57 protein-coding genes, 1 tRNA gene and 1 pseudogene (1 of these 59 only partly in view) are annotated in these 55,215 nt (G+C 71.4%); 24 read left to right on the top strand and 35 right to left on the bottom strand.

All coding sequences use genetic code 11. The annotated features are described in order from the left end of the window. The 5 genes in view from MKK70_RS01380 to MKK70_RS01360 are tightly spaced (at most 44 nt apart) and all read right to left on the bottom strand, a layout consistent with a single transcriptional unit that may run on beyond the window. Positions 1 to 121 carry the 5' portion of a hypothetical protein gene (locus MKK70_RS01380; protein ID WP_147840870.1) on the bottom strand. 275 nt of this gene lie to the left of the window's left edge, so the window shows 121 of its 396 coding nt (coding positions 1-121); it begins with the start codon at positions 119 to 121; its stop codon lies beyond the left edge, outside the window. 44 nt (positions 122 to 165) lie between these two features. Continuing rightward, positions 166 to 1,329, bottom strand: a complete 1,164-nt coding sequence (locus MKK70_RS01375) for an MFS transporter (protein ID WP_147840848.1) — start codon at positions 1,327 to 1,329, stop codon at positions 166 to 168. 7 nt (positions 1,330 to 1,336) lie between these two features. Beyond that, positions 1,337 to 2,632, bottom strand: a complete 1,296-nt coding sequence (locus MKK70_RS01370) for an arsenic transporter (protein ID WP_147840849.1) — start codon at positions 2,630 to 2,632, stop codon at positions 1,337 to 1,339. A gap of 36 nt (positions 2,633 to 2,668) precedes the next feature. Then, positions 2,669 to 3,094 carry an arsenate reductase (glutaredoxin) gene (gene arsC, locus MKK70_RS01365; RefSeq protein ID WP_055959023.1) on the bottom strand — a complete coding sequence of 142 codons (426 nt, stop codon included), beginning with the start codon at positions 3,092 to 3,094 and terminating at the stop codon, positions 2,669 to 2,671. After that, positions 3,094 to 3,441 (bottom strand): ArsR/SmtB family transcription factor, encoded by a 348-nt coding sequence (locus MKK70_RS01360; protein ID WP_056251363.1) that lies wholly within the window; start codon positions 3,439 to 3,441, stop codon positions 3,094 to 3,096. The genes arsC and MKK70_RS01360 overlap by 1 nt, the downstream gene beginning before the upstream one ends. A gap of 47 nt (positions 3,442 to 3,488) precedes the next feature. Here MKK70_RS01360 and arsH point away from each other — a divergent pair, with 47 nt between their 5' ends. After that, positions 3,489 to 4,241, top strand: coding sequence for an arsenical resistance protein ArsH (gene arsH / locus MKK70_RS01355; RefSeq protein ID WP_147840850.1), 753 nt, complete (start codon positions 3,489 to 3,491; stop codon positions 4,239 to 4,241). 517 nt (positions 4,242 to 4,758) lie between these two features. Here arsH and MKK70_RS01350 read toward each other — a convergent pair. From MKK70_RS01350 to MKK70_RS01340, 3 genes are all read right to left on the bottom strand, one after another. Further along, entirely contained in the window at positions 4,759 to 4,917 is a 159-nt protein-coding gene (locus MKK70_RS01350; RefSeq protein WP_156629667.1) for a hypothetical protein, read from the bottom strand. A gap of 795 nt (positions 4,918 to 5,712) precedes the next feature. Beyond that, positions 5,713 to 6,951, bottom strand: a complete 1,239-nt coding sequence (locus MKK70_RS01345) for a hypothetical protein (protein ID WP_147840851.1) — start codon at positions 6,949 to 6,951, stop codon at positions 5,713 to 5,715. Between the two features lie 802 nt (positions 6,952 to 7,753). Beyond that, on the bottom strand, positions 7,754 to 8,017 hold the full coding sequence (locus tag MKK70_RS01340; RefSeq protein WP_147840852.1) for a helix-turn-helix transcriptional regulator: 264 nt from the start codon (positions 8,015 to 8,017) through the stop codon (positions 7,754 to 7,756). 204 nt (positions 8,018 to 8,221) lie between these two features. Between MKK70_RS01340 and MKK70_RS30780 the strand changes: the two genes are divergently transcribed. Both MKK70_RS30780 and MKK70_RS01330 read left to right on the top strand, forming a co-directional pair. Continuing rightward, positions 8,222 to 8,854, top strand: coding sequence for a hypothetical protein (locus MKK70_RS30780; protein WP_162240219.1), 633 nt, complete (start codon positions 8,222 to 8,224; stop codon positions 8,852 to 8,854). Next, entirely contained in the window at positions 8,851 to 9,717 is an 867-nt protein-coding gene (locus MKK70_RS01330; protein ID WP_187275331.1) for a BRO family protein, read from the top strand. The genes MKK70_RS30780 and MKK70_RS01330 overlap by 4 nt, the downstream gene beginning before the upstream one ends. A gap of 264 nt (positions 9,718 to 9,981) precedes the next feature. On the opposite strand, the gene MKK70_RS01325 is transcribed toward MKK70_RS01330, so the two are convergent. The 6 genes from MKK70_RS01325 to MKK70_RS01300 all read right to left on the bottom strand — a co-directional run bounded on the left by MKK70_RS01325 (position 9,982) and on the right by MKK70_RS01300 (position 14,499). Next, on the bottom strand, positions 9,982 to 10,302 hold the full coding sequence (locus MKK70_RS01325; RefSeq protein WP_147840854.1) for a hypothetical protein: 321 nt from the start codon (positions 10,300 to 10,302) through the stop codon (positions 9,982 to 9,984). Between the two features lies 1 nt (position 10,303). Beyond that, positions 10,304 to 11,095 (bottom strand): metallophosphoesterase, encoded by a 792-nt coding sequence (locus tag MKK70_RS01320; protein ID WP_147840855.1) that lies wholly within the window; start codon positions 11,093 to 11,095, stop codon positions 10,304 to 10,306. A gap of 320 nt (positions 11,096 to 11,415) precedes the next feature. Then, positions 11,416 to 12,015 (bottom strand): hypothetical protein, encoded by a 600-nt coding sequence (locus MKK70_RS01315; RefSeq protein WP_147840857.1) that lies wholly within the window; start codon positions 12,013 to 12,015, stop codon positions 11,416 to 11,418. 52 nt (positions 12,016 to 12,067) lie between these two features. After that, a complete protein-coding gene (locus tag MKK70_RS01310; protein ID WP_147840858.1) occupies positions 12,068 to 12,313 on the bottom strand; it encodes a hypothetical protein in 246 nt (81 codons plus the stop codon). Between the two features lie 26 nt (positions 12,314 to 12,339). Further along, positions 12,340 to 14,019 carry an AAA family ATPase gene (locus MKK70_RS01305; protein ID WP_147840859.1) on the bottom strand — a complete coding sequence of 560 codons (1,680 nt, stop codon included), beginning with the start codon at positions 14,017 to 14,019 and terminating at the stop codon, positions 12,340 to 12,342. Positions 14,020 to 14,205: 186 nt separating this feature from the next. Next, positions 14,206 to 14,499, bottom strand: a complete 294-nt coding sequence (locus MKK70_RS01300) for a helix-turn-helix domain-containing protein (RefSeq protein WP_187275333.1) — start codon at positions 14,497 to 14,499, stop codon at positions 14,206 to 14,208. 136 nt (positions 14,500 to 14,635) lie between these two features. On the opposite strand from MKK70_RS01300, the gene MKK70_RS01295 reads away from it, so the two are divergent. The 7 genes from MKK70_RS01295 (at position 14,636) to MKK70_RS01265 (ending at position 17,829) form a co-directional block, all read left to right on the top strand. Next, positions 14,636 to 14,857: a hypothetical protein gene (locus tag MKK70_RS01295; RefSeq protein WP_056251323.1), complete on the top strand. Its 222-nt coding sequence runs from the start codon at positions 14,636 to 14,638 to the stop codon at positions 14,855 to 14,857. Positions 14,858 to 15,156: 299 nt separating this feature from the next. Next, a complete protein-coding gene (locus MKK70_RS01290; protein WP_147840861.1) occupies positions 15,157 to 15,516 on the top strand; it encodes a hypothetical protein in 360 nt (119 codons plus the stop codon). After that, a complete protein-coding gene (locus tag MKK70_RS01285; RefSeq protein WP_187275334.1) occupies positions 15,513 to 15,689 on the top strand; it encodes a hypothetical protein in 177 nt (58 codons plus the stop codon). Before MKK70_RS01290 ends, MKK70_RS01285 begins: the two co-directional genes overlap by 4 nt. Next, positions 15,686 to 15,991, top strand: coding sequence for a hypothetical protein (locus tag MKK70_RS01280; protein WP_147840862.1), 306 nt, complete (start codon positions 15,686 to 15,688; stop codon positions 15,989 to 15,991). Before MKK70_RS01285 ends, MKK70_RS01280 begins: the two co-directional genes overlap by 4 nt. A gap of 252 nt (positions 15,992 to 16,243) precedes the next feature. Further along, positions 16,244 to 17,035, top strand: coding sequence for a hypothetical protein (locus MKK70_RS01275; RefSeq protein ID WP_147840864.1), 792 nt, complete (start codon positions 16,244 to 16,246; stop codon positions 17,033 to 17,035). Between the two features lie 88 nt (positions 17,036 to 17,123). Beyond that, positions 17,124 to 17,333, top strand: a complete 210-nt coding sequence (locus MKK70_RS01270; RefSeq protein ID WP_313899065.1) for a hypothetical protein — start codon at positions 17,124 to 17,126, stop codon at positions 17,331 to 17,333. Between the two features lie 34 nt (positions 17,334 to 17,367). Continuing rightward, positions 17,368 to 17,829, top strand: coding sequence for a hypothetical protein (locus MKK70_RS01265; protein WP_147840866.1), 462 nt, complete (start codon positions 17,368 to 17,370; stop codon positions 17,827 to 17,829). Positions 17,830 to 18,162: 333 nt separating this feature from the next. Here the strand turns inward: MKK70_RS01265 and MKK70_RS01260 are convergent. The 3 genes from MKK70_RS01260 to MKK70_RS01250 form a co-directional block, all read right to left on the bottom strand. After that, positions 18,163 to 18,237 (bottom strand) — tRNA-Gly (locus MKK70_RS01260). 118 nt (positions 18,238 to 18,355) lie between these two features. Continuing rightward, positions 18,356 to 18,832 (bottom strand): NUDIX domain-containing protein, encoded by a 477-nt coding sequence (locus tag MKK70_RS01255; protein ID WP_147858682.1) that lies wholly within the window; start codon positions 18,830 to 18,832, stop codon positions 18,356 to 18,358. Between the two features lie 20 nt (positions 18,833 to 18,852). Continuing rightward, complete coding sequence (locus MKK70_RS01250; RefSeq protein WP_147858683.1) at positions 18,853 to 19,548, bottom strand: fumarylacetoacetate hydrolase family protein; 696 nt, start codon at positions 19,546 to 19,548, stop codon at positions 18,853 to 18,855. Between the two features lie 156 nt (positions 19,549 to 19,704). Between MKK70_RS01250 and MKK70_RS01245 the strand changes: the two genes are divergently transcribed. From MKK70_RS01245 to MKK70_RS01205, 9 genes are all read left to right on the top strand, one after another. After that, entirely contained in the window at positions 19,705 to 21,168 is a 1,464-nt protein-coding gene (locus MKK70_RS01245) for an FAD-binding oxidoreductase (protein WP_243945502.1), read from the top strand. Between the two features lie 321 nt (positions 21,169 to 21,489). After that, a complete protein-coding gene (locus tag MKK70_RS01240; protein WP_147727054.1) occupies positions 21,490 to 21,783 on the top strand; it encodes a DUF2218 domain-containing protein in 294 nt (97 codons plus the stop codon). Between the two features lie 58 nt (positions 21,784 to 21,841). Beyond that, complete coding sequence (locus MKK70_RS01235; protein WP_243945500.1) at positions 21,842 to 23,104, top strand: aminopeptidase; 1,263 nt, start codon at positions 21,842 to 21,844, stop codon at positions 23,102 to 23,104. A gap of 64 nt (positions 23,105 to 23,168) precedes the next feature. Continuing rightward, positions 23,169 to 24,452, top strand: coding sequence for a beta-ketoacyl-ACP synthase (locus tag MKK70_RS01230; protein WP_147727052.1), 1,284 nt, complete (start codon positions 23,169 to 23,171; stop codon positions 24,450 to 24,452). After that, complete coding sequence (locus MKK70_RS01225) at positions 24,449 to 25,216, top strand: SDR family NAD(P)-dependent oxidoreductase (RefSeq protein WP_147727051.1); 768 nt, start codon at positions 24,449 to 24,451, stop codon at positions 25,214 to 25,216. Before MKK70_RS01230 ends, MKK70_RS01225 begins: the two co-directional genes overlap by 4 nt. Positions 25,217 to 25,218: 2 nt before the next feature. Continuing rightward, entirely contained in the window at positions 25,219 to 25,509 is a 291-nt protein-coding gene (locus MKK70_RS01220; protein WP_147727050.1) for an SH3 domain-containing protein, read from the top strand. A 395-nt stretch (positions 25,510 to 25,904) separates the two neighbouring features. Continuing rightward, the gene (locus MKK70_RS01215) at positions 25,905 to 26,927 is read left to right on the top strand and encodes a zinc-binding dehydrogenase (protein WP_147727049.1); all 1,023 of its coding nucleotides are present in this window, start codon (positions 25,905 to 25,907) and stop codon (positions 26,925 to 26,927) included. A 113-nt stretch (positions 26,928 to 27,040) separates the two neighbouring features. Then, complete coding sequence (locus tag MKK70_RS01210; protein ID WP_243945498.1) at positions 27,041 to 28,042, top strand: lipid A biosynthesis lauroyl acyltransferase; 1,002 nt, start codon at positions 27,041 to 27,043, stop codon at positions 28,040 to 28,042. Positions 28,043 to 28,046: 4 nt separating this feature from the next. Further along, on the top strand, positions 28,047 to 28,814 hold the full coding sequence (locus tag MKK70_RS01205; protein WP_243945495.1) for a DUF1223 domain-containing protein: 768 nt from the start codon (positions 28,047 to 28,049) through the stop codon (positions 28,812 to 28,814). A gap of 128 nt (positions 28,815 to 28,942) precedes the next feature. Here MKK70_RS01205 and tatC read toward each other — a convergent pair whose 3' ends face one another. The 7 genes from tatC to MKK70_RS01170 all read right to left on the bottom strand — a co-directional run bounded on the left by tatC (position 28,943) and on the right by MKK70_RS01170 (position 35,857). After that, positions 28,943 to 29,743, bottom strand: coding sequence for a twin-arginine translocase subunit TatC (gene tatC / locus MKK70_RS01200; RefSeq protein WP_147727046.1), 801 nt, complete (start codon positions 29,741 to 29,743; stop codon positions 28,943 to 28,945). 3 nt (positions 29,744 to 29,746) lie between these two features. Beyond that, positions 29,747 to 30,298, bottom strand: coding sequence for a Sec-independent protein translocase protein TatB (gene tatB / locus MKK70_RS01195; RefSeq protein ID WP_147727045.1), 552 nt, complete (start codon positions 30,296 to 30,298; stop codon positions 29,747 to 29,749). A gap of 101 nt (positions 30,299 to 30,399) precedes the next feature. Continuing rightward, positions 30,400 to 30,675 (bottom strand): twin-arginine translocase TatA/TatE family subunit, encoded by a 276-nt coding sequence (locus tag MKK70_RS01190; RefSeq protein ID WP_147727044.1) that lies wholly within the window; start codon positions 30,673 to 30,675, stop codon positions 30,400 to 30,402. A gap of 159 nt (positions 30,676 to 30,834) precedes the next feature. Beyond that, on the bottom strand, positions 30,835 to 31,842 hold the full coding sequence (nagZ, locus tag MKK70_RS01185) for a beta-N-acetylhexosaminidase (protein ID WP_147858685.1): 1,008 nt from the start codon (positions 31,840 to 31,842) through the stop codon (positions 30,835 to 30,837). A gap of 231 nt (positions 31,843 to 32,073) precedes the next feature. After that, positions 32,074 to 33,489, bottom strand: coding sequence for an SPOR domain-containing protein (locus MKK70_RS01180; RefSeq protein WP_243937490.1), 1,416 nt, complete (start codon positions 33,487 to 33,489; stop codon positions 32,074 to 32,076). Between the two features lie 38 nt (positions 33,490 to 33,527). After that, positions 33,528 to 35,288: an arginine--tRNA ligase gene (gene argS, locus MKK70_RS01175; protein WP_243945494.1), complete on the bottom strand. Its 1,761-nt coding sequence runs from the start codon at positions 35,286 to 35,288 to the stop codon at positions 33,528 to 33,530. Positions 35,289 to 35,371: 83 nt separating this feature from the next. Beyond that, the gene (locus tag MKK70_RS01170; RefSeq protein WP_210246704.1) at positions 35,372 to 35,857 is read right to left on the bottom strand and encodes an acyl-CoA thioesterase; all 486 of its coding nucleotides are present in this window, start codon (positions 35,855 to 35,857) and stop codon (positions 35,372 to 35,374) included. 272 nt (positions 35,858 to 36,129) lie between these two features. Here MKK70_RS01170 and rutA point away from each other — a divergent pair, with 272 nt between their 5' ends. From rutA to rutD, 4 genes are read left to right on the top strand one after another with little or no spacing between them, the layout of a single operon-like run. Then, positions 36,130 to 37,230: a pyrimidine utilization protein A gene (gene rutA / locus MKK70_RS01165; protein ID WP_147842930.1), complete on the top strand. Its 1,101-nt coding sequence runs from the start codon at positions 36,130 to 36,132 to the stop codon at positions 37,228 to 37,230. Next, entirely contained in the window at positions 37,230 to 37,973 is a 744-nt protein-coding gene (rutB, locus tag MKK70_RS01160) for a pyrimidine utilization protein B (protein WP_147727584.1), read from the top strand. The genes rutA and rutB overlap by 1 nt, the downstream gene beginning before the upstream one ends. Before the next feature lie 25 nt (positions 37,974 to 37,998). Further along, entirely contained in the window at positions 37,999 to 38,418 is a 420-nt protein-coding gene (gene rutC, locus MKK70_RS01155) for a pyrimidine utilization protein C (protein ID WP_147727583.1), read from the top strand. Further along, complete coding sequence (rutD, locus tag MKK70_RS01150) at positions 38,418 to 39,185, top strand: pyrimidine utilization protein D (RefSeq protein ID WP_147727582.1); 768 nt, start codon at positions 38,418 to 38,420, stop codon at positions 39,183 to 39,185. Before rutC ends, rutD begins: the two co-directional genes overlap by 1 nt. Here rutD and MKK70_RS01145 read toward each other — a convergent pair. Further along, positions 39,154 to 41,007 (bottom strand): adenine deaminase C-terminal domain-containing protein, encoded by a 1,854-nt coding sequence (locus MKK70_RS01145; RefSeq protein WP_243945492.1) that lies wholly within the window; start codon positions 41,005 to 41,007, stop codon positions 39,154 to 39,156. The two genes, rutD and MKK70_RS01145, sit on opposite strands and share 32 nt — an antisense overlap. A 108-nt stretch (positions 41,008 to 41,115) precedes the next feature. On the opposite strand from MKK70_RS01145, the gene hydA reads away from it, so the two are divergent. Then, a complete protein-coding gene (hydA, locus tag MKK70_RS01140; protein WP_243945490.1) occupies positions 41,116 to 42,525 on the top strand; it encodes a dihydropyrimidinase in 1,410 nt (469 codons plus the stop codon). 3 nt (positions 42,526 to 42,528) lie between these two features. Here hydA and MKK70_RS01135 read toward each other — a convergent pair whose 3' ends face one another. From MKK70_RS01135 to MKK70_RS01090, 10 genes and pseudogenes are all read right to left on the bottom strand, one after another. Beyond that, positions 42,529 to 45,423, bottom strand: coding sequence for a molybdopterin-dependent oxidoreductase (locus MKK70_RS01135; protein ID WP_243945488.1), 2,895 nt, complete (start codon positions 45,421 to 45,423; stop codon positions 42,529 to 42,531). After that, positions 45,420 to 46,241, bottom strand: coding sequence for an FAD binding domain-containing protein (locus MKK70_RS01130; protein ID WP_147728322.1), 822 nt, complete (start codon positions 46,239 to 46,241; stop codon positions 45,420 to 45,422). The genes MKK70_RS01135 and MKK70_RS01130 overlap by 4 nt, the downstream gene beginning before the upstream one ends. Before the next feature lie 42 nt (positions 46,242 to 46,283). Next, positions 46,284 to 47,303: a biotin-dependent carboxyltransferase family protein gene (locus MKK70_RS01125; protein WP_147858690.1), complete on the bottom strand. Its 1,020-nt coding sequence runs from the start codon at positions 47,301 to 47,303 to the stop codon at positions 46,284 to 46,286. Further along, on the bottom strand, positions 47,300 to 48,055 hold the full coding sequence (locus tag MKK70_RS01120; protein ID WP_147729887.1) for a 5-oxoprolinase subunit B family protein: 756 nt from the start codon (positions 48,053 to 48,055) through the stop codon (positions 47,300 to 47,302). Before MKK70_RS01120 ends, MKK70_RS01125 begins: the two co-directional genes overlap by 4 nt. A 4-nt stretch (positions 48,056 to 48,059) precedes the next feature. Further along, entirely contained in the window at positions 48,060 to 48,821 is a 762-nt protein-coding gene (locus MKK70_RS01115) for a 5-oxoprolinase subunit PxpA (protein WP_147843867.1), read from the bottom strand. A 217-nt stretch (positions 48,822 to 49,038) separates the two neighbouring features. After that, the gene (locus MKK70_RS01110) at positions 49,039 to 50,589 is read right to left on the bottom strand and encodes a Do family serine endopeptidase (protein WP_243945486.1); all 1,551 of its coding nucleotides are present in this window, start codon (positions 50,587 to 50,589) and stop codon (positions 49,039 to 49,041) included. A gap of 162 nt (positions 50,590 to 50,751) precedes the next feature. Further along, positions 50,752 to 51,447, bottom strand: coding sequence for a DUF2459 domain-containing protein (locus MKK70_RS01105; RefSeq protein WP_147858692.1), 696 nt, complete (start codon positions 51,445 to 51,447; stop codon positions 50,752 to 50,754). A 3-nt stretch (positions 51,448 to 51,450) separates the two neighbouring features. Then, positions 51,451 to 54,192 carry a valine--tRNA ligase gene (locus tag MKK70_RS01100; RefSeq protein ID WP_243945484.1) on the bottom strand — a complete coding sequence of 914 codons (2,742 nt, stop codon included), beginning with the start codon at positions 54,190 to 54,192 and terminating at the stop codon, positions 51,451 to 51,453. A gap of 93 nt (positions 54,193 to 54,285) precedes the next feature. Then, positions 54,286 to 54,861 carry a PopZ family protein gene (locus MKK70_RS01095; RefSeq protein WP_187276683.1) on the bottom strand — a complete coding sequence of 192 codons (576 nt, stop codon included), beginning with the start codon at positions 54,859 to 54,861 and terminating at the stop codon, positions 54,286 to 54,288. Between the two features lie 197 nt (positions 54,862 to 55,058). Further along, positions 55,059 to 55,215: pseudogene (locus MKK70_RS01090) on the bottom strand (channel protein TolC); the annotation flags it as partial.

Here is a 55,215-nt window from a genome sequence, read left to right as displayed (position 1 = left end):
CCTGAACGGCCATCGGCGCGCGCATGCCCGCGGCGGCCGCGGATGCGGTCACCGGCGCAAGGGCGAGGCTGAGAACCGCCAGGAGCGGAAGCAGCCTGCGAAGGGCGAGCCAGAAGGTCACCGTCGGACGATGCCACATCGTAGACCGGCGAGGAAGGGACGGGACTACCGGACGCGCCAAAGGGATACGGCGAGCGCGACGTTTGCGAGGGCGAGTACGGAAAGGAGGACATAGGTCGCGTCGGCGCCCGCCTGCGTCAGCACGACGGCCCCGAGGGAGGGCGCGAGCGCCTGCGCCACCAGCCCCGGACGGGCGAGCCGGCCGACGAGCGGGGCGTAGCGCTCGGGACCGAACAGCGCGAGAGGCACCGTGCCGCGGGCAATCGAGTAGATCCCGTTGCCGGCCCCGTAGAGGACGAGCGCCAGTCCGACCACGGGCAAGCCCGCTGCCAGCATCGCGATCCCGGTCGCCACGAGAACCATCGCCGCCGTGAGGGTCCAGAGCGGGTGGTGCCGGCCCTTGCCGGCCATCTCGACGATGCGTGCCCCCACCTGGGCCGGTCCGATCAGGGCGCCGTAGGCCACGGCCGAGGTAAGAGCCACGCCACGGGCCTGAAGCAAGGTGATGAGGTGAACCGAGACCAGGGCCATCACGGTCCCGCCAAGGGTCAGCACCCCGGCCATGAGGAGGAAGGCGCGACGCTCCCGACCATCGAGACGAATGACTGGGCTCGGGCCTGCGGGTCGCGTGATCGGATGTGCGGGGGGCCGGGGGATCGCGAGCAGGACGAGCGGCAGCGTGACCGAAAGGTGCAGCCCGGCATAGGCGAGGCAGGTCCCACGCCAGCCAACCTGTTCGATCAGGAAGGCCGAGAGCGGCCAGCACACCGTGCTGGCGAAGCCGCCCCAGAGGGTCAGCGTGGTGATGGCAGGCCTTGCCTCGGCGCCGTAGAGGCGTCCGAGCGTGGCGAAGGCGGGATCGTACAGTCCGGTGCCCATGCCCAGGCCGATCAGGAGCCACCCCGCGAGGTAAGTCAGCAGGTTCGGAGCGAGGCCGAGGATGGCAAGGCCGACGGCGAGGGCGACGGCCGCGAAGGCCAGTACCGGCCGGCCGCCATGCTCGCCGATGTAGGTGCCGACCCGCGGCGAGGCCAAGCCCGCGACGAGGAGACCGAGGGACAGGCCGCCGATGACCCATCCCAGAGGCCATCCCGTATCCTTCGACATCGGCGCGGCCAGAACCGACAGCAAATAGAACGAGGAGCCCCACGTCAGGATCTGGACCACGCCCAGGGCCGAGATCACGGGCCATCGGCGCGCCGGGGCCATCGGATCGCTACCGGGCGCCGAGCACGGGTAGCCAGAGGGCCAGCGCCGCCAGGGTGACGAGCAGCACGGGCTGGGTGATGACCAGACCCACCCGCATGTACTGACCCCAGGTGATGTGCTGGCCCTTGGTGTCGAGGACGTGCAGCCAGAGCAGGGTCGCCAGACTCCCGATGGGCGTGAACTTCGGGCCGAGGTCGCAGCCGATGACGTTGGCGTAGACCATGAGCTCGCGCATCAGCGGCGAGAGATCCGGAGCCTGCTGGATGGAGAGCGCACCCACGAGCACGCTCGGCATGTTGTTCATGACCGAGGACAGGATGGCGGCGGCGAACCCGGTGCCGATGGTGGCGACGAACGGACCATGGCCCGAGAGCCAGACGAGCCCCTGCGCCAGATAGTCGGTCAGGCCGGCGTTCTTCAGGCCGTAGACCACGAGGTACATGCCGAGGCTGAAGAGCACGATCTGCCAGGGGGCCCCCGTCAGGACCTTGCGGATGGGAATGACGCGGCTGCGGTTGGCCAGCGCCAGCAAGACCAGTGCGCCGGCGCAAGTGACCACCGAGACCGGCACGCCGAACGGTGCCGTCACGAAGTAGGCGATCAGCAGCAGCCCGAGGAGCGGGAAGGCCGCCCGGAAGACCAGCGGGTCCTTGATCGCGTGGCGGGGCGCTTCGAGCTCGGCCACGGGGTACGTGGCCGGAAGGTCGCGCCGGTAGAACAGCCACAGCACCACCAGGGTCGCGGCCAGCGAGACGAGGTTCACCGGCACCATCACGGCCGCGTATCGGCTGAAGGAGATGTCGAAGAAGTTCGCCGAGACGATGTTGACGAGGTTCGAGATGACCAACGGCAGGCTGGTCGAGTCCGCGACGAACCCGCAGGCGACGATGAAGGCCAGCGCCGCCGCCGGCTTGAAGTTCAGCCGGAGCAGGATGGCGAGCACGATGGGGGTGAGCAGCAGTGCCGCGCCGTCGTTGGCGAACACCGCCGCGATCGCGGCCCCCAGCAGGATTACCAGCGGGAACAGCAGCCGTCCCCGACCCCCACCCCAGCGGGCGATGTGCAGCGCCGCCCAGTGGAAGAAGCCGGCCTCGTCGAGCAGGAGCGAGATGATGATCAGGGCGACGAAGGTGAAGGTGGCGTCCCAGACGATGTGCCAGACCACCGGGATGTCCCCGGGGTGGATGACCCCGGTGGCGAGCGCGACCGCGGCCCCGATCAGGGCGCTCCATCCGATCCCGAACCCCTTCGGCTGCCAGATGACGAAGACGAGGGTGACCACGAAGATGGCGAGGGCGAGCATCGGGACCGTTTCTTGTTCTTGGTCTTTCAGGGCGGGTCAGGCGGTAGCGACGCGGCGCCCGTGCTCGTCGACGACGCGCTCGCCATCCTCCTTGACGAACTCGCCCTGTTGGGCGGGAAGGAGGTCGAGGACCGCCTCGGAGGGGCGGCACAGGGCAACACCCAGTGGGGTGACGACCAAGGGGCGGTTCAGCAGGATCGGATGCTCGCCGATGGCATCCAGAAGCTGATCGTCCGTCAGGCTCGGGTCCGAGAGGCCGAGCTCGCCGAAGGGCGTACCCTTCTCACGGAGCAGATCACGGACCTTCACGCCCGCCCGCTCGGCAAGCTGGCGCACCAGGGTCCGGTTTGGGGGCGTCTTCAGGTACTCGACCACGTGCGGCTCGATGCCGGCGTTGCGGATGAGGGCTAGGGTATTGCGGGACGTGCCGCAATCCGGGTTGTGGTAGATCACGACGTCCATCAGGCGGTCTCCGTGCAACAGGCGGCGAGGGCAGCGACAGCCGGGGCGCAGACCTCGGGGCGTCCCTGGCAGCAGTCGCGCATCAGGAACTGGATGAGCTCGGACAGGTCCGGGTAGGCGGCGCTGTAGATGATCGAGCGCCCCTCCCGCCGGGAGGTGACCAGCCCCGAATGGCTGAGCTCCTTGAGGTGGAACGACAGGTTGGTGCCGGACACGCCGACCGCCTCGGCCAGCATGCCGGCCGCCATGCCCTCCGGCCCGGCGGTGACGAGCTGGCGCACGATGCGCAGGCGATGCTCCTGGCCGAGGGCCGCGAAGGCCGCCACGGCTTGCCGTTCGTCCATCATGATGTCAATATCTCAACCATCGTTGAAACGTAGAGGAACGAAACGTCTTGGACAAGCCCCTGCAGCCCTTCGCCGATGGAATGCCGAACCTGAGCGAGGGGCATTTCGTGGTCCCGACGACCGACGCCCTGCACGTGAAGACACCGTTCACCCACGCCCCGCGCTTCCTGATCCTGTACGGATCGCTCCGTGAGCGCTCGTTCAGCCGCCTCCTCGCCTACGAGGCCGCGCGCCTGTTGGAGGCGATGGGCGGCGAGGTGCGGATCTACGACGCGCACGGCCTGCCGCTGCCCGACGACGCCACGGCCGATCACCCGAAGGTCCAGGAACTCCGAAACCTCTCGATCTGGTCGGAGGGCCACGTCTGGGTCAGCCCCGAGCGACACGGCGCCATGACCGGGGTCATCAAGAGCCAGATCGACTGGCTGCCGCTCTCGGAGGGTTCGGTGCGCCCGACGCAGGGGCGGACGCTCGCCGTGATGCAGGTCTCCGGCGGCTCGCAGTCGTTCAACGCGGTCAACAGCCTCCGCGTGCTCGGTCGCTGGATGCGGATGATCACCATCCCGAACCAGTCCTCGGTCCCGATGGCGTACAAGGAGTTCGACGACGCCGGCCGGATGAAGCCGGGTCCGCTCTACGACCGGGTGGTCGATGTCTGCGAGGAGCTGATGAAGTTCACGCTCCTCACGCGCGAGCGATCCGACTACCTCGTCGACCGGTATTCGGAACGCAAGGAGCGCGAGCCCGAAAGGCTCAAGGCCGTCGCCGTCGACATCGGGTTCGTGAAGCGACCCTCCTGATCTGCACGTCCACGCCGACCTCTTCTACGCCATCGCCTCGCCCGGTAGGATAGCGATCCCTATTTCAAGGGCTCCACGACCGTAAGCACAAGAGTCTGAGCGCTGGGGCACGTCGGCCGCCACGATGGCGACCACGGGGGCCGTCTCGTCGGGGCGCCGACGATCGCGACGTGGACGGATCCTTCGCCAACGTCGACGGCGGTCAGCTTCACTAGGCTCAGCTGGAGCTTCCGCATGCCGCCTCGGTCAGCGAGGGGGACCGGACGGAGTGGAGCGTCCCCGAGACGTAGACGAGGTCGCGGACGTCCGTGCCCGGCGCGTCGGCCTCGGCGATGGAGGCGATCGGCTCCGCAGTCAGGAGCAGAAATTTCGCTAGGCATCACGTCCTCCTTGGCCTTGCGCCGAACGAACCCCGCCCAGGTCCGGACGGTCCCGTGCGTCGCTGTCTCCAGCACCGCCACTTCGGAGAGGGTCGACGCGGTCAGGCGGCGAGCGAGGATGGCCAGGAGTGGGATGGTCACGACGCCGCCTTCAAGACGATCGCGTCGACGTCGGCGAAGGCGCCGTCGACCTCCGCGGTGGTGATGGCGCCGGCGCCGATGCCGGCGGCGACCTGGTTGTAGACCGCCAGACAGACGCCAATGTGCCTCCGGATCTGCAGGCTCAGCACCTTCAAGCGGTCGTTCGTGAGGGGCCGATCTACCCCGTCGGCGAACGTCCACGGGTCGCTGTCCTTCCGGGCGTCGAGCAGCGTCGCGGTGACCTCGCTTAGCGTGCGCGTCAGGGCCCGCTCGTTGACGGCGACCGCCCAGCCGTCCCACGTCGTGCCGCCCGCCTCGGCCGCTAGGTGCGCCTCGTATGCGTAGGCCAGGACAGCGGCCGCGTCGGGCGGAGCCGGAGCGTTCGGATCGAGCCAGTAGCCATCGGCCTGTTGGGCCTACCTGAGCCACAGCCAGGCGCCGACCGCGTCGCAGATGACGTCGAGGGAGAGACTAACCATGTGAGATAGCGTGGACCGGGGGCGTTAAGGGGGTGAACGTCACGTGGGGCCCTGAAACATAACACCCCCCGACCCCGGGGGCCGGAGGGTGCGCTCAGGATGTGGTGCATCGCGAGGACGACGGATACGTCGACAGCCTAGAATATACCCCACCGAACAGCATCGGACAAGCAAAAAGAGGGCGAATAACGACGGTCTAGCAAGGGGTAAGCGGCGGTTCTAGACTTGGAACAACGGCGGTCCAGTAGGGGGTAGAGCCATTCCTACGACCCCCCCTGAGCGTCGACGGCCAGCCACATCCAGGGAGGGCGGCGCAGAACGTCACGGTAGTGAGCTACACCAGGGAACGGGGCGGGCGGCAGCGACGGGGAAGGTAGCAGGGGGACGACGGCGGGATGACGACCCGCGGGGAACCAGGAGGCCCGGGCCCAAGGGGACAACGGGGGCCCAGGGGCCCATATGTGGAACCAATCACCCGATTATCGTTGAGGGAGAACGGGTTACAGCGCCGAGAACGCCCGTCAGGATTTCGTCCATCTTGGCCTCCATCCACGGGCCCTTGGAGGCCGGTACGATGAAGCTATCGTGGACGGGCAGGCAGGGGATGGACGCCTTCTCGCAGGCCTTGAGGACATCCACCGCCATGGCGCTGTCTACGGCCATGCAGCGGATCCCACGGTCTGCAGCGATGTCTGCGGCGATGGGGGTGTTCCGCGCCACGACGGCCTTGAGCAGGCCGCGGGTGTAGTCCCAGCCGTGCTCCCAGTCGTCCTTGTCCATAATGGCCGCCGCTGCCGCGTTCATGGTCTTCGCGTTCAAGGCGACGTTGAGGGCGAGCTTGCCCTCGTCACGGGGGAATGTTCCCGTGACGTAGGGATCGTGGCGCAAGACGTGACCACGGGCTGCGTAGAGGATCCGCGGATGGAGGGTGGCGAAGTCCGGCTCGAAGGCCGCCTCGCCGTTGATGAGGAGCTCCCGGCGGCGTCCCTTGGGGAGGTTCTGCCACCATCCGTAGAGCCGGCCGTGGCGGTCCCAACGGCCACGGCCGAACACGCGGTAAACCTCGGGGCTCGGGGTCGGGACGACGCTGGCCCACGTCCCCTTCTCCTTGCGGTCGTTGCGGGCCCGGACAACGCGCGTGGCGTGCTCCCACCCGTCGCCCGTCGGCATCGTGACCGAGACGTTGCCGAGGTAGGCATTGATGCGGTCGAGCTCGGCCTCCAGGCGTCGCGTCTGACGTGTCGGGTCGTAGCCGATGACGTCGCCGGCCTCGTCCTTGAGGATGAGGCGGCAGCGGCGCGTCTCGTACTCGAAGGGCGCGTCGCGGAAGGCGTGGACGAGGTCGGGGGTCGCACGCAGGCGGCTCTGCATCCCGGTGGAGAGGTGGTCGCCAGGGCGGGCCCGGACCTCCTCGATCAGCCCGAGCTCGACGAGTTCAGCCACGGCGGCGAGCACGCGGTCGTAGGTGTAGGGCAGGCCCATGTACCGCGATTGACCGGCGTAGAACGCCTTGCGGCGCGAGTAGCTGACCCAGCGATCCTCGCCGGGCGCCATGTCGGCCGCGATGCACGCGGCCGCGAGGACGCTGCGCCTGGCGACGTCCTGCCTGCGATCGGGGATGTCGGGGATGCCGGCGGCCGAGAGGATGTTCTCCGGGATGCGCCAGTGGAAATCGAGGGCGCGGTCGCGCGCCTGTGCCGTGTTGAGCATGTCGTATCCATCGACACGTCAGGCACCACACCGCCGTGTCGGGACCGATGATCCGCTCGAAATTAGCCTTAGTCTATGGGTCTGTGCTTTGGAGATCCACTGATATACTTCGCGAGACCAGTAGTTCTACCGCCCCGACGGGGTGCATGATCTCACGGGGGTAAAGCATCGATTTCAGCCTCGCCCACGGCCTAACTTCGAGGCACCGGAGGATTCAGCCAACGAGCCCCGTGGACGGCTCCACGGGGCTCTAATGCGGTCGAAAATTTATTTGTGCTCGCATGCGGCCGTCGCCTGATGCCGTGAGGACATATCGAATCCGCGAACAGCTTGGTGAGCTGGTGGCTCGAACTCCTAACCCGATCGGGGTCTACCCGATGACCTCGCGGCGGCCCTGGAGCGGGCCCTGTCGGCCGTGAAGCACATCGACGCCGGTAGGATCGGAGCCGAGGCGTGATGCCCAGTGACCAGGCGTTCCTACTCACCTTCGCAGGCCTGCTGCGAGTCGGCATCCTCGCCGACCCTGTCCCGACCTACCGGGCATGCCGATCGGCTTGCGCCGCCCTTGGGGACGCATCCGTGCCCGTTGACTACACCTGACCGATTCGCGCGGTCCGCTTAGTCCACGAGGAGGATTGGGAGAGTCGGCTGAGGCCCACCCCAACCGCGGCCGCCGTGCGGGCCACGCTGGCGAGCGAGGGCGTGGAGAGCGTCCTGGCACGGTGGGGCGGGCGCTACCGAGGCAAACTCATCGCGGCAGCGAACCGCGCCGCGCGCAGGTCACCGCCCGCCAGACATTCCCTTACGTGTCCGGGATCGGGGGCACGTCCGGAGGCGTCGCCTGCGTGTAGGTGACGGTCTGCACCGTGTAGTCGGGCGTGCCTGAGAAGCTGATGCCCAAGCCGGCGTAAAACCCCATCACGGAGTGGAGCGCGCTCAGGGACGACTTCCTCATCTCGACGGCGACCATGGTCCTCTGGGACAGGCCGACGCGTCGGGAAATTTCGTCCTGCGTCAGGCCGACGAGGGTCCGCGCGGCGCGCAGCTGCATTGGGGAGGGATACACGACGAGGCACTCCGAGCCGGATTCGATGGAAGGCCATTATCACCAAAGCGCCCGAAACGTGCAATGACGGCACATCGACTCGCGTTCTCAGAAGAAGGTGATATCCTCCGATTCGTGCCGACATCGCCGGATCCACTGGCGAAAAAAATGGCCCCGGAAGCGCGCGAACGCCGCCGAGGCCTGGTCAGCCACAGGAGCATCCCCGTGACCGAACCGTGCACCCACCTTACCACCACGACCGCCCCGAACGGTAGCCTCGCCGCGTCCCTCGCCCAGGGAATTTCGCAGTACGCCGAGCGCTTCGAGGAGGCCTCGGTCCTTGAGATCGCGGCGGCCATGAGCGTCGAGGATCCCCACGCGGCGCGGTCGTTCCTCCTGGAGCGCACTGCCGAGCCGGCGTTCCCGATGCTGCGCAGGAGCGTCCTCGGTACGATCGAGCTCCGGATCGAGGCCGCCAAAGCCGCTGCGCGTGACCGCCTCCTCCTGGTGACCGGCGACGACGCGCCGGGCGGGAAGAACGACAAGGCGCGCGAGGCGATCTTCCGCCGGGACCCGGGCGCATTTCTGCCGGGCGCCGAGGTCAGCAAAGTCCGCCCGTTCGCCCGGGCCTTCTGGCACGTCCTGATCGACGGGAAGGACGTGCCCTGCGTCTACGTCTGCCGGGCCGCCGTCGTGAGCGACCTGCACGACATGGTCGAATGCCTGGCCGAGAACAGACAGTACGAGCGGGGCATCGTCATCGGTGCGCCCGAGACCGCACGGGACATCGCCGGCCTACTGCCCCCGAACATCGCCTTCGTGGCCGTACCCCTCGCCACCGACGGGAGGCGCGCGTGAACGCCATCGTCCGCATCCCGGCCGCGCCGGCGATCTCGATCTTCCGCTTCGACAACCACGACATCCGCGTCGTGGAGATCGACGGGCAGCCCTGGTTCGTCGGCGCCGACGTCTGCAAGGCCGCCCGCCTCTCGAACCCGTCCGTCTCGCTCAAGGCGCTCGACGAGGACGAGAGGGCTAAGATCTTCTTAGGGCATCCCCAGGGCGAGGTCCTGGTCATCACCGAGGGCGGTCTCTACACCCTGCTGATGCGCAGCCAGCGTGCCCTCGTGAAGGGCGCGACGGCATGGCGGTTCCGTCGGTGGGCGATGAACGAGGTCCTCCCCGAGATCCGGCGGACCGGTTCCTACGCCGTGGCACCCGCCCCGACGCCGGTCGCGATCCCCGAGGACCTCGACGAGAACAGGGTGCTGAGGAGGATGCTCCTGGCCCGGATGGATCGGGAGGACGCCCTCGTCGAGCGCCTCGTCATCACAGACCAGGAGCTCATCGACACCTCTCGCCAGCTCACCGCCTCGCAGCGGCAGGTACAGCGGGCCCTGCCGGCGGTGGAGTGCGTCGAGCGGTTCACCGAGAGCGAGGATCTCTACAGCCTCCAGGCCGGTGGCAAGGCCCTCGGGCAAAAGCCGAACAAGTTCATCGCTTGGCTGAAGGAGCGCGGCGACCTGTTGGATCTGAACAGGTCGAACCTCCCCCGGCAGGACCTCATCGACCGTGCCCCGTTCCGCGTCCGGATCGAGGAGTACGGCGGCAAGCCCCGTGCGACGCCAAAGATGACGTCGAAGGGCATCCTCCACTACGGACGCGAGCTCTGCGTCTCCGTCGACTGGCGGGCCGCACGGGAGCCCGACCTGTTCGACTGACACCCCTCAGACTCTGAGTGGTGACGAGGGGCCCGGGTGACCGGGCCCCTTTTTCGTGACTGAAATCTGGTGCAGCGAAATGGGAGCGAAGGCCGGTTCGGTATCATTGGCAACCCGGCCCGGGCACGCCTGCGCACGGTTTCGGCACGCTCTCAGCATATTTTCGCGCGTTTCAGTCCGCGCGATCGGCGTTACACCGCGAGCGAAATCCGGCCTCGCTCGTGGAGCGCGCTGCAGCACCCCCCGATCCAGGCGCTCGGTGGCCTACGGGCACGGCCCCCCGGACGGCCGCCGCCGGTACCGGACGCCGTCGTGCAGCAGCACGCCGCTGGGCAGGAGGCTGAGCTCCGCCTCGTAGGGGACCGGCCGGCCCCCGTTGCCGTAGCACCGGGAGGCCGTCACCCGGCCGCCTGAGATCCTCGCCCCGTGGCACTCCATCAGATCGATGCCGACCTCGCCGGGGGCGGGCCCGACGACGATGGCGGGGACGTCGGCCCCCTCGGGGCAGTAGAGGCCCGGGGCGGGCTGGTAGGGGTCCGCCCCGGCCGGGCCAGCGAGCAGGGCGAGGATGGCGAGCGCACGCATGTCAGATCTCCAGGACTAGGGACGGGTCGAAGGCGGGGTTCTCGCCCCGGCGGCCGCGCGGGTTCGCGAGGATGCGGGTCCCACCGATCCGGTAGTCGGCGGACCGGTGGATGTGCCCGTGGATCCAGAGATCCGGGGCGTGCTCCCCTTCGAGGACGCGGCTGCAGTCCGAGGCGTACGCGGCATCGATCGCCTGCAACGGACCCTGCCTGCCCAGCGACGCGGGATGCGGCGCATGGTGCGTGACGACGACGGTCGGGCCCGCGTGCGGCTCGGCTAGGGCGCGCTCGATCCGGCCGAGCTGGGCAACGTGCGCGGCCGCGGCCATCGGTGGCCGGAAAGCGTTCGTCTCGCCCGACGGGAGCCGCGTCCGGATCTGCCGATGATCCCGCATTCCGCCGACGCGGTCCCCGCACGTTGACTGCGCCAACACGCGGAACGGTTCGCCGAGGAGCTCATAGTCCGTCCAGAGCGTGGCCCCGACGAACCGCACGCCCTCGATGTCGAGGGTCTCCCCGACGGCGAGGATGTGAATGCCGGCGGCGGCCGCGGCCTCGCGCCCGCGTTCGAGTTCGCTCTGCCACCTCGACGCGTAGAAGTCGTGGTTCCCGGGGACGTAGATGACGCGCCGCACGAAGGGCACGACGCACGCCGCGAGCCAGGGGATGGACCTCCGCGTCAGGCCGTCGGCGACGTCGCCGGCGATGATCGCCACGTCGCACGGCGGGACGGCCGGGCCCTCCCAGCAGTCGGCGTCGTCGTGCACGTCACTGAAAATCCAGGCTCTCAGCATCCCACCCTCCCACGCACCACGCCGACCCGTCGGCCTCGAACCACACCTGCGCCGCCCGGGTGACCAGGAGGCCGTTCGTCCTAAATCCGGGACACCAGAGCCCGTACCGAAGCCGCTGCGCCGAGGGCGGCCGGTCCCCCTCGGCCACCGTGCCGGTCGCCCACGCGTGGACGTCCCGGGCCCCCGTCCGGAGGCACCGCAGCCTGCCCGCCTCCGACGCCCGGAGGACGACGTCGGCAAGCACGATCGCCGGCACGTGGCCGACGACCCGGCCGCCGACGCGCACGGACCAGAGCCGGCGCGTCAGGTTGCGGTAGACGTCACTTCTTCCCGGCGGCATGGGCGTCGCAGCAGGCCTTCGACCAGCCTCCGTGCCGGATCCGACCAGGCGCTCCGCACGTCTCGCAGATGAAGGCCGACAGGTGCTCTACGCAGTCAACTATAGTGTTGACTTCATTGCGCATCGCCTTCCTAGTCTTGCCTTCGATGGAGTAATACCATCGCGCTTGCGCAAACTTTTCCTTGGTCTGCGTCGTGCGGAATCCCGTCGCGCCGGCCTCGGAGATCAGGCTCGCGCCCGCTTCCCATAGCCACCGCCACCCGCCACCCGAGTACGGCCCGCCGTCCTCGAACGTCCTCGGGTGGCGCGCCCGCAGGGTGGCGTCCCAGTCGTCCGGGACGACGGCGCGGCCGGTCTGCCAGCGCAGGGCGAGGGTGCGCGCCAGGACGCGGAGGACGTCCTGCGCGGGGGGCGGCGCCACTGTCCTGCCGTTGTCCTGCCGGGGGAGCACGCTGCCGCCCGTCCACGTCACGAGGGGACCGTGCGGGGACGGGCTGACGCCGGTGGGTACAACGTCGACGTGCCCGGGATGCCGGCACACGGCGTCGTCGGCTATGACGCGGAATTCGTCGATGAGCATGGGGGTCTCCTGTCAGGATGCGGGGTGGGCAGAGGGGGGCCGCGCGCGGATTTCACGCCCTGTCTCCGCGCGTGCCCGGCAGGGCGTCGACGAGGCGGACGACGCCCTGGACGAGGCGGTCGACGTCGCAGGGCCCGAGGCGGCCGAGGGCCTGCGCCCGCCGCGCCAGGTGGAGTACAGACAGGCCTGAGAACTCGGCCTCCAAGCGGAGGTCGCTCGTCTCCCGGCGGGCGCGCAGGGAGAGGATCGCCTCGTCGAGGGAGGCGGCCGGGGCGGCATTCGGGCGTGCGTCGGACATGGAGGGTCTCCTTCAGTGATGAGGTGTCAGTGGCGACGGGCGAGGGTCTCGCGGCCGTCGAGAAGCGTCGTCACGGCGCGGCGGAGCGGGCGCAGGCTGCCCCCCTTCCACACGCGCGCCAGCAGATGCAGCTCGTCGCCGTCGAGGTCGGGGAGCCAGCCGGCGTCGAGGCCACGCTCGTCGCGGAGCTCGGCGACGAGGTTGGCCGCCGCGACGGGCAGGTCCTCGGCCTTGGGAAGGCCGACGTGCACGACGCGGAAGCGGTCCAGGAGGGGGCCGGGGACGGCTCCCGTCCCGTTGGCCGTCGCCAGGAACTGGGTGCCGCTCAGATCGGCGTTCGTTTCCAGATAGACCTCGTGGAAGGCGCGGCTCCCTACCGGCTCCAGCAGGGCGATCAGGGAGTCCGTGAGGCGCCCGTTCTCCGACCTCGTACCCGCCTTCTCGATCTCGTCGATGATGATTACGGGGTTGGCGACGCGGAGCCGCTGGATCGTCTGCAACGGGACGCTTGCGCGCCCCGTGCTCCACTGGCGCGAGGTTCCTCCGAACGCGGCGTCGGCGACGCCGGCGGCGTTGTAGAGGACGCACGGGATCCCGGCCGCCTCGCAGAACACCTGCAGGTAGCTCGTCTTCCCACTGCCCGGCGGCGACACCGCGAGAGTGTTCCGCAGCCGGGCTACACCCCCGTTGGCGAGGTCCCGCAGCAGCAGCGCGGTGAGGTCCGTGAACCACGGGAACCGCGCGTCGAGCAGCTTGCCGACGGCCACGACATCGACGCCATGGACGAGCGGCAGGGCCTCCCCGGCGAGCGTGTTGAACTCCGCGCGCGGCGTGGACCCCCGCGACGTCCGCGATGAGCCCGTGGTCTCGGAACCGGGTAGGTGGTCCAAGGCCCCCTTGGCTAGGACGACGAGCGTCGGGGTGGCGCGCGCCGCCCGGTCCCTCCAGCCTCCGTCGCCGAGGGGCCAGTCCAGCTGCGCCAGCGCGGCGAGGCCGTCCGCCTGCGCGTCGACCCAGTCCTTGGCGGTGCCGCCGGCGCCACCGCGGGCGAGGTCCTCCTCGATGCCGATCTGCCGGTGCGCCGCCGCGATGATCGCGAGCGTCTCGGCGAATCGGGCCACGTGGTTGTCGTACGGCGCCAGGCTGCTGGCCAGGTCCTCGGAAACGTACCCCGCCTCGTCCAGCTCCTCCGTGGCATCGCCGCAGTATCGAAGGGCGTTCCGCAGGGCGAGCCAAGCGGCGGCGTGATGCCCGTTGGAGGCCGACGCCAGCGCCAGGCGCAAGCAGATCGAGCTGCAGCACGCCGCCGCCTTGGCGGACCCCAGCGCCGCCTGTGCGAAAAGCAGGTCATCCGCCAGCAGCGCCGCGGCGTTCCGGCCCGCGTCCGACGTGGTCTCCGCGTTGGCGTGCCCGCGCAGCGCCGCCTCCACCTTCTGCAGGGAGGCGATGCTGACGTCCCGCCGGGTCTGCCCGAGCTGCCGGACTAGCGCGGCCGGGAGCCGGGGCTCCTCGCCGAGGAACCGGGCGAGAGCCAGGCCGGCGTCGACGCGGGCGTCGTACCGCACGTGCTCGCCGCCGAACGCCTTCGCACGCGGCCCGATGGGAGCCTCGGGCTGGCGGGGCCCCGTCAGGGCGGTGGAGTCGAGGAGCGTGGCACGGGCGGCCTGGACGGCAGCGGCGCGCGCCCGAGAGGCGTCGTCGGTCATGGGGATCTCGCTGGAACGGGAGTGCACGCGGGGCGCGCCGAGCAGGGCTCAGGCGGTCAGGCAGGGCATCCGTTTCGAGCGAGGGCAGATCATCGACGTCATCTCCGGTGTGACGCCGTTATGCGCCAAGCCGGCTCAGGGTGCAAGTTATGTGCAGCCGTTGCGGACCGAGTCGCGTTCCTAGGGTTAACCAAGCCCTAGCGCCGCCTTCAGCGCCGGGCTGCTATCGGCCTCCTCGTCCTGCGCGATGAGGTCGTCGAGGCTGGGCCGGCCCTGGTTGTACGTCGACAGCCGCAGGTCCAGCCCAAGCACATGGAGGCATCGCATCACGCGGTGCATCGATGGCTCCATGCTGTCACCGCGCTCGAAGCGGGACACCCACTCGACGCTGACGCCGGCCTTGGCCGCAAGGGCCCGCTGCGAGAGCCGGCGGTGGCGCCGCGCAAGGGCGAGGGACTCGCCAAGGTCGAAGATGCTCATGCCCTGAGCGTACCTGATCGGCATGCAAGGAACCCCCTGCGACTCAGCCGGCTGCGCGAATTTTCGGACGCCGTCCAGTGGAAATCTTCGATCCGTGGCAGACTCCCATTTGCACGGATTCGATGGGGGAAATGGGATGGCGCAGGTCAAGGAGCTGGGTGGCGAGGCGCCCAAGCGCCACGTCGCGATTGAGGACGACATCGCCGCGGTGCGGGCCGCCCTGCGCGAGGCCGAGGCCTGCACGGACCCCGACGACATCGACGGGATGACGCTCGTCCGGGCGCTCCGGGACAGCCTCGACGGCCTGCTCGCCGAGCAGCGCCGGGCGGCCGAGGCCAAGGCACGGAGGCCGGCATGACCAAGTCTGAGCGCGGCATCCGCCGACAGCTCCGGCGTTCAGGCCTGCCGGCACACGCCATCCCGCGGGCAGCCAGGCGCTTGGCGGCTCAAGCCGACTGCGACGCCTCGGCCGGTACGCTGGAGGCGCTGATCTCCCGCCGGACATGGCGGGAGGGAGATCCTGCGGCTGCGCATGCGGCCAGGTAGGGGGCGGCCATGGGGGCGGAATTCGCCCTCGGGATGCTCGACGCCGGCCGTTGGATCAGCGCCGGGCTGGGCCGTCTCCAGGCTCACGTGAACGGACGGAAGTCCTGAGCCATGCGCATCTACACCGAGACGCCCTTCCGCCTGGCGCCACCCCGGATGGCCGTGGTCCACCCTGAGATAGGGACCGCCTCCTCGCTGCTGGAGGCCCAGCGTGGGGCGTACGATCGCGACGTCGCTCTCATGCGGCACGGCATGCCACGGGAGCTCCTCCCGAACTTCTGGCGCCAGGTCCTGGAGAACCTGGCGACGAAGGAGGCCCGCACCGAGGCGATGCGCCCCTCGATCGGCAAGCCCCTGTCCCGACGCGCCCGGCGTCGCAACCGGGGACGCGTCCGGGTCGCGAAGAACGCCCTGATGCGGAGGTTCACCCCGTCGATGGAGTGGTCCTGGAATAAGAGGGACGCGGCATGACCGAGACAACGACCACCGAGGCAAAGATCGCCGCCGCTCGGGACGCCGTCGACAAGGCGGCCGCCCTGCTGCTCAACCAGGCTGAGGGCCTCGCCATGCTGGCGATGATGGCCCGTCACGCCGAGCGCCCGATGCCCCAGGCGATCGTCCTCAGGATTGTGGGAACGCGATGATCCGGAACTGGCCGGCCGAGCAGGCCTTCTGGTGGAGCGCCGTCGCCGCCGCCACGTTCGCCGGCCACCACGAGGCATTCCGACAGGCTCGCGACGATATGTGGCCGACCCGGCGGGAGGTCGTCCTGCGCGAGGCGGTCGAGGAACTGGTGGGACCGAACGGAGGACCCCCGCCCCCACTCTCGGCGATACCGGAGAAGGTTGGCGGTGTCCGCTTCGCGAGGCGCGTGCACGCGCAGGCCTGGCGGTCGCACCTCGCGGCCAACGCATCGCGGCTGACGCTGGTGAAGGTCACCCCGTGAGGCAGTCCACGATCGACGAGCTCGCCCGGGGGGCAACCCGGACGGTCGAGTGCATCATCGCCGCGGATCCCGGGGACGGCCCGGCCGAGCGGGAGTCCCGGATCCGGGACGCGCTCGCCCGGTGGATCGGGCACACCGTGGAGCGGGAGGCCCGCAACGACCGGCGCCGCGTGGGACGCAGGCAGGCCTAAGGACGGGAACCCTGGACGGGGCGTCGCCAGCCCGCGAGAGTGCCTCAACCTCGGGGGGCAGATGGCGAGACAGGACAAGCGCGCGCGGCTGAAATCGATCGTTACGGACGGGACGATGGCGATCCCGGAGGTCGAGGGAGAGTGGCACCACGACCCCTATCGAACCCTCTGGGTCGAGGTCTCGAACCTCAAGATGGGACAGGCCGTCTCCACGGACTACGGGACCATCAGCCGAACACCTCAGATCTCCGGGATGGCCACGATCCGGAGGGACACCGTCCGGCTCGCGGGATGGGGCGACACCTGCCGGGTCTTGCCCGTGACGATCCGGCCCGCCATCCCCCAGGAGGACGGCAACGGCTACACCCCGTTCACCAGCGTGCTCGGCTTCATCGCCGGTGACTGGGAGTTCAAGAGCGAGGATGCCTGGTTCCTGGAGTGCTGGATCCCCGAGATGGACATGGCCGCGATGCTCGCGGCCTACCGCGCTGGCGAGATGCCGTCGTTCCACCTCGGCGTGAAGCTCGATCTCTGGATCATGAAGGGCGACGAGCACACGCCGCCCGGCTACGGGGTCACCTGGTATCTGGCTCCCCACGCGGACCACGCGAGCGAGAGCCCAGAGGTGGCCCGCGGCACGGTCCGCCATCTCAGCTGGAGCGATGCGCCGCAGCCGAAGGTCGACGAGGATGATGGGGTGCCGGAACAGGGGCCGCCGCCTCAGGCTCCCGCGGATCCCGCCCCCAACCTGGATGCCGCCAACCTCACCGCAGCGATCGACCGCCTGCGCTCCACCGTTCTGCAGGTCGGCCTCGGCATCGGGGTCGCACTGGTGGTCAGCTGGTTCGTCTGACTGAGGGCCGAAACGTCGCGTCCAGGGATCGACTCCCGCACCAATTTGTTCTTCATTCGTTCTCATATGCGAATCAATGGAGGTCCTCGTGGACGAAGTGGAGCGGGCCTACATGGAGGCCGCCGACGGCGACGCGAGGGACGCCCTGAGGCGGGCGCCTGGTGACGCCCTGATCGAGATGGCCGAGCTCTCGGGGCAGGTCTCCCGCGGCTTCGTGCGGGCCCAGCGGCCGGCGGACCTGGCGAGGAAGCTGGGTCCGGAGCGCCGGGCCCGGGAGGCCGCCCGCTCCGCCGGCTGACGGGCGGTTAACGGCTCGCCCGCATCATGCGGACATGCCCGACGCCAAACCCGAACCCATCATCGAGACCTTCACCCGGGTCGACGCTCCCCCCGGCGAGATCGTGTTCACGCCCCTGCCGGTTGGCGAGCTCGCCGGGCACGCGCTGTTCCTGGCGTCCCAGCTGTCGAACGTGAACCGGAAGCGCGTGGCCAAGGAGGCCTGCGCGGCCTGGGTCGCAACGTCGGATTGGTTCAGGCGGCAGACGCCGGACGCCCTCGTGGTGTGGTTCAAGCCCGGCCCCCCCGGGTACGACGGCGTGTACCTGACGCCCGAGAAGGGGGCCAAGAAGCTCAAGCCCGCCCCAGCCGTCATCCTGCTGCGCGACGGGGCCTACCGTCTCCTCGACAAGCGGGAGATCGCGGCCGCGGTCGGGCCGCTGCTGGAAGCCCAACCCGAGATCCTCGCGCCGCCGGATCCGGAGGACCTTGAGGATCTCGGCAGGCTCGCCCCCTGACGCAGGATTTAGCCGCCCGCGGGAATCCGGGTGGCCGGCGCCGAAATCCCTCGATCGGCTGAAAACCGTCCATGTGCGACAGCGCACACGAGGTCGGAAATTCCTGGCTTGGGACTGTCCATGGCGCGTGAGAGCGTCGGCCTGCGACCGAATGGCCGGCCCCGTTTCAATCGGGACCGCCGATCGCCTTCCACCCTGCCGGGCCCATCCCGAGCGGAGTTTTAGCCCGTTTCGGGACCAATTACGGGACCACACCCCCAGGAACGCAAAAGGCCACCCGAAGGTGGCCTCTGCTAACGCGCTGTAATCGCGTCCAAATCTGTCCGAGTGAATTGGAGCGGGCGAAGGGATTCGAACCCTCGACCCCAACCTTGGCAAGGTTGTGCTCTACCCCTGAGCTACACCCGCTCACAATGCTGGCCCGCTGGAAACTCTCGTGCCCGGCGGCCCCGGCGGCGCTCTCTAAACACCATTCCAACCGGCGTTGCAAGCGCCCGCTGCGAGGATTTTTCGCGTCCGTCCGATCTCACCAGAGATCGGCGGGCGGACGGCCGTCGCGGATCTCGCGCAGGCGTTCCACCGTCGCGCGGGTGGTCGCGTCCGGCAGGGCGTCGAGGGCGAAGAAGGCGCAGGCCGCGATCTCGCGGTCGGGCCGCTTCTCCCCGAGCACCGTGAAGGCCGGGGCGACGTAGAGGGCGACGTGGTCGCGCGGCGAGGCCGCGCGGTTGCGGTAGAAGCCGTGCAGGCGCAGCCCGACCGCGGGATCGACGGCGATCTCGGCTTCCTCGCGGAACTCGCGCGCCATCGCCTCCGGCGCGGTCTCGCCGCGCTCGACGCCGCCGCCCGGCAGCTGCCAGCCGCTGACGTAGGTGTGGCGCACGAGGCAGACCCGGCCCTGCGCGTCGAAGGCCGCGCCGCGGACGCCGAGCGTCATGCCGCGCGCCGCCAGCGCGCCGAGGTGGAACAGGCGGCGCGCCAGCGGCCGGTCGAGGAGCTTCGTCATCGGGGGAGCCGCGCAGCCGCTCAGGCCACGTCCAGGACGATCTCGCCCAGCCCCGCGATCGCCCCCACCATGCGCTCGCCCCGCCGCACCGGGCCGACGCCGGCCGGCGTGCCGGTGAAGATCAGGTCGCCCGGCTCAAGCGCGAAATAGGCCGAGAGGTAGGCGATCTGCTCGGCGACCGACCAGATCATGTCGCCGAGGTCGCCGCGCTGGCGCTCGGCGCCGCCGACCGAGAGGGTGATCGGTCCGGCCGCCGGATGGCCGATCTCGGCGACCGGGTGGATCGGGCCGATCGGGCCGGAGAGGTCGGCCGCCTTGCCGAGGTCCCATGGCCGGGCCAGGGCCTTGGCCTCGTCCTGCAGGTCGCGCCGGGTCATGTCGAGGCCGATGGCGTAGCCGTAGACGTGATCGCGCGCGGCCTCGACCGGGATGTCGCGGCCGCCGCTGGCGAGCGCCGCCACCAGCTCGATCTCGAAATGGTAGTTCTCGGTGCGCGGCGGATAGGGGTGCCGCTTCGGCTCGGGCCCGCAGGGCTGCAGCGCGTCGGCCGGCTTCATGAAGAAGAACGGCGGCTCGCGGTCGGGGTCCTTCCCCATCTCGCGGGCATGCGCCGCGTAGTTGCGGCCGACGCAGTAGACCCGGCGCACCGGGAACAGGTCCGTGCTGCCGGCGACCGGCAGGGCGACGCGGGGCGGGTTCGGGATGACGGACAGCATGGCGTGCCTCGTGAGACAGGGGCGGGTCGTCGTTCGGGCATCGGGTGGACCGGGTGCCCGCTGCGGCTAGTCTTAGGCCACCGACCGGTCCATGCCAGCCCGCAGCGTTTGCATCGCGGCCGCGTCCGCGAGAGAATCCCTGCCGAAGAACCGATCATGACCGAACCCACCCTCGCCCCGGCCCCGTCCGCCGACACCCTCCTCGAAGCCCTGCGCGCGCGCCTCGGGGCCGCCCATGTTCTGACCGACCCGTCCGACCTCGCCCCGTATCTCGTTGAGTCCCGAAAACTCTACCGCGGCTCGGCGCTCGCCGCCGTTCGGCCGGGCTCGACCGAGGAGGTCGCCTTCGTGGTCGAGGCCTGCGCGGCGGCGGGCGTCGCGGTGGTGGCGCAGGGCGGCAACACCGGGCTCGTCGGCGGCGGCGTTCCGCATGGCGGCGTGGTGCTGTCGCTCGCGCGGATGAACCGCGTTCTCGCGCTCGATCCGGTGAACGCCAGCATCGTGGTCGAGGCCGGCGCGATCCTCGCCGAGGTGCAGGACGCGGCCGACGCCGCCGGGCTGCTGTTCCCGCTCTCCTACGCCTCGCGCGGATCGGCGCGGATCGGCGGCGCGCTGGCGTGCAATTCCGGCGGGATCGCGGTGCTGGCCTACGGCAACGCCCGCGACCTCGTCCTCGGGCTCGAGGTGGTGCTCGCCGACGGCCGGGTGTGGAACGGCCTCAAGGCTCTGCGCAAGAACAACGCCGGATACGACCTCAAGCACCTGTTCGTCGGCTCGGAAGGCACCCTCGGCATCATCACCAAGGCGGTGCTGAAGCTCTTCCCGAAGCCCGCCTCGCGCACGGTCGGGTTTGTCGGGCTGCCCTCGGCCCGCGTGGCGCTCGACCTGTTCGCGCGCCTGCGCAGGCGCGCCGACCGGGACCTCACCGCCTTCGAGTTCATCCCGCCGGTCGGGCTCGACATGGTGCTGCGGCACATGCCCGGCACGGTCCGCCCGCTCGCGGGCGAGCACGGCGCCTACGCCCTGATCGAGCTCGCCTCCGCCCGGCCCGACGCCGACACCCGGGCCGAGCTCGAGGCGGCGCTCTCCGAGGCGATCGAGGACGGGCTCGTGGAGGATGCAACGCTCGGGGCGAGCGAGGCGCAGAACCTCGCGCTCTGGGCCTTGCGTGAGCATCTCTCGGATGCGCAGGGCTACGAGGGCGGCTCGATCAAGCACGACGTGTCGGTGCCCCTGTCGCGGCTCGCCGACTTCGTCGAGCAGGCGAGCGCGGCCTGCGAGGCGGCGATGCCGGGCCTGCGGGTCTGCGCCTTCGGCCATGTCGGCGACGGCAACATGCACTTCAACCTGAGCCAGCCGGTCGGCATGGACAAGGCCGCGTTCCTCGGCACCTGGGCGGACTTCAACCGCATCGTCCACGACATCGTGACCGCGATGGACGGCTCGATCGCCGCCGAGCACGGCGTCGGCCTGATCAAGCGCGACGAGCTGCAGCACTACGCCGACCCGGTCGCCCTCGACTTGATGCGCGCGATCAAGGCCGGGCTCGACCCGCAGGACCGGCTCAACCCGGGCAAGGTCGTCGCTCTCTCCGACGATCCGCAGCCCGCCCTGCCCTGAGCCGACCGCCGCGGAGTGCCGAGCCGGCTGGATTTCGATTGTGCGACGCACCATGTCTTGCCATGATGCGATGACGCATCGCGCCATAAATCGGCTCTCCGGCCGGTCCAAGGTTCGAATCGCGACCGGTCGGGAGAAGACCGGGAGCGTGCGGGTTTCCCTGCGTTAGTGGGGCGTTAACGGCTGAGGTTGCGTTTTATCGTCAACCCCGGTCGCGGCGCCCGGCGCCAGGGTCCGGCACTTGCTTGGGTCCCCGCCTGCCTTCGCAGTCGCGAAGGCGACGGCCGGCTCGCGACGAGACGTTTCAAGGAGACCATCGAGATGCCCACCTCTCAGGCCCGCGTGCAGACCGCCGAGGCGAGCCGCTACCTGCAGCAGCTCTGCCGCCACTGGAGCCACAAGTTCCCGGTTTCGGCGACCCCCGAGCACGGCACCGTGCCGTTCAGCGAGGACCGCGTCTGCACCTTCGACGCCGAGCCCGACGCCCTGCTGATGCGGATCGCCACGTCCGATCCCGCCGGGCTGACCCGCCTGGAGAACGTCGTCTCCGACCACCTGATGCGCTTCGCCTTCCGCGAGAGCCTCGGCGAGATCACCTGGTCCCGCGCCGCTTGACTCGATGGACCCCGCACCGATCTTGCACCACAGGATCGGACGTTTCGAAGGGGTCGCGATGAACGCGCATGCTGAGCCGCCGGTCGCGAGGTCGGCGCACGAGGAGCGGCTCGACCGGCTCGCGAAGGTTGCGGTCCGGGTCGGGCTCAACCTCCAGGCCGGGCAGGAGCTTGTCCTGACCGCGCCCCTCGACGCGCTGCCGCTGGCGCGTGCCATCACCGCCGAGGCCTACCGCGCCGGGGCGTCGCTGGTGACAACCCTGCTCGGCGACGACGCCGCGACGCTCGCGCGCTTCGCCCACGCCTCGGACGCGGCCTTCGATACCGCCGCCGGGTGGCTCTATGCGGGCATGGCGGAGGCCTACCGCAACGGCGCCGCCCGCCTCGCGATCAGCGGCGACGACCCGTCGCTGCTGTCGGCCCAGGATCCGGAGAAGGTCGCCCGCGCCAACCGGTCGCGCTCCAAAGCCTACGTGCCGGCGCTCGAGTTGATCGCCAACTTCGCCACGAACTGGACCATCGTCTCGGCCGCGACCCCGGCCTGGGCCCGCACGGTGTTCCCCGACCTCCCCGAGGCGGAGGCGGTCGCCAAGCTCTGGGATGCGGTGTTCGCCGCCTCCCGCGTCGACGGCCCCGATCCGGTCGCCGCCTGGGCCGCGCACAACGCCCACCTCCACGCGCGCAAGGACAGGCTGAACGGACACCGCTTCTCGGCGATCCGCTTCCAGGGGCCGGGCACCGACCTCACCGTAGGCCTCGCCGACGACCACGAATGGTGCGGCGGCGCGGCGACCTCGCGCAGCGGCATCACCTGCAACGCCAACATCCCGACCGAGGAGGTCTTCACCACGCCGCACAGGGCGCGGGTCGAGGGCCACGTCGCCAGCACCAAGCCGCTCTCGTACCAGGGTACGCTGATCGAGGGCATCCAGGTGCGGTTCTCGGAAGGCCGCATCGTCGAATCGGCCGCCACCCGGGGCGCCGACGTGCTGGCCCGCGTCCTCGACACCGACGAGGGCGCCCGTCGCCTGGGCGAGGTCGCGCTGGTGCCGGCTTCCTCGGCGATCTCGGCATCGGGGCTGCTGTTCTACAACACGCTCTACGACGAGAACGCCGCGAGCCACATCGCCCTCGGCCAAGCCTACTCGAAGTGCTTCGTGGGCGGTGGCGCGGGCTTCTCGGAGGACGACCTCGCGGCACGCGGCGCCAACCGCAGCCTGATCCACATCGACTGGATGATCGGCTCGGCCGAGGTCGACGTGGACGGCATCGCCGCCGACGGGCAGTCCGTGCCGGTGATGCGCCGGGGCGAGTGGGTCTGACGGCTGAGCCCGGTCCGTCACGCCGCGGGATGCACGGCCGAAAAAAACCGATTAAGACGGCGCCATGGCAGGACATTCCCATCGCGACGCCCGCGGTCGCCCGCTCGTCGCCGTCACCGGTCTCGGCATCGTCTCCTCCCTCGGGCACGGCCAGGACGCGACCTGGACCGCCCTGACGCAGGGGCGATCCGGCATCCACGCGATCGCGCGCTTCCTGACGGACGGGCTGCGCACGCGCATCGCCGGCACGGTCGACTTCCTCGACACCGATCCACTGGTCGCCCCCGCCCTCTCCGAGCGCTTCGCCCGCGTGGCGGCCGAGGAGGCGGTGACGCAGGCCGGCATCGGCGCGGCCGGAGACTTCCCGGGCGCCCTGTTCATCGCGGTGCCGCCGGTCGAGATGGAATGGCCGCAGCGCCAGGCCCTGGCGGAGGCCTGCGGCGGCGAAGGGCCGGTGACCTATGCCGGTCTCCAGCACGCGGCGGCCTCGCGCAAGTTCGACGCGTGGCACGACCTCTTCATCTTCGGGACGGTGGCCGACCGCATCGCCGACCGCTTCGGCACCAAGGGCTCGCCGATCTCGCTCTCCACCGCCTGCTCGTCGGGCGCCACCGCGATCCAGCTCGGCGTCGAGGCGATCCGGCGCGGCGAGATGACGGCGGCGCTCTGCATCGGCACCGACGGCTCGGTGAACCCGGAATCGCTGATCCGCTTCTCGCTGCTCTCGGCGCTGTCGACCCAGAACGACCCGCCGGAGACCGCCTCGAAGCCGTTCTCGAAGAATCGCGACGGCTTCGTCATGGGCGAGGGCGCGGCCGCGCTCGTGCTCGAGGACGCGGCCTCGGCCGTCGCGCGCGGCGCGACGATCCTCGGCTACGTGCTGGGCTGCGGCGAGAAGGGCGACGGCTTCCATCGCACCCGTTCCAGCCCCGACGGCGCGCCGATCATCGCGGCGATCCGCGCTAGCCTCGACGATGCCGGGATCGGGCCGGAGGCGGTCGACACGGTCAACGCCCACGGCACCTCGACGCCCGAGAACGACCGCATGGAGGCGATGGGCCTGATGGCGGTGTTCGGGGACGCCGCCGCGCGCATCCCGGTGACCTCGAACAAGTCGATGCTCGGCCACACGCTGACCGCCGCCGGGGCGATCGAGGCCGTGATCTCGCTGCTGACGATCCGGCACGGGCGCATCCCGCCGACGATCAACTACGCCGTGCCGGATCCGGCGATCCCGCTCGACATCGTCACCGCGGCGCGCGACCTGCCCGTGGCGCGCGTCCTGTCGAACTCGTTCGGCTTCGGCGGCCAGAACACCTGCCTCGTGCTCGGGTCCGAGCCGGCATGAGCGCGGCACCGACCGCGGCTCGCCGCATCCTCGTCACCGGCGGCGCCTCGGGCCTCGGCTCGGCGATCGTGCGGGCGATGGCGGCCGCCGGGCACGGCGTCGACTTCACCTTCCGCGCGTCGCAGGCGCCGGCCGAGGCCCTGCTCGCCGAGCTGCGCGACCGCCATCCCGACGCGGATTTCGAGGCGATCCCGCTGGATCTTGCCGACCGCGGCGCCCTCGACGCCTTCTGCGAGGCGGCGGAGGCGAAGAGCTATTACGGCTTCGTCCACAATGCCGGCCAATCCTACGACGCGCTCGCCGCGATGCTCGATCAGGAGCGCGCCGAGGCCCTGATGCAGGTGAACTTCTTCTCGCTGACGCGGATCGCAAAGAGCCTCGTGCGCGGGATGATCCGGGCGCGGGCCGGGCGCATCGTCGCGATCGGCTCGGTGGCGGCGCTGCGCGCCAACACCGGCAACGCGGCCTATGCGGCGACCAAGGGTGCGCTGATCGCCTATTGCCGCACCCTGGCGATCGAGTCGGCCAAGCGCGGCGTCACCGTCAACGTGATCGCCCCGGGCTTCGTCGACACCCCGATGATGGCCGGATACGCCGCCCACCGCGCCGGCATGGAGCGCCAGATTCCCGCCGGCCGCTTCGCCGACCCGACGGAGGTGGCGGCGCTGGCCGCCTTCCTGATGGCGGATCCCGCCGCCTACGTCACCGGCGCGGTCCTGCCCGTCGACGGCGGCCTGACGGCGATGATGGGCGTCCACCGCTGATCATGCGCGCCTCGCTCCTCGTCCGTCCGGCCCTCGCCGGCCTGCTGCTTCACGTCGGCACCGGTGCGGTGTGCGCCGATCCGGTCCCGTACCGCGTCGACGGCCTGCCGCGCGGCGAGACGCTGAGCATCCGCGCCGAGCCCGACCCGGCGGCCGAGGTGGTCGGCGAGATCCGCGCCCGCGCGCTCGTCGTCGGCTGCACCAACGACACGCCGAGCCGCACGACGTGGTGCCGGGTCAAGGTCGGCCGGGTCGTGGGCTGGGCGCGGCGGCGCTACCTCGCGCCGGAATGAGATCCCCGTCTCGGATTCGGTCGTGCAGGCCGATGTGATGGCAGCTCGGGCTCCAAGCGATGCGGGATCGGACGACCCGTCGCTGCATCTCGTCGGTCTCGATCCTCGCCTCGAGGAATGGCGTGGCGAGCAGGATGCGGCGGTCCGTGACGATCTCGGCGTTGTCGCACCGCCATGCGCTGGTGCTGCGGACGGATGAGATATGTTACGGCCACCCCGCGCCCTCATCCCGAGGTGCCGGAGCGAAGCGGAGGCCTCGAAGGAGAACTCCAGGGATCGCTCCGCCCGCTGGAGGGCTCCTTCGAGGCCCGCTGGCGCGAGCACCTCGGGATGCGGGCGTGATTGGGATCGGCCGAGGTCCGGGCGGGGCCGGCCAAGCGTTTGAAAGTCATCCGATGCAAGCCCTGCAACTCTTCGGCGACCGCGACCTGCGCCTGACCGAGGTCGAGGCGCCCCCTCCCCCCGGTCCCGGCGAGGTTCGGGTGCGCGTCCGCGCGGTCGGCCTGAACTTCATCGACGTCTGGGGCTTTCGCGGGATGGCCTTCGCCAAGCGGCGTCTGCCGCTGACGGTCGGCGCCGAGGCCGCGGGCGAGATCGCCGAGCTCGGCGAGGGCGTCGAGGGGCTCGAAGCCGGCGACAAGGTCGCGCTCTACGGCGCGATGACCTGTGGCCGATGCCGCGCCTGCACCGAGGGCCGCGACAACCTCTGCGAGGATGTCGGCGGGGTGATGGGCTTCCACATCGACGGCTTCGCCCGCGAGTTCGTCACCATGCCGGCCCGGCTCGTGGTCAAGGTGCCCGACGCGGTCAGCCTCACCGACGCGGCCTGCGCCGGCATCGCCTTCGGCACGGTGCAGCACATGCTGTTCGACAACGCCAAGCTCGAGCCCGGCGAGAGCATCCTGGTCCATGCCGGAGGCTCAGGGATCGGCACCGCGGCGATCCGCATGGCCAAGGCCATCGGCTGCACCGTCTACACGACGGTGGGCGACGACGAGAAGGGCGCCAAGGCCGCCGCGCTCGGGGCCGACCACGTCGTCAACTACCGCACCGAGCGCTTCGAGGGCGAGGTCCGCCGGCTGACCAAGCGGAAGGGCGTGGACGTGGTGTTCGAGCATGTCGGCCCCGACACCTGGAACGGCTCGCTGCTCTGCCTCAAGCGCGGCGGCCGCCTCGTGACCTGCGGCTCGACCTCGGGCGTCTCGACGACGATGAACCTGATGCAGCTGTTCCAGCAGCAATACCGCATCACCGGCTCGTTCGGCTGCCGGCTCGCCAACATTGCGGAATCGCTCGACAAGATGGCCGACGGCATCCGCCCCGTCGTCGACACCGTCTATCCTCTGGCGGACTTCGCGCAGGGGCTCGAACGGCTGGAATCGCGCAAGGTCTTCGGCAAGATCCTCGTGAGCTTCTGACGCCCTCCCCTGTCGCGATGAAATGATCTAAGCCCGCGGAGCTTCCCGCGCGGCGTCGCCCGCCGCGCCCGCGCCCCGCCTCGACGGGACGCCTCCCACCCGAGAGTGACCCGTTGCTGCGCCTCGCCCTGACCCTGAAGCGCAACCTGCCGCGGCTCGCCGGCTATGCGATGCTGCCACTGATCCGCGCGGTGTTCTGGCTGTCGCGGGTCCTCGGCCCCGAGCGCGCGGGGGATGCCGGCGGCGCGCTGCTGCGCGCGCTCGGGCCCTGGCTGCCCTCGCACCGGACGGCGCTGACGAATCTGCGCGCCGCCTTCCCCGACGCGTCCGAGGCCGAGATCCGAGGGATCGCGCGGTCCGCCTGGGACAATCTCGGCCGCACCGGCGCCGAGTACGCCCATCTCGACACGCTGTTCGACTTCGACCCCGCCGACCCCGCGACCCAGCGCATGCAGGTCGAGGGCCTGGAGCATTTCCTGGCGCTGCGCGACGACGGCCGCCCGGGCCTCGTGTTCTCGGCCCATCTCGCCAACTGGGAGCTGCCGGCGATCTGCGCGGCGAAGTTCGATCTCGAGACCACCGCGGTGTTCCGCGCGCCGAACAACCCGGCCGCGGCGCGCCTCGTGCAGGAGGTCCGGCGCAAGACCATGGGGCGGCTCGCCGCCTCCGGGCCGGGCGGCGCCTTCGCGATGCAGGGCGTGGTCGAGCGCGGCGGCCATCTCGGGCAGCTGATCGACCAGCACTTCACCCGCGGCGTCGTGGTGTCGTTCTTCGGGCGTCCGTGCCTAGCGAACCCGCTGCTCGCCAAGCTCGCCCGCCACTACGATTGCCCGGTGCACGGCGCGCGCGTGGTGCGCCTTCCGAACGGCCGGTTTCGGCTCGAGCTGACCCCGCCCCTCGACCTGCCGCGCGACGCGGACGGGCAGATCGCGGTGGCCGGCGCGATGCAGGCGATGACCGCGATCGTCGAGGGCTGGGTGCGCGAGAATCCCGGGCAGTGGTTGTGGATGCACCGGCGCTGGCGGCCGAATATGCTGCCGAAGGCGCGTGCGACCGAGGTCGCCGAGCCTCAAGCCAACGTGATTTCCCAGCCGGCGTCGCGTGCGCTCTCCTGAGGCGATGACGGCGACCCACGCTCGTTCCCACGCGTTCGTCCCGATCCGCGTCCTGCTCGCGGCGTTGGCCGCCGGCCTGCCGTGCGGTCCGGCTGCGGCCGAGCCGTTGCGCGCGGTGGTCGAGCTGTTCACCAGCCAGGGTTGCGCCGCCTGCCGCTCGGCCGATCCGGTGATCGGCGACCTCGCCCGCCAGCCCGGCATCCTCGCGCTGACGCTTCCCGTGACCTACTGGGACTATCTCGGCTGGAAGGACACCCTGGCCCAGCGCCCGTTCGGCGAGCGGCAGCATGCCTATTCCGGCGTGCACGGCGCGCGCCAGATGTTCACCCCCCAGGCCGTGATCAACGGCTCCGCCTCGACCGTCGCCTCGGACAGGGCCGCCCTGGAGAAGCTGCTGCGCGAGGCGAACGCCCGCGGCGGTCTGCCCGTGCCGGTCCGCGGCGAGGAGCGCGACGAGCGGATCGTGATCGAGATCGGGGCCGAGCCGGTACCGAAGGCGGATCTGAAGGGCGACGTCTGGCTGGTTCCGGTCCTGCGCAGCCGCCCGGTCGCGATCGGCGGCGGCGAGAACCGCGGCCGAACCGCCACCTACGTCAACGTCGTGCGCGGCCTGCAGCGCCTCGGGCCCTGGACCGGCCAGGCGGTGCGGTTCGAGGTGCCCCGAACGGTGGCCCGCGTCGCGGAGGCCGATGCCTGGGTCGTGGTGGTTCAGGGGACGGTCGGCGGTCGGCCGGCCAGGATATTCGGCGCCGCCAAAGGGCCCGGTCTCTGAAGGGGCCCGGTCGCTGCGGCACGGAGCCTCGAACCGGAGCAAGCCCCGCCCGGGATCCTCAAAATCGAGCCTCACCCGCAGCCGGGTCATGCCCCGTCGTCGTCGACGCCCGGCGTCGCGGCTCGGTCTTACGGGTCGAGCCCTTCGGCGATGCGGCGGCGGGCGCGCAGCGTCTCCATGCGCGACACCGAGAACACCGAGGCCTCGTAGAGCAGCAGCATCGGCAGCGCGAGGGAGAGCTGCGAGATCACGTCGGGCGGCGTCAGCACGGCGGCGGCGACGAAGACGAGGACGATCGCGTAGCGCCGCTTCTCGCGCAGGAACTTGGCGTCGATGATGCCGATCTGCCCGAGCAGCGTCAGGATCACCGGCAGCTGGAAGGCGATGCCGAAGGCGAAGATTAGCGTCATGATCAGGGAGAGGTACTCGTCGACCTTCGGCAGCAGCGCGATCGTCGGCTCGCCGGCGACGCCGACCTGCTGCAGCGACACCGAGAACTTGATGAGCAGCGGCATCGCCAGGAAGAACACGACCAGCGCGCCGAGCACGAAGAACACCGGCGTGGCGACGAGGTAGGGCATGAACGCCTTGCGCTCGTTGCGGTACAGGCCCGGGGCGACGAAGGCGTAGATCTGCGTCGCGATCACCGGGAAGGCGAGGAACGCCGCGCCGAAGACGCTGAGCTTGATGTTGGTGAAGACCTGCTCGAGGAAGTGCGTCGCGATCAGCTTGGCGTTCTCGACCCCGACGATCGAGACGTAGGGGTGGACGAGGATGTTGTAGATCTCGCGCGAGAAGAAGAAGCACCCGAAGAACATGATCACGAACGCGATCAGCGACTTGATCAGCCGTGCGCGCAATTCGATCAGGTGGTCGAGGAGCGGCGCCCGCGACGCCTCGATCTCGGCCTCGTCCGTCTGGTCGATCATCGCTTAATGGCCTGCGGCCGGTGCGGAGGGGGCCGGGCCGTGCGGCGCGGGCGTCGGGTCCGGGGCCGGCCCGTAGGGGTCGTCGACGGATCCCGGGACGGGAAGCGGCTCGGGGGCGGCCTGCACTTCCGCGACGGGCTGGGCGACGGGCTGTTCCAGGGCCTTCGGCACGTCGTAGGCGCCGCCGGTCGTCGGAGCCGCGCTCTCGGCCGCCTTCAGCTGCGCGGTGGCGTCGGCCAGCGTCGCCGAGCTCGGCTTCGGCGCGCGGGCCTCGACGGCGCCCTTGAGCTCGTCGCGGATGGTCTGGACCGGGTTGAAGCCGCCGCTCGCGCCCCGCACCGTGTCGCGGATGCCGTCGACCTCCTTGCGGACATCGTCGAGCTCCGCCTCGCGGATCGCCTCGTTGAACTGCATCTGGAACTCGCCCGCCATGCGGCGGACCTTCCGCGTCACCTGCCCGACGGTGCGCAGCGCCTTCGGCAGGTCCTTCGGCCCGATGACGATGAGGGCGACGCCGCCGATCAGCATCACCTCCCCCCAGCTCATGTCCAGCATGTCGTCGACGGTCCTGCAGCCTCGGGCCCGTCGCCACGGCGCCGACGGGCCTCGGGAAATGAGCCGTGCCCCCACACGCGGGGGCGCGGGCCCGGGCCTCCTCAGACGGGCTTGCGCTCGCCCTGCGGCAGGTGGCTCGCCGGGATCGCGGTGCCGGGGCTGGTCTCGCCCGCGTGCGGGATGGTGCGGACGGGCTCGGCCGGGGCGACGGGCGGGGTCGCGGCCTGCGTCGGCGCCTCGTCCTCGGCCATGCCCTTCTTGAACGCCTTGATGCCCTTGGCGACGTCGCCCATCAGGTCCGAGACCTTGCCGCGGCCGAACAGCAGCATCACGATGACGGCGACGACGACCCAGTGCCAGATACTCATGCTGCCCATGGCAACCTCCTGCGCCACGGGTCACGCATCGTGAGAGACGTGTCCGCGTCGGCACGTGTCCGCGGTTGAATTTCGGGCAGAACCTAGGGACCGCGCCGGGTTAACACAAGCGGTCAAACCCGGATCGCCCCGGCAATCCCATGCGGGGACCGCGCCCCGTCAGGCGGCCTGCGCTAGGGCCGCGGCGAATTGCGCACGGGCCAGCGGCAGGTCGAGGCCGTCGCGGGCGCCCCCGAGCCGGGCGAGCGCCGCCTCCGCGCGGCGCAGGGCGGCACCGGCCAGCGACGGCGTGCCCTCCGCGACGGCGCGCATCTCGTCCGCGTCGCCGTTGCAGTGGAGCGCCACGTCGATGCCGGCGGCGAAGGCCGCCTCGGCCCGGGTGCGGAACGGCCCGGTCAGGGCATGCATCGACAGGTCGTCGGTCATCAGCAGGCCGTCGAAGCCGATCGCGCCGCGGATCACGTCGGCGATCACGGGCGCCGACTGGGTCGCCGGCCGGTCGGGATCGATCTGCGTGAATACCACGTGGGCGCTCATTGCCATCGGCAGGTCGGCGAGGGCGCGGAAGGGCCGGAAATCCTGGGCCGCGAGGGATTCGAGGCTCGCCTCGACCACCGGCAGGCCGTGGTGGCTGTCGCAGGCGGCGCGGCCGTGCCCGGGGATGTGCTTCATCACCGGCAGCACCCCGCCGGCCATCAGGCCCTCGGCCACCGCCCGGCCGATCTCGGCCACCTGCTGCGGCGTCGTGGCGTAGGCGCGGTCGCCGATGATGTCGTGGGCGCCGGGCTCGGGCACGTCGAGGACGGGCGCGCAGTCGACGTTGATGCCGACGTCGGCGAGGTCGTGCGCCATCAGGCGCGCACCGAGCCGCGCCATCGCGGCGGCCGCCCCGTCGAGCCGGCGGAAGCGCCCGCCGGCCGGGTAGGCCGGCCAGTGCGGCGGCCCCATGCGCTGAACCCGGCCGCCCTCCTGGTCGATCAGGATCGGCGCGTCGTCCCGGCCGATCGTGGCGCGCAGCGACGCGGTCAGCGCCCGGACCTCGTCCGGCGTGCCGATGTTGCGCTTGAACAGGATGAAGCCCCAGGGCCGCACGTCGCGGAAGAACGCGGTCTCGTCCGGCGACAGGGTCTTGCCGGCGCAGCCTAGGATCAGGGCACGGGAGGTCATCGGGGACGGTCTTCCCGGGAGGGTTGGGTTGCGGGCATCGCCTGCCCGGACGAAGAATACGAATCCGTGGCGAGCGTCCGACAGGAGATGCCCGCGCCGCAAGGCCAAACCGCGACGTCTGCCGGACCATCGGTCCGCGCACGCTCGGGTGTTGCGCCGGCGACTCAGGCGCGGCCCCGGCGGATCGCCGATCTCAGGCGATCCGCCGACGCGGGTTTTGTGGAGGCGGGCTCAGTTCTTGGCGACGAAGCACTGTCCGCCGGCGCCCTGAAGCTCGGTGCAGAGGCTCGTGGCTTCCGCCTTGGCCAGCGGCCCGACGCGGACCCGGAAGATCGTCTTGCCGTTGACCTCGGCCTGGCGGATCAGCTCCGGCTTGCCGGCGAGCTGGCTGTACTTGCCCTGCATCTCGCGGAAGGCGGTCTGGGCTTCCTTGGCGCTGGTGCGGACGCCGAGCTGGACCGAGAACCCGCCGACGGCGGCGTTGCTCACGGTCGCCGTCGTGGCCGGGGCCTCGACCGGGACGGCGGCCTCGGGCGCGACGGCGGCGACGCGCTGCGGTGCCTTCGGCTTGGCCGGCGGCGGGACCGCCGCAGCGGGCGTGCGCTCGGGCGCCGGCGGCGCCTGCGTTGCGGCGGGCTGCGAGGGCGGCTGCGCGGTCGCGGTCTGGCTCGGCATCTGCGGCGTCGAAGCCGCCGCCATCCGGCCGGGCTTGGGGCGTGCGGCGGATGCATCGTCGCCCGGCAGCGTCATGGTCGGGACCGGCGAGATCGGGGACGATTCCGCCTGGGCCTCGCGCTGGACCGCCGGGGGCGGGGTGTCCGGCCGGACCACGACGGTGCGGACCTTGCGCGGCTGGCCGAACACGTCGAACGAGGCCGAGCCCGGCGTGAGGTTGGCCGTCTCGCCGCGATCCTGTGCCGGCCGATCCTGCCCTTGCGCCGCGCGGGCGGCCTGGGCCACGTCGAGGGGCTGCTCCTCGCGGTTGACGATGCGGATCTGGCTGTCCTTGGCCTTGGGCTCGTAGATCTGGCGGTTCTGGTCCGGGATCTCGACGCCGTCGGCGACCTTCGGCGCGACCTTCACCGGCGAGGTGTCGGCCTGGATCACCGGCACGCCGCCGCCGCTGCCGCCGCGGCTCAGGCCCTTGTAGGTCAGTGCGCCGGTCACCGCGACGACGACGACGGCGACGCCCGCGCCGACCGTGACCAGCCGCCGGCGCGGCTTCACCCGCTTCAGGCTGCGCTGGTCGTAGGCCTCGGAACCGCCGTCCTGGTAGGTCTGCGCGTCGCCGTAGGCCACCGGCTGGTCGGAGCCGTGGTCGACCGAGGCGAGATACTGGTCGAACGCGTCGGCCGGGGTGTTGCGCTGCGGCTCGGCGTAATCGTTCGGATGATGGGCGGCCTCGTTGCCGAAGCTCGGCTCCTGGCGGCCGCGATGGGCGGACGCCTGGGGGGCGGGCTCGCGCCGGTCGTCGCGGGCGGCGAGGAGGGCGCGGAAAGGATCGTCCTGGCCGACGATGCGGGCGAGTTCCGCCAGCGGGTCGGGCTTCTGCGCGGCAGGTTCGACGGCCCGCGGGGCCGGCGAAGGCTGCTGCAGATCGCGCGCGAAGGCGTCGAAATCGACAGGCGCACGCGAAGCGTTCGTCATGGCAGCATCCTTATCCTACGCCGACTTAGGGGGCGCACTCATCGCATCGCGTCCGGAGCGCTCACGCCAAGCACGGCGAGACCGGATGCCAGGACGCCTCGCAGCGCTTCGATCAGCGCCAGCCTCGCCCGAGTCGACTTTCGGTCGGTTGGATTAACAAACCGTAATTGCGGCAAGTCTTTGCCCTTGTTCCAGAAACTATGCAGGCTGCTCGCCGTTTCATAGAGGTGGAACGCGATCCGGTGCGGTTCGTGGGCGGCGGCGGCCGCCTCCAGCACGCGGGGGTATTGCGCGATCAGCCGCAGCATCTCGGCCTCGCCCTCATCGGACAGCAGCGCGAAGTCCGCATCACCCAGCGCCGCCGCATCGGCGGGATCGAAGTCGGGGAACGCCTCGCGTGCCTGCCGCTGCACCGAGCGGATGCGGGCATGGGCGTACTGGACATAGAAGACCGGGTTGTCCTTCGACTGCTCGACCACCTTGGCGAGGTCGAAATCGAGGGTCGCGTCGTTCTTGCGGTAGAGCATCATGAAGCGGATCGCGTCGCGGCCGACCTCGTCGATGACCTCGCGGAGCGTCACGAACTCGCCCGAGCGCTTGCTCATCTTCACGGGCTCGCCCGCGCGCAACAGCCGCACCAGCTGGCACAGCTTCACGTCGAGGCTCGCCCGCCCGTCGGTGACCGCCTTCACCGCCGCCTGCATGCGCTTGACGTAGCCGCCGTGGTCGGCGCCGAGGACGTCGATCAGCTCGGTGGCGCCGGCGAGGTACTTCGCCCGGTGGTATGCGATGTCGGTGGCGAAGTAGGTGTAGGAGCCGTCCGACTTCAGCAGCGGCCGGTCGGTGTCGTCGCCGAAATCCTTGGTGCGGAACAGGGTCTGCTCGCGGTCCTCCCAATCCTCCGGCACCTGCCCCTTGGGCGGCGGCAGGCGGCCCTCGTAGACGAGGCCCTTCTCGCGCAGCTCCGCGAGCAGCGCCGCGACCGCGCCGCCGCCCTCCCCCTGCAGGGTGCGCTCGGAGAAGAACACATCGTGGTGGATGCCGATCGCGGCGAGGTCCCCGCGGATCATCGCCATCATCTCGGCGATGGCGGTCTCGCGCACCACCGGCAACCATTCGGATTCCGGTTGTCCGAGCAGCGCGCGGCCGTGGGTCTCGGCCAGCGCCTGCCCCACCGGCACGAGGTAGTCGCCGGGATAGAGACCCTCGGGGATCGCCCCGACCTCCTCGCCCAGCGCCTCGCGGTAGCGCAGGTAGGCGGAGCGGGCGAGCACGTCGACCTGCGCGCCGGCGTCGTTGATGTAGTACTCGCGCGTCACCTGCCGGCCGGCGGCGACGAGGAGGTTGGCCAGCGCGTCGCCGAACACCGCCCCGCGGCCGTGCCCGACATGCATCGGGCCGGTCGGGTTGGCCGAGACGTACTCGATGTTGACCCGGCCGCCCGCCATCCGTCCGCGCCCATAGCCAACGGGATCGGCCAGCACGCCGCGCAGAACGCCGTGGAACACGGCGGGCGCGAGGCGCAGGTTGATGAAGCCGGGGCCGGCGACCTCGGCTCCGACCACGCGCGGGTCCGTGCGCAGCTCGGCGGCCAGCGCCTCGCCCAACGCCTTCGGGTTGGTCTTGGCCTCCTTGGCGAGCACCAGGGCGGCGTTGGTGGCGAGGTCGCCGTGGCTCGCGTCGCGCGGCGGCTCGACCACGACCCGGGCGAGGTCGAGGCCTTCGGGCAGCGTCCCGCCGCGGACCAGCGCCTCGACGGCCTCGCGCACGCGCGCCTCGAACAGGGCGAAGATGTTCATGATCGTGTCAAATCCGCTCGCACCGGCGCCCGACGATGCGACGGTGTCTCATCCCCGCGCCATAGCAAGGGGGGGCGGAGGTGTCACGGCAGGGACGGCTCCGCGGCGCTGGTCCACCCTTGCAGAACCGTGCGCAGCGGCTCCGGCAACGCGACGGGCCGGCGGGTGGCGCGGTCGACGTAGACGTGCACGAAGAAGCCCTCGGCCGCGGCCTCGTCGGCGTCGCCGCGGAACAGCCCGATCTCGTAGCGCACGCTCGACCGGCCGATCCGCGCGACGCGCACGCCGGCGGTGACCACGTCCGGGAAGGCGATCGGCGCGTGGTAGCGGCAGCCGGTCTCGACGACGAGGCCGATCACCGGGGATCGCGCGATGTCGAGCACGCCGGCCTCGACCAGCAGGCCGTTCACCGCGGTGTCGAAGAACGCGTAGTAGACCACGTTGTTGACGTGCCCGTAGACGTCGTTGTCGGCCCAGCGCGTGCCGATCGGGACGTGGCGCGGATAGGACGCCCGGTTCGTGGCGGCGCGGAGTGGGGTGGCGGCGTTCGGGGCAGGCGTCTCGCGCATCGCGGCGTCCATCGGGCAGGGCACGTGATGCCCGGTCTACCAGATCGCGGGCGGCGTTTCGCGCATCCGGGCGGCTCGATCCGCACCCGGGATCGCTTCCCGTCTGGGCGGATCGCGCGCATCGCCTGAGCAACCCGCGGAGATTTTGTGCAGAGCCGCGTCCGCGATTTGACGGGCTGGTTCGAGCGGTTACCGTTCCCCGTCTCGGGCCCGCCGCGAGCGGGTCGGGTCGCGTTCGGAAGAGGTGGCCGATGGACGAACCCGCCGCAGCGATGAATGTCGGGGTCTTCATCCCGATCGGCAACAACGGCTGGTTGCTCTCCGAGAATGCTCCGCAATACAAGCCGAGCTTCGCCCTCAACAAGGCGGTGACGTTGAAGGCCGAGGGCTACGGCCTCGACTTCGCCCTGTCGATGATCAAGCTGCGCGGCTTCGGCGGCAAGACCGAGTTCTGGGACCACAACCTCGAATCGTTCACGCTGATGGCCGGGCTCGCCGCCGTCACCTCGCGGATCAAGCTCTACGCCACGGCGCCGACCCTGTGCTTCCCGCCCGCGATCACGGCGCGGATGGCCGCGACGATCGACTCGATCTCCGAGGGACGCTTCGGCCTCAACCTGATCACGGGCTGGCAGAAGCCGGAATATTCGCAGATGGGCCTCTGGCCCGGCGACGCCTTCTTCGCCGACCGGTACCGGTACCTCTCGGAATACGCGCAGATCCTGCGCGAGCTCTGGGAGACCGGGCGCAGCGACCTCAAGGGCCAATACTTCCAGATGGACGATTGCCGCCTGAGCCCGCGGCCGCAAGGTGCGATGAAGGTGATCTGCGCCGGCCAGAGCGAGGCCGGCATGGCCTTCACCGCAACCTACGCCGACTACAATTTCTGCTTCGGCAAGGGCGTGAACACCCCTACCGCCTTCGCGCCGACGGTTGCGCGCCTCGAGGCCGCCAAGGCGAAGACCGGCCGCGACGTCTCCTCCTACGTGCTGTTCATGGTGATCTCCGACGAGACCGACGCCGCCGCTCACGCCAAGTGGGAGCACTACAAGGCGGGCGCGGACCAGGAGGCGATCGCCTGGCTCGGCGTGCAGGGCGCGGCCGACACGAAGTCCGGCGCCGACACCAACGTGCGCCAGATGGCCGACCCGACCTCGGCGGTGAACATCAACATGGGCACCCTCGTCGGCTCGTTCGAGAGCGTGGCGCGGATGCTCGACGCGGTGATGACCGTGCCCGGCACCGGCGGGGTGCTGCTGGTGTTCGACGATTTCCTGAAGGGGCTCGACGATTTCGGGCAGAAGATCCAGCCGCTGATGCAGACCCGCCGACACGTCGCCGCGGCTGCGGCGCCGCTCTCCGAGGTCGCGTGATGGAGGCGCCCGCCGGATACCGCGACGCCGCCGGCCGCTTCGGCGGCGTGACGCTGCCCGCGCGGCCCGAGCCGATCGCCTTCGCGCCCGAGGCCACCGCGCTCATCGTCGTCGACATGCAGAACGCCTACGCGACGAAGGGCGGCTACCTCGATCTGGCCGGCTTCGACGTGTCGCAGACCGGGCCGGTGATCGGCCGCATCGCCGCCGCCGTCGCGGCCGCGCGGGCGGCCGGCATCGTCGTGCTGTGGTTCCAGAACGGATGGGACGCCGACTACGTCGAGGCCGGGGGGCCGGGCTCGCCGAACTGGCACAAATCCAACGCGCTGAAGACCATGCGCCGGCAGCCGGGGCTGAACAGCCGGCTGCTGACCCGCGGCACCTGGGACTACGACCTCGTCGACGCGCTGAAGCCGCAGCCCGGCGACATCGTCATGGGCAAGCCGCGCTACAGCGGCTTCTACAACACGGCGCTCGACAGCACCCTGCGGGCGCGCGGCATCCGCACCCTGGTCTTCACCGGAATCGCCACCAACGTCTGCGTGGAATCGACCCTGCGCGACGGGTTCTTCCTCGAATACTTCGGCATCGTGCTGGCCGACGCCACCCACCAGGCCGGCCCGCCGAGCCTGCAGGAGGGCGCGCTCCTCAACATCGAGACGTTCTTCGGCTGGGTCTCGGACGTGGCGGCCTTCGAGAGGGCCCTCTGTGCCGAGCCGCGTCGCACCGAAGCCGCCGAGTGATCGCCAACGGAAAGTCCCGAACACAATGCCGAAGACCGTCGTGATCCCGCCCGGCACCGGCAAGCCGCTGGCGCCCTACGTGCCCGGAACCCTGGCCGACGGCGTGCTCTACGTCTCGGGCACGCTGCCGCTCGACGCCGACGCCAACGTCGTCCATGTCGGAGACGCCTCGGCCCAGACCCGCCACGTGCTCGAGACGATCAAGGGCGTCGTCGCGGCCGCCGGCGGGACCATGGACGACGTGACCTTCAACCACGTCTTCCTCAAGGACTGGGCCGACTACGCGGCGATCAACGCGGTCTATGCCGAATACTTCCCCGGCGAGAAGCCGGCGCGCTACTGCATCCAGTGCGGGCTGGTGAAGCCGGACGCGCTGGTCGAGATCGCCTCTGTGGCGCATGTCGGCAGGCCGGTCGGCGCGCTCGCCGTCGACACCTCGGTCTGATGCCGGTCCATCACGACGTCGCCGGCGACGGCGCGCGGACCGTCCTGCTCTCGCCGGGGCTCGGCGGGATGGCGGGCTACTTCGCGCCGCAGATGCCCGCGCTGGATCCGCACTTCCGCGTCCTGACCTACGACCATCGCGGCACCGGCCGCTCGAAGGGCCCGCTCGAGCCCGGCCACGACATCGCGGCGATGGCGGAGGACGCGCTGTCGGTCCTCGACGCCACCGGCACCGCGAGGGCGGACGTCGTCGGGCACGCGCTCGGCGGGCTGATCGCGCTGCAATTGGCGCTCAACCACCCGACGCGCGTCGGGCGCATCGTCGTGATCAACGGCTGGGACGCGATCGATTCCGCGACGCTGCGGTGCTTTTCCGCCCGCAAAGCGCTCCTGAACCATGCCGGCCCCGAGGCCTTCGTCCGCGCGCAGGCGATCTTCCTCTATCCCGCCCCGTGGCTGTCCGAGAATGCCGCGCGGGTGGCGGCGGACGAGGCGCATGCGCTGGCGCATTTCCCCGGGCCCGAGACGGTGCTCGCGCGGATCGGCGCGCTGGAGCGCTTCACCCTTGCCGGGCGGCTCGGCGCGATCCCGCACGAGACCCTGGTGATGGCCGCCCGCGACGACGTGCTGGTGCCCTACACCGCCTCCGAACGCCTCGCCGCCGGCCTCGCCAAGGCCCGCCTCGATCTCGTGGCCGAGGGCGGCCACGCCCACAGTGTCACGCGGGCGGAAGCCTTCAACCGGACGCTGCTCGACTTCCTGCTCTGATTGGGCGGAAACTCTTCGAGGCCGGCTCGAACAGCGGCACCTGGCGCATCTCCGGCACCAGCACCAGGCCCCTGTCGGTGATGCGGATCTGCGGGATCACCGAGAGCGGGATCAGGTTGAAGCCCATGTAGGGGATGGTGCAGCCGGCCCGCTCCCAGGCGACCTTCAGGGCGCGGACCTCCTCGGCGACCGCGCCGACGCGCTTGTCCGAGAGCAGGCCCGCCACCGGCAGCGGCACCATCGCGACGACCGCGCCGTCCTCGACCACGCAGACCCCGCCCTGATGCGCCGCGACGGCGTCGACCGCGACCCGCATGTCGGCCTCGTTCAGCCCGGCGACGATGAGGTTGTGCGAATCGTGGCCGACGCTGCTCGCCACCGCGCCGCGCTTCAGCCCGAAGGCGCGCAGCAGCCCGTGCGCGGCGTGGCCGCCGAGCCCATGCCGCTCCACCACGGCGACGTGGCACAGATCGTTCTCGGCGAGCGTCGTCGGCCAGTCTACGGCGGGATCGAGCGTGATGCGCTCGTGGACGAGCTCGATGCCGGGCAGCGTCGTGCGGATCGCGTTGACGGTGCAGGGGGCTTCCGGCAGCGTCGGGATCAGCGACGGCACCGGCACCGGCAGGTGGACGGTGGCGTAGGCGCGCGCCGGGTAGCGGTAGGGGCGCGACAGGGCCGCGTCGAGGCGCGGCGTGATCGTGCGGTTCTCGACCACCAGCTCGCCGCCGTACCAGGTCGATTGCGGCACGAGGTCGTCGTCGAGCAGCACGAGGTCGGCCCGCCGGCCGCCGCCGAGGCCGCCGATCTCGCCGTCGAGGCCGTAGCGCGTCGCGGGGTGCAGCGAGCCCATCGACCAGGCCGCCGGCTTCGGGATGCCCATCCGCACCGCTTCGCGCACCACCCAGTCGAGCCCGTATGCGAGGAGGTCCACGGCGTCGCGGTCGTCGGTGCAGCAGCAGACTCGCTTCCAGGCGGCGCCGTAATCGACCACCGTGCCGATCGCCTTCGGCAGCGAGTGCCACGGCGTCGTCGGCGGCCCGCCGCGCAGGAAGATCCAGATGCCGGCGTCGAGCAGGTCGTCGGCGATGTCGCGGTCGATCGCCTCGTGGGTGTCGGTGACGCCGGACGCGGCGTAGGCGGCGACGAAGTCGCGGCCGTAGATGTGGCCCGAGACCGGGCGCCCGCGCGACAGCGAAGCCGCGATGATCGCGTGGGCGCGGGGATCGCCCTCGGCGACCGCGACGAAATCCATCTTCTCGCCCAGGCCCAAGGCCTCGGGCCAGGCGTCGAACAGGGCGGCGATCTTCTCGGCGGTGAGGTCGCCGCCGGCGGTCTCCAGCTTAGGCGTCGTCGCCGGCACCGTGCTCGGCACGGTGAGGTAGATGTTGAGCGCCGCCGCGCGGGCATCCTCCAGCATCCAGGCGACGCCGTCGGCATCGAGCACGTTGCCGATCTCGTGGCTGTCGCAGACGATCGTCGTCGTGCCGTTCAGAAGTGCCGCCTCGGCGTAGGCGCAGGCGGTGATCATGCTGCTTTCGATGTGCAGATGCGGGTCGACGAGGCCCGGCGCGATCAGCCCGCCGCCCGCATCGAACCGCGCCGCGCCGCCGCGATGGCTGCCGGCGGGCTTCACCGCGGCGATCCGGCCGCCCGCGATCCAGACCTCGCGCTCGGGCAGGATGCGGTCGGAATAGGTCGAGAGCACCCGCGCGCCGGCGATCACGAGGTCCGGCTCGGCCCGGCCCGACGCCACGTCGGCGAGGCGGCGCGTCATCTGCGCGAGCGGCACGACGGAGAAGCGGTTCAGCGGCGCTGGGGACATCGGGTCGGACACTCTCGCGGGCGGATGGAGGCGATCCGGGCACGCATCGTGCCAGGGCGGCCGGACCGGTCGACAGGACCGAGGTTCCACCCGAGAGGCGGCGAAACCATGCCCGACTTCGATCTCGCGATCCGCGGCGGCACCGTCGTCACCGCCGCCGACACGCTGCGTGCCGAGATCGGCATCCGCGACGGCCGCATCGTCGCGGTGGCCGAGCGGGTGGCGGACGCGGCCCGGACCATCGACGCGTCCGGGCTGCTGGTGCTGCCGGGCGGCATCGACAGCCACGTCCACATCGCGCAGCCCTCGGGGCCCGGCATCGTCATGGCCGACGACTTCGCCTCGGCGACGCGGGCGGCCGCCGCCGGCGGCAACACCTGCGTGATGCCGTTCGCGTTGCAGCCGCGCGGCGGCTCCCTGCGCGCGGCGGCCGAGGCCTATCGCGGTCTGGCCGAGGGGCAATGCCACGTCGACGCGGCGATCCACCTGATCGTCTCGGACCCGACCGAGGCGGTGCTCGGGCAGGAGCTGCCGGCGCTGATCGCCGCCGGCTACACCTCGTTCAAGGTCTTCATGACGTACGACGACTTGGTCCTGAACGACCGGCAGATCCTCGACGTGTTCGACGTCGCCCGGCGCGAGGGCGCCCGCGTGATGGTCCATGCCGAGGGCTACGACGCGATCCGCTACCTCGGCGAGCGCCTGGAGAAGGCCGGGGAGACCCGGCCCTTCGGCCATGCGCTGTCGCGGCCGCAACCGGTCGAGCGCGAGGCGGCGCATCGGGCGATCAGCCATGCCGAGCTGGTCGACCTGCCGATCGTCATCGTCCACGTCTCGGGCGAGCAGGCGATGGAGCAGATCGCGTGGGCGCAGGGGCGCGGCCTGAAGATCCATGCCGAGACCTGCCCGCAATACCTGACGCTGACGGCCGAGGACATGAAGGGGATCGGCGACGACCCGATGTCGGGCGCGAAGTACGTCTGCTCGCCGCCGCCGCGGGATGCCGCGAGCCAGGCGGCGATCTGGTCCGGCCTGCAGCGCGGGATCTTCGACGTGGTCTCCTCCGACCATTGCCCGTTCCGCTACGACGACCCCCAGGGCAAGCTCAACCCGCGCGCAAGAACCTCCTTCCGCTGGATCCCGAACGGCATCCCCGGCATCGAGACCCGGCTGCCGGTGCTCTTCTCCGAGGGCGTGTCGAAGGGGCGGATCTCGCTGAACCAGTTCGCCGCGCTCACCGCGACGAACCACGCGAAGCTCTACGGCCTGTATCCGAAGAAAGGCTCGATCGGCCCCGGCTTCGACGCCGACCTGACCCTGTGGGACCCAAACCGCCGCGAGACGATCACGCAGGCGGCGCTCCATCACGGCGCCGACTACACCCCCTGGGAGGGGTTTTCGGTGACCGGCTGGCCGGTGATGACGATCGCGCGCGGGCAGGTTGTCGCCGAGGACGGCCGGGTGCTGTCCGTGCCGGGCCAGGGCCGCGTGCTCGACCGGAGCATCGTGCCGGGCTGAAGGTCAGGCCGCCCCGACATCCCGAAAGATCCGGTCCGGCGCGAACGGCGTCGCGGTGAGCCGCGCGCCGGTCGCGTCGCGGATCGCGTTGGCGAGCGCCGGGGCGACCGGGTTGAACGGGCTCTCGCTCATCGATTTCGCGCCGAGCGGGCCGATGCTGTCGTGGGTGTCGGCGAACAGCACCTCGGTCGCCGGCACGTCGGCGCAGGCCGGGATGTGGTAGTTCCGGAACGTCTGGGTGATCACGCGGCCGGCCTCGTCGAGACGCACGTCCTCGTACAGCGCCGCGCCGAGGGCCTGCGCGACGCCGCCCTCGACCTGCCCGCGGCACTGCATCGGGTTGATCACGCGGCCGGCATCGGCCGCGTGGACGCTGCGCAGGATCCGGACCTCGCCGGTCCCCGGATGCACGGCGACCCGGAACGCCTGGACGTTGAAGGCGACCGAGCGCGGCGAGCCGTCGGCCCGGCCTTCCGCTTCGAGCGGACCCTCGGCGATGAGGTCGGCCAACGCGATGCGGCCCCCCGGAACGATCACGTGGTCGCCCTCGAGGCGGCAGTCGGCGGCCGCGGCGCCCGCCTGCGCCGCCGCCCGGGTCAGGATCGCGCGGGCGAGCGCCTCCGCCGCGTTCAGCGTCGCGCGACCCGCCACGACGATGCCGGTGCTGCCGTAGGCGCCGGTGTCGTGGCCGACCGCGTCGGTGTCGGAGGCGCGGATGCGGATGCGGTCCGGCGCGGTGCCGAGGGCGGCGGCCGCGATCTGCGCATGCACGGTGGTGGTGCCGTTGCCGAACTCCGCGGTGCCGACCAGAAGCTCGTAGACGGCGCCGTCGGAAGGGTCGCCATCACCGCGACGGACCCCCTCTCCCGTGCGGTGGAGGGCTGGGGTGAGGGACGAGGACGCGCCGGAGAGGCCACGCCCCTCACCCTGTCCCTCTCCGCCTGGGAGAAGGGACCCGCGATCGGATGGCCCGGACAGGGAAAGCCGGATGCGCGCGTCCGAAAAATGCCCGCGCGGGGGGATCGTGTCGATCATCGCCATCGCCATGCCCTCGCCGACACGCCAGCCCTCCGGAGCCGGGTCGCCGCCGGGGGCCGCCATCGCGCGCTCGGCGAGGTCGAGGCACTGGTCAAGGCCGTAGCTGCCGTATTCGACGTCGTGCGGCTCTAGGCTGGTCGAGACCATCGGGTCGCCGGGCCGCACCGCGTTGCGGCGGCGCATCGCGTAAGGGTCGAGGCCGAGGTCGCGGGCGAGCTCGTCCATCGCCGATTCGACGGCGAAGATCGTCTGGCTGAGGCCGTAGCCGCGGAAGGCGCCGGCCGGCAGGGTGTGGGTGTAGACGGCGTAGCCGTCGACGCGCTTGTTCGGGCAGCGATAGGCGCCGATCACCTCGTTGGTGCCGTGGTGGAGCACGCCGCCGGCATGGTTGCCGTAGGCCCCGGTGTTCGAGACGACGTCGAGCTGGATCGCGGTGAGCGTGCCGTCGGCTCGCGCGCCGAGCTTTACCCGGACCCGCATCGGATGGCGGGTGGTGGTGGCGGTGAACTGCTCCTGGCGGGTGAGCTCCCACTTCACCGGGCGCCCGGTGCGGAGCACCGCCAGCGCGACGAGATCCTCGGTCAGCATCTCCTGCTTGCCGCCGAACCCGCCGCCGACGCGGGCCGCCATCACCCGCACCTGCGATCGGTCGAGGTCGAACAGCGTGCAGAGCGCGTCGCGGGTCAGGAACGGCACCTGCGTCGAGGAGCGGATCACGAGGCGGCCGTCCGCGTCCCGCCAGCCGATCGCGCCGTGGGTCTCGAGATGGGCGTGCTGCACCCGTTGCGAGAGGTAGGTGCCCTCGTGGATGCGGTGCGCCTCGGCAAAACCCGCCTCGACGTCGCCGACCAGGCCGTGCGCCTCGGCCGCGAGGTTCGCGCGGAACGCCTGCGGCGGCGCGTCCGCCCCCGACACGACCCCGCCGTGGACTCGCGTCGCGTCGGGCCGCATCGCATCCTCCGGGTCGAACACCGCCGGCAACGGCTCGTAGGCGACAGCGAGCGCCCACACGCCGGCCTCGGCCGCGGCTTCCGTCTCGGCGACCACCGCGGCGACGCGCTGGCCGACGAAGCGGACGGTGTCGTCGAGCACGCGGGTGTCGGGCGCGTCGTCGGCCGGGTTCTCGTGCCGGCCGGTGGAGAAGCGCAGGTTCGGCACGTCCGCATAAGTGAGCACCGCGACGACGCCCGGGAGCGCCAGGGCCGCCGCGCGATCGATCGCGACGATCCGCGCGTGCGCGTGGTCTGAGCGCAGCACCCGCATGTGCAGCAGGCCCGGCATGGCGAGGTCGAAGGTGTAGCCGGCGCGGCCCGACACGATGTCCGGCGCCGCGGGCGCCGGCACGCTGCGCCCGATCGGGTCGCTCGCGGTCGCCGCCTCGGCCGAGGCGATGCCGGCGATGGCGTCGCGGATGGCGCGGTAGCCGGTGCAGCGGCAGAGATTGCCCTTCAGCGCCGCGCCGAGGTCGCGCTTCTGGCCCTGGTCGAGGGACGCCGCCGTCATGATCATCCCGGGCGTGCAGAAGCCGCACTGAAAGCCCTGGGCCGCGACGAAGGCCGCCTGCATCGGGTGCAGCGGGTCCGGCGCCCGATCCGGCGCCCGGTCCGGCACCCCCTGCCCCGGCCGGCACGGGCCGGACAGCCCCTCGATGGTGGTGACGCTGCGCCCCTCGGCCCGGAACGCCGGCAGCAGGCAGCTGTGGATCGGCTCGCCGTCGAGGTGGACCGTGCAGGCGCCGCAATCGCCGGCGTCGCACCCCTTCTTGACGCCGAACCAGCCCTGCTCGCGCAGCAGCGTGCGCAGGCACTGGCCGGGACGCGGCGCCACCTCCTCGGCATGGCCGTTGACGACGATCCTCATGCGCCCTCGCTGAGCTCGGCCCGAATCTCCTCGGCGAGCAGGCCGGTGACGTGGTGGCGCCAATCCGGCGCGCCGTGCACGTCGTCGTACCAGAGCGCGTCGTCGATCCGCGTTGCGATCGCGTCGGCGAGGTCGCGGGCGCTCGGCGGCGCCGGGAAGACGAGGCGCACCGGGCGGCGGGTCGAGGCCGTGACGGTGACGACGCGCGTGCCGTCGGCGTCCCGCGTGCCGATCAGCAGGGCGCCGGAGCGGCCGTTCGGGCTCAGCGAGATCCGGCGGAAGGCCGCGCGCCGCTTGAGGGCCGAGGCCGGCATGTCGAGGCGCAGCAGGACCTCGTCCGGGGCGAGCGCGGTCGCCTGCGGCCCGAGCACGAACTCGGCCACCGCCATCCGGCGCTCGCCGCCCGCGCCGGTGCGGATGGTGCAGACGCCGTCGAGCGCCACGGCGAGCGCGATCATCGGCCCGGCGGGCAGCGCAAGGCAGAGGTTGCCGCCCACGGTCGCCCGGTTCCAGATCTTGAACGAGCCGAGCAGCGCCCGGCAGCTCTGCCCGACGAGCGGCGCGGCGATCCAGGCGGGCGGCAGCTCGATCCGGTCCAGCTCGGCGATCGTGCAGGTGGCCGACAGGCTCAAGCCCGCTTCGGTCGCCGCGCTCGGCGGAAGCGCCAGGGCGGTGAGGTCGATCAGCCGCGCGAGATGCGGCTGCGGCTCCGAGAACAGCCAGGTGCCGCCGGCGAGCCACGCGTCGCCCGCGCGCCAGCCCGGCAGCGAGCCGGGCTCCCGCGGGGTGAGGACCGAGCTGATCGTATCGAGATCCATGCGGCTGCGCCCAAGCAAGTCTTCGTCCAACCGCCTAAGCGATCACCCACGTGCGTCGACGACGCCGTCCACGAGGTTGAGCCCAAGCAGCAGCTCCGACGGGAATGCGGTGCGGACCACCGGCTCCACCCGAATCTCGGGCGCGAGGCACGCGGCCTCCGCCCTGCGGGCCGCGACGGCGTCCGCGATCGAGACCGCGGCGAAGCGCAGCCGCGTGCCGGCCTGGGCCTGGGCGAGCCGCCCGAGGTCGGGGCCGATCACCGTGGCGATCTTCGGGTAGCCGCCGGTCGATTGCCGGTCGGCCATCAGCACGATCGGCAGCCCCTCGCCCGGCACCTGAATCGCGCCCATGGCGATGCCGTCGGAGACGATGTCGTGGCCGCGTGCATGGGTCAGGCGCGGGCCGTCGAGGAAGCAGGCCATGCGGTCGCCGCGCCCGGCGACCGTCCACGGGCCGTCGAGGAACGCCGCGATCTGGTCCGCCGCGAAGGCGTCGTCCTGCGGCCCGAGCACGACGCGGATCGTGTCGGCCGGCCGGTCGAGCCAGGGCGCGACCAGGGCCTGCGGATCGCCGGCGCCGGCGCGCGCCGCGTCGATCGCGAGGCTGTCGCCGGCCGCCAGCGCGCGGCCATCGAGGCCGCCGAGGCCGGACCGGGTGTGGGTCGCGGTCGAGCCGAGCACCGGCGCGACGGCGATGCGTCCGCACACCGCGAGGTAGCACCATGACCCGGCCGAGCCCGCCCGCACCGCGAGCGTCCGGCCGGGCTCCAGCGTCAGCGCGACGGCGGCCGGCAGCGCCTGGCCGTCGAGGGCGATGCGGAAGCCCGTGCTCGCCAGGACGAGGCCGAGCGGGCCGCCCTTCGCCGCGACGGTGATGCCGCCGGCCGAGACCTCGATCGCCGTGGCGCCGGGCGGGTTGCCGGCGGCGCGGTTGGCGGTGTCGAAGGCGAGCGCGTCCATCGGCCCGGCAGAGGTGATGCCGTAGCGCAGGTATCCGTGGCGCCCGGCATCCTGCAGCGTCACGCTCGGCCCGGCGGCGAGGATCGCGAGGCGCGGGCTCACGGCGCCGGGTCCCCGGCATAGGCTTCGCGCCGGGCCACGACCTCGCCGGCTGCGGCGCGCCGCTCCAGGGCCGAAAAGGTCGCGGCGTCCACCGGCGCGAAGCGGATGCGGTCGCCGGCGGCGACCGGGAAGGTCTCGTCGCGCTCGGGCGCGTAGAGCCGGGCCGGGGTCCGCGCGATGACGTACCAGCCGGTCGGCATCGGCACGGTGCCGATTGCGGCGAGCCCTCCGCCGACGAGGAGCGCGTTGGCCGGATGCGGCGGGCGGGGCTTTGCCCGGCGCGGCACCGCCAGTTCCCTCGGCAGGCCGCCGAGATAGGCGAAGCCCGGCGCGAACCCGTACATGTAGACCCGGTAGGTCGCCCCCGCATGCAGGCCTGCCACCCGCGCCGCGGAAAGGCCGGTGCGCTCGGCGATGGCGGCGACGTCCTCGCCGCAGGGCTCGCCCGCGCTGGTCTCGGCATAGCAGCAGGGCAGCGTCCAGAGCGTCGGCGCGGCCCGGCCCGCACCGGCAGCGTCCGCGAGCGCGACGACCCGCGCGGCAAGCGCCGCGCGATCGAGCACGAGCGGATCGTAGTGCATCATCAGCGAGCGGTAGGTCGGCACGGTCTCGTGGAGGCCGGCGGGCGGGTCGGCGCGCAGGGCGTCGTCGAGCGCCAGCACCCGGTCGTTGATCGCCGGATCGACCGCGCTGCCGAACTCGGCGACGAGCGCCGCCTCCCCGGCATCGAGCAGGCGCGGAGGCGGTCCCACCTCTTCAGGCCCGGAACGGGGCGAGGCGGATGCCGGCGCCCTCGAGCCGGTCGCGCACCGCCCGGGCGGTGGCGACCGCGTGCGCGGAATCGCCGTGGACGCAGACCGAGCGGATTGGCGTCGGCAGGCGGGTGCCCTGCGCGGTGACGATCGCGCCGGCCTCTACCATGGCGAGGACGCGGCCGGCGGCCTCCTCCGCGCCGTCGATCATCGCCCCGGGCCGGCCGCGGGCGATCAGCTGGCCGTCCTCGGCGTAGCCCCGGTCGGCGAAGATCTCCTGGTGGACCTCGAGGCCCGCCGCCTCGCCGGCCGGCACCTGCGCCGTCAGCGCGATGGCCAGCAGCGCCAGGTCGCGGTCGACCGCGCGCACGGCCCGGGCGATCGCGTCGGCGACGTCGCGCTCGGCGGCTGCGAGGTTGGCGAGCGCCCCGTGCGCCTTCACGTAGGCGATGCGATGACCTGCGTAAGCGGCGAGCGCCTGGGCGGCGCCGATCTGATAGGCGACGAGTCGCTCGATCTCGGGCGCGGTGAAGGGCATCCGCCGCCGCCCGAACCCCCAGAGGTCGGGAAAGCCCGGATGGGCACCCACGGCGACGCCGTTCGCCTTCGCCCGCGCGAAGGTCTCGGCCATGATCTCCGGGTCGCCCGCATGCATCCCGCAGGCGACGTTGGCCGAGGTGACGATGGCGAGCATCGCCGCGTCGTCGCCGCAGGCATAGGCGCCGAAGCCCTCGCCGAGATCGGAGTTCAGGTCGACGCTCGCCATCCGGTCGCGGATCCCGTGGAGTTCGCGGAGCCGACTATAGCGCGCCCGGAAACGGATTCCGAAGCAGGCCCCGGCCGATCCGGTTCAAGATCCGTTCCATCGGCGCGAGCGAGCGGTCACGACGAGACGGCACCGGCCGAACGCGTCCGCGTCCTGCCGATGCCGTGCGTGGGTCGATCGGGATCGCCGGGGGCGAGGCCCCGGCGCGCGTGTCGGATCAGCCGTCGTTCTTGGTCAGCGAGATCGCGACGAAGCGGGTCACGCCCTTGCTGCTCTTCACCCGCATCAGCACCGCCTTGCGCCCGCTGGATTCGGCCGTGCGGATCTGCTCGGCGACCTCGGAGGGGCGGGTCACGCTCTTGCCGGCCACGTCGAGGATGACGTCGCCCTGCTCGATGCCCTTGGCGGCGGCCGGGCCGTCCGGATCGACCTGGACCACCGCGACGCCGCTGTCGGACAGGCCGACCTCCGCCGCCGGCGCCAGGCTCAGCCCGAGCCGCGGCTGGCCGCCGGCCATGCCGGTGTCCGAGGAGGCCACCTTCGACCCGTCGGTCGGGAGCGCGCCCAGCGTGATCGTCGCGTTGTCGGACTTGCCGCCGCGGAGATAGGCGATCTCAACCTTGGCGCCGGGCTTCAGCCCCGCGATCTTGCGGGACAGCTCCTTGGCGTCGTTGATCGGGTTGCCGTTGACCGACTCGATCACGTCGCCGGACTTGAGGCCGGCCTTGGCCGCCGGCGTGCCGTCCTCGGCGTGATCGATCAGGGCGCCCTTCGGCTTGGCCATGCCGAGCCCCTCGGCGATGTCCTGCGTCACCGGCTGGACCTGCACGCCGAGATAGCCGCGGGCGACCTTGCCGTCGGTCTTGAGCTGATCGACCACCGCCTGCACGGTCTCGGCGGGGATGGCGAAGGCGAGGCCGACGCTGCCGCCCGACGGCGAGGCGATGGCGGTGTTCACGCCCACGACCTCGCCGTTGACGTTGAAGGTCGGGCCGCCGGAATTGCCCTTGTTGATCGGCGCGTCGATCTGCAGGAAGTCGTCGTACGGGCCGGCGCCGATGTCGCGGCCGCGGGCCGAGACGATGCCGGCGGTCACCGTGCCGCCGAGGCCGAACGGGTTGCCGATCGCCACCACCCAGTCGCCGACCCGCGGGGCCGCCTTGCCGAACTGGACGTAGGGGTAGCTGCCGGAATCCTTGATCTTCAGGAGCGCGATGTCGGTCTTGGAATCCTTGCCGATCACCTTGGCGTCCAGCGTCCGGCCGTCGTCGAGCGTCACCTGCACGGTCTTGGCGTGGTCGACGACGTGGTTGTTGGTCACGACGTAGCCGTCGGCGGAGATGATGAAGCCGGAGCCGACGGCGCCGCGCGGGCCCTGGTGCTGCGGCTGCATGCCGGGCGGTCCACCGTTCGGGCCGTTCTGGCCGAAGCGCTTGAAGAACTCGCGCAGCTGCGGCGGCACGTTCTGCAGGTTCTGGCCCTGCTGGCCGCTCGGGCCGTCCTCGTCGTCGCTGGAAGCGGAGTCGTCGAGCTTCACCTTCACCGAGACGACGCCCGGCTTCACCTTGTCGACGATGTTGGCGAACGAGCCCGGCGGGTGCTCCGGCGCGGCGATCGGGGATTGCGGCAGCGCCTGGGCGAGGGCCGGCGTGGCGGCCGGCAGATAGCCGCTGCCGAGGGCGCCGCCCGCGATGAGAGCGGCGGCGGCGACCGAGGCCAGGGCCCGGCGGCTGGTGCGGGCGGTGGTGCGGGTCTGCGGAACGGACATGCGACAAGTCTCCGGGGACATCTTCGGCGCCGCCGGCTCGGCGGGCGATGACCCTGTCCTAAGGCCCGGCGCCTCACCCGCCCGTGACGGGCGCATTACCGTTTCGACAGGTTGGCCGGACGCCGCCGGGCCGACGACGGCGCGCGCAGCGTGGCGCGAGCGTCACGGGACCGCCGTCGCGCCGGAGCGCCATTCGAGATCGAGGATGAGCCCGCGCGGCAGCGTCGCGAGCACCGGCGCGACGGGCAGGCCGGCCGCGTTGACGAGGCCGGCGGTCCAGTGGTTGCACACGTTGGTCCAGGAGAACCGGCCTGCGCCCCGGTAGAACAGGCTCGGCCCGTAGAGGCCGGGGCCGACGTCGACCGGATGGCCGCCGGCGAGCGCGAAGCCGGTTTCCAGCCGCGCGAGGAGCTTTTCCAGCCCGGCGGCCGAGACCGGGATCGCCAGGATGTCGGCGTGCGGAAAGCTCGCGCGTGGGTTCGCGTCGAGGCCGACCACCTGGATCACGCCGTCGCTGCCGCCGGGCGTGAACAGGGCGCCGAGCGCCAGCCGCCAGTCGAACTCCGCCAGCGTCGGCGTCGCCGCGTAGAACCGGGCCTCGCCCCAGCCGAACTCGAGCGTCGGGTAGGCGCGGAACCGCACGGCGATGTCGCGGAGCGCCGGCCCCGCCCCCGGCCCCGTCAGCGCCGCGACCGGAAGCGCGATCCCGCTGTGCCAGCCGTGGCTGACCACGTGGATCACCTGCGGCGCCGCCTCCGCGGGCGGATAGAGGGCCGGGTCGCCCGGCCGCGCCGTGAGGATCACGGCAAGGACGAGCGCTCCGACGATGCCGGCCAGCGCCTTCGCCAGCCGGCGCAAGGCTCAGGACGCCGGGTCGCTCAACCGCGCCAGCGCCTCCTGAAGCTTGGCCAGCCGCTCGGCCTCGGCCTCGCGCCGCTCGCGGCTCTCCTCGATCACCTCCTCGGGGGCGCGCGCCACGAAGTCGGCGTTCCCGAGCTTGCCGTCGAGCTTCCTGATCTCGCCCTCGGCCTTGGCGGCCTCCTTCTTCAGGCGCGCCACCTCGGCGCCGAGGTCGACGATGCCCTCCAGCGGCAGGGCCGCGACGCTGCCGCGGACCAGCAGTTGCACCGCGTTCTTCGGCGCGGCGTCGGCGAACCCGATCTCGGAGAGGCGGGCGAGGCGCACCAGCGTGTCGTGCCAGGCGCCGATCCGCGCCCGCACCGCCGCATCGGCCCCGACGATCACCAGCGGAACCTGCGCGCCGGCCGGAACCCCGGTCTCGGAGCGGGCCGAGCGCACCTCGGAGACGAGGTCGACCACGAAGCCGATCTCGGTCTCGGCCTCGGCATCCGCCAGCCCCGACAGGTCGGGCCAGGGCTGGAGCGTGAGCAGGCCGCGATCGGGCAGCGCCGCGCCCTTGATCGCCCACAGCTCCTCGGTGAGGAACGGCATGAACGGATGCAGCAGCTTCGCGATCTGGTCGATCAGGAAGGCGATGGTCGCTTGCGTCTCGCCCTTCAGCGCCGGGTCGACGCCCTCGCCCTGGAGCACGGGCTTGGCCAGCTCGATCGTCCAGTCGCAGAAGATGTTCCAGACGAAGCGGTAGGCGGCGGCCGCCGCGTCGTTGAAGCGGTAGGCCTCCAGAGCGGCGGTGACCTCGGCGACGGCACGCGCGGCCTCCCCGAGCGCCCAGCGGTTCAGCGGCTCCCGCACCGCCTTCGGATCGAAGGCGGGATCGAGGGCGCAGCCGTTCATCTCGGCGAAGCGCGCGGCGTTCCAGAGCTTCGTCGCGAAGTTGCGGTACCCTTCCACGCGGGCCGGGCTGAGCTTGATGTCGCGCCCCTGCGCGGCGAGCGCCGTCAGGGTGAAGCGCAGCGCGTCGGCGCCGTACTGGTCGATCAGCCCGAGCGGGTCGACGACGTTGCCCTTCGACTTCGACATCTTGGCGCCGGAGGCGTCGCGCACCAGCGTGTGCAGGTAGACCGTGTCGAACGGGACCTCGTCGGTGACGTGCAGGCCGAGCATCATCATGCGGGCGACCCAGAAGAACAGGATGTCCTTGCCGGTCACCAGCGTGTTGGTCGGGTAGTAGCGCGCGAGCTCGGCGGTCTTCTCCGGCCAGCCCAGCGTCGAGAACGGCCACAGGGCGGAGGAGAACCAGGTGTCGAGGACGTCCTCGTCGCGGCGCAACGCGACCGGCGAGCCCTGCTTGGCCGCGGCCTGCGCCTCGGCTTCCGCCTCGCTGCCGGCGACGTAGATGCCACCCTCCGCGTCGTACCAGACCGGGATCTGGTGACCCCACCAGAGCTGGCGCGAGATGCACCACGGCTCGATGTTCTCGAGCCACTGGAAGAAGGTCTTCTCGGAATTCTCCGGCAGGAAGCGCGTGCGCCCGTCGCGCACCGCCTGAAGCGCGCGCTCGGCCAGCGGCTTCACGTTCACGTACCACTGGTCGGTCAGGTAGGGCTCGATCACCACGCCCGAGCGGTCGCCGTGCGGGACGGCGTGGGTGTTGGCTTCGATCTCGCGCAGGCGTCCCGCCGCCTCCATCAGCGCGACGACGGCCTTGCGGGCCGCGAACCGGTCGAGGCCGTGGAGGGCCAGCGCCTCCGCATCCGGGTTCGCGTCGGCCAGGAAGTCGGCGTTGCCGTCGAGTGCGATCCGCGCCTCGCTGTCCAGGATGTTGATCGGCCGGCAGCCGTGGCGACGGCCGACCTCGAAGTCGTTGAAGTCGTGCGCGGGCGTGATCTTGACCGCGCCGGTGCCCTTCTCGGGATCGGAATAGTCGTCGGCGACGATCGGGATCAGGCGCCCGACCAGCGGCAGGCGCACGTGCTTGCCGACGAGCGCGGCGTAGCGCTCGTCCTCGGGGTGGACGGCGACGGCGGTGTCGCCGAGCATGGTCTCGGGGCGCGTCGTGGCGACCGTGATGATGTCGCCCGTCTCGATGCCGGCCGCGTCCACCACCGGATAGTCGAAGTGCCAGAGGTGGCCCTTCACCTCGACCTGCTGGACCTCGAGGTCCGAGATCGCGGTCTGGAACTTCGGGTCCCAGTTCACGAGGCGCTTGTCGCGGTAGATCAGCCCCTGCGCGTGCAGGTCGACGAACACCTTCGTGACCGCGCGGACCATCTGCTCGTCGGGCGCGCCGCGCTCGCCCATGGTGAAGCGCTCGCGCGACCAGTCGCAGGAGGCGCCGAGCCGCTTCAGCTGCGAGACGATCGCGCCGCCCGATTCCGCCTTCCAGGCCCACACCTTGTCGAGGAAGGCCGCGCGGCCGATCTCGCGGCGGCCCGGCTCCTGCGCCTCCATCATGCGGCGCTCGACCACCATCTGCGTGGCGATGCCGGCATGGTCCATGCCCGGCTGCCACAGCACGTCGCGGCCGCGCATCCGCTCGAAGCGGGCGAGGATGTCCTGCAGCGTGTTGTTGAGGGCGTGGCCGATATGCAGCGAGCCCGTCACGTTGGGCGGCGGGATGACGATGCAGTACGGCCCGGCACCGGCCCGGTCGGGCCGCCCGGCGCGGAACGCGTCGGCGCTCGTCCACGCGGCGCTGGCGCGCGCCTCGGCGCCGGCCGGGTCGAAGGTCTTGTCCATCATGGGCGGGCGATCGCGGGTCCGTCTCGAGAATTTCGAGCCCGCTTTCAACCCGTCACGGGCCTCCCGTCAACACGGGCGGCGACACGCGCGACCTCAGCGGCCGCGGGCGACCCGCTCGATCTCGACGCGCACCAGCCGCTCGACCATCACCGGCAGGTTGTCGTCGAGCCAGGCCTTGAGCATCGGCTTCAGCATGTCCTGGACGAGGTCTTCCAGGCTGCGCGCGTTCTGGCTCGACACCGTGTTGGCGAGCAGGTTGAAGGCCTGGTTGACGCTGGCGCCGGCCGCGGACGAGATCAGCCCGGGCTCCGGCGCGGGGTCGGGCCTGCGCGCCGGCTCCGGCGCGGCGGCCCGCGGCGCGGGGGCCGGCTCGGGCTCGGGCTCCGGCTCCATCGCGTCGAAATCGATCGCGTCGAAATCGAGCGTTTCGAGCTCCAGCGGCACCGGCTTGGCGGCCGGGCGCGGCGGCGGCGCGGGTTCTTCCATCTCGGCAAGGTCGAGCACGTCGTCGTTCTCGTGCGAGGGGGGGCGAACCGCGGCCGGCTCGGGCGGCTTCACCGCCTGATCGTCGGCGATGATCCGGCGGATCGACGCCAGGATCTCCTCCATGGAGGGCTCGTGCGCCTTCTCCGCCGCCTTGTCCTGGATCTTGGGGCTCGCTGCACTCATCCGGACGGCGCTCGAGAAGGTGGGAGGGACGAAAAACGGCTGTCGAATGGAGTATTCCACGCCGCGCGCACGCGACAAGCGCAGCCGGAGCACAGTCCTCGGGAAATCACCCGCCGGGCGCCGTTATTCCGCCTGCCCGTATTCCGCTTGCCCGCGCCCGCCGGAACCCTCGGGTCGCGGGCGCGAATCACGCCGCCTCAGCGGCCGTCCGGCGAGCGGACGCCGTACCAGAGATCCTTGACCTGGTCGTAGTGGACCTTGGCGCTGTAGACCGCCACCGGCACCGCGGTGTAGCGCACCGTCAGACGGCCGATCGCCTGGACCACGCCGTAGGAGAAGATCACCCGGTCGCGC

The organism is Methylobacterium sp. E-041, assembly GCF_022829665.1.
Taxonomy (GTDB): domain Bacteria; phylum Pseudomonadota; class Alphaproteobacteria; order Rhizobiales; family Beijerinckiaceae; genus Methylobacterium.
Note: the sequence above shows the minus strand (reverse complement) of the source record. Positions and strands in the feature narration are given on the sequence as shown.

Bases quoted from the DNA above. Each gene is read 5' to 3' on its own strand.
- MKK70_RS01375 (WP_147840848.1), bottom strand. From the start codon at position 1,329: ATGGCCCCGGCGCGCCGATGGCCCGTGATCTCGGCCCTGGGCGTGGTC.
- MKK70_RS01370 (WP_147840849.1), bottom strand. From the start codon at position 2,632: ATGCTCGCCCTCGCCATCTTCGTGGTCACCCTCGTCTTCGTCATCTGG.
- arsC (WP_055959023.1), bottom strand. From the start codon at position 3,094: ATGGACGTCGTGATCTACCACAACCCGGATTGCGGCACGTCCCGCAAT.
- MKK70_RS01360 (WP_056251363.1), bottom strand. From the start codon at position 3,441: ATGATGGACGAACGGCAAGCCGTGGCGGCCTTCGCGGCCCTCGGCCAG.
- MKK70_RS01345 (WP_147840851.1), bottom strand. From the start codon at position 6,951: ATGCTCAACACGGCACAGGCGCGCGACCGCGCCCTCGATTTCCACTGG.
- MKK70_RS01325 (WP_147840854.1), bottom strand. From the start codon at position 10,302: ATGCGTGCGCTCGCCATCCTCGCCCTGCTCGCTGGCCCGGCCGGGGCG.
- MKK70_RS01320 (WP_147840855.1), bottom strand. From the start codon at position 11,095: ATGCTGAGAGCCTGGATTTTCAGTGACGTGCACGACGACGCCGACTGC.
- MKK70_RS01315 (WP_147840857.1), bottom strand. From the start codon at position 12,015: ATGCTCATCGACGAATTCCGCGTCATAGCCGACGACGCCGTGTGCCGG.
- MKK70_RS01310 (WP_147840858.1), bottom strand. From the start codon at position 12,313: ATGTCCGACGCACGCCCGAATGCCGCCCCGGCCGCCTCCCTCGACGAG.
- MKK70_RS01305 (WP_147840859.1), bottom strand. From the start codon at position 14,019: ATGACCGACGACGCCTCTCGGGCGCGCGCCGCTGCCGTCCAGGCCGCC.
- MKK70_RS01300 (WP_187275333.1), bottom strand. From the start codon at position 14,499: ATGAGCATCTTCGACCTTGGCGAGTCCCTCGCCCTTGCGCGGCGCCAC.
- MKK70_RS01295 (WP_056251323.1), top strand. From the start codon at position 14,636: ATGGCGCAGGTCAAGGAGCTGGGTGGCGAGGCGCCCAAGCGCCACGTC.
- MKK70_RS01290 (WP_147840861.1), top strand. From the start codon at position 15,157: ATGCGCATCTACACCGAGACGCCCTTCCGCCTGGCGCCACCCCGGATG.
- MKK70_RS01285 (WP_187275334.1), top strand. From the start codon at position 15,513: ATGACCGAGACAACGACCACCGAGGCAAAGATCGCCGCCGCTCGGGAC.
- MKK70_RS01280 (WP_147840862.1), top strand. From the start codon at position 15,686: ATGATCCGGAACTGGCCGGCCGAGCAGGCCTTCTGGTGGAGCGCCGTC.
- MKK70_RS01275 (WP_147840864.1), top strand. From the start codon at position 16,244: ATGGCGAGACAGGACAAGCGCGCGCGGCTGAAATCGATCGTTACGGAC.
- MKK70_RS01265 (WP_147840866.1), top strand. From the start codon at position 17,368: ATGCCCGACGCCAAACCCGAACCCATCATCGAGACCTTCACCCGGGTC.
- MKK70_RS01255 (WP_147858682.1), bottom strand. From the start codon at position 18,832: ATGACGAAGCTCCTCGACCGGCCGCTGGCGCGCCGCCTGTTCCACCTC.
- MKK70_RS01250 (WP_147858683.1), bottom strand. From the start codon at position 19,548: ATGCTGTCCGTCATCCCGAACCCGCCCCGCGTCGCCCTGCCGGTCGCC.
- MKK70_RS01245 (WP_243945502.1), top strand. From the start codon at position 19,705: ATGACCGAACCCACCCTCGCCCCGGCCCCGTCCGCCGACACCCTCCTC.
- MKK70_RS01240 (WP_147727054.1), top strand. From the start codon at position 21,490: ATGCCCACCTCTCAGGCCCGCGTGCAGACCGCCGAGGCGAGCCGCTAC.
- MKK70_RS01235 (WP_243945500.1), top strand. From the start codon at position 21,842: ATGAACGCGCATGCTGAGCCGCCGGTCGCGAGGTCGGCGCACGAGGAG.
- MKK70_RS01230 (WP_147727052.1), top strand. From the start codon at position 23,169: ATGGCAGGACATTCCCATCGCGACGCCCGCGGTCGCCCGCTCGTCGCC.
- MKK70_RS01225 (WP_147727051.1), top strand. From the start codon at position 24,449: ATGAGCGCGGCACCGACCGCGGCTCGCCGCATCCTCGTCACCGGCGGC.
- MKK70_RS01220 (WP_147727050.1), top strand. From the start codon at position 25,219: ATGCGCGCCTCGCTCCTCGTCCGTCCGGCCCTCGCCGGCCTGCTGCTT.
- MKK70_RS01215 (WP_147727049.1), top strand. From the start codon at position 25,905: ATGCAAGCCCTGCAACTCTTCGGCGACCGCGACCTGCGCCTGACCGAG.
- MKK70_RS01205 (WP_243945495.1), top strand. From the start codon at position 28,047: ATGACGGCGACCCACGCTCGTTCCCACGCGTTCGTCCCGATCCGCGTC.
- tatC (WP_147727046.1), bottom strand. From the start codon at position 29,743: ATGATCGACCAGACGGACGAGGCCGAGATCGAGGCGTCGCGGGCGCCG.
- tatB (WP_147727045.1), bottom strand. From the start codon at position 30,298: ATGCTGGACATGAGCTGGGGGGAGGTGATGCTGATCGGCGGCGTCGCC.
- MKK70_RS01190 (WP_147727044.1), bottom strand. From the start codon at position 30,675: ATGGGCAGCATGAGTATCTGGCACTGGGTCGTCGTCGCCGTCATCGTG.
- nagZ (WP_147858685.1), bottom strand. From the start codon at position 31,842: ATGACCTCCCGTGCCCTGATCCTAGGCTGCGCCGGCAAGACCCTGTCG.
- MKK70_RS01180 (WP_243937490.1), bottom strand. From the start codon at position 33,489: ATGACGAACGCTTCGCGTGCGCCTGTCGATTTCGACGCCTTCGCGCGC.
- argS (WP_243945494.1), bottom strand. From the start codon at position 35,288: ATGAACATCTTCGCCCTGTTCGAGGCGCGCGTGCGCGAGGCCGTCGAG.
- MKK70_RS01170 (WP_210246704.1), bottom strand. From the start codon at position 35,857: ATGCGCGAGACGCCTGCCCCGAACGCCGCCACCCCACTCCGCGCCGCC.
- rutA (WP_147842930.1), top strand. From the start codon at position 36,130: ATGAATGTCGGGGTCTTCATCCCGATCGGCAACAACGGCTGGTTGCTC.
- rutB (WP_147727584.1), top strand. From the start codon at position 37,230: ATGGAGGCGCCCGCCGGATACCGCGACGCCGCCGGCCGCTTCGGCGGC.
- rutC (WP_147727583.1), top strand. From the start codon at position 37,999: ATGCCGAAGACCGTCGTGATCCCGCCCGGCACCGGCAAGCCGCTGGCG.
- rutD (WP_147727582.1), top strand. From the start codon at position 38,418: ATGCCGGTCCATCACGACGTCGCCGGCGACGGCGCGCGGACCGTCCTG.
- MKK70_RS01145 (WP_243945492.1), bottom strand. From the start codon at position 41,007: ATGTCCCCAGCGCCGCTGAACCGCTTCTCCGTCGTGCCGCTCGCGCAG.
- hydA (WP_243945490.1), top strand. From the start codon at position 41,116: ATGCCCGACTTCGATCTCGCGATCCGCGGCGGCACCGTCGTCACCGCC.
- MKK70_RS01135 (WP_243945488.1), bottom strand. From the start codon at position 45,423: ATGAGGATCGTCGTCAACGGCCATGCCGAGGAGGTGGCGCCGCGTCCC.
- MKK70_RS01130 (WP_147728322.1), bottom strand. From the start codon at position 46,241: ATGGATCTCGATACGATCAGCTCGGTCCTCACCCCGCGGGAGCCCGGC.
- MKK70_RS01115 (WP_147843867.1), bottom strand. From the start codon at position 48,821: ATGGCGAGCGTCGACCTGAACTCCGATCTCGGCGAGGGCTTCGGCGCC.
- MKK70_RS01110 (WP_243945486.1), bottom strand. From the start codon at position 50,589: ATGTCCGTTCCGCAGACCCGCACCACCGCCCGCACCAGCCGCCGGGCC.
- MKK70_RS01100 (WP_243945484.1), bottom strand. From the start codon at position 54,192: ATGATGGACAAGACCTTCGACCCGGCCGGCGCCGAGGCGCGCGCCAGC.
- MKK70_RS01095 (WP_187276683.1), bottom strand. From the start codon at position 54,861: ATGAGTGCAGCGAGCCCCAAGATCCAGGACAAGGCGGCGGAGAAGGCG.